The following is a 54,501-nucleotide window of genomic DNA, read 5'->3' on the forward strand; positions in this document are numbered from 1 at the left end:
CAGCGGCGGCAAGCCACGACGGGGCGCGACCAGCGTGCCGACCAGGTCGCCGCAGGTCACGAACGAGCACGTCTAGGTTCCGCTTCAACGTCTGACATCCGAGCTGGGTGACCAACTGGGTGACGACCGAGACGGCCAGCGCGGGACGCCCTGGACGTTGGTGGCTGTTCCGGCAGCTCGGGCCAGCTAGCCGCCCAGCTCATCGACGGCCGATCATTCCTTCACACCGAAGCGGTCACCGTGCCCGACGCGTGACCGTCGGCTATCCGACACGGCAGGAGCTATGGGTGGAGGGCGGGGGCATCGACTGACAGTGTGTGCCGATGGGTTTCATGGACAAGCTGTTTCGGAAGACCGCGGGGCCGAACGAGGGGAGCCAGAGACTTCCGCACCCCCCTGCGCCGGTCTATGCCGTACCGAGCCAGGCGGGAGAGCGCGACGGCCCGCCGGATAGTTGGTATGCACCTCAGGACGGCAACTCTGATCGGTTCATCGGCGCGAACGGTCTACCGACGCTGCGCCTGATTCCGTACCGGGACACGGGCGGCGAGCACGTCTTGAGGCTCTGCGAGGACAGTACCGGCCTTCTCGTCGGACCGACGGATCGCAGACTGTCCCGTGCAGGCATCTACGTTTCCCAGCTTCGCGGCGAAGCTCACCACCAGGCCGATTGCCGGGCTGGCAACTTCCATCCCGGCGAAATGGTGCGGCTCGTTCGGGAGCCGGAAAACCCCTACGATCGAAACGCGGTGGCGGTGTACGACGCCACGGGAAAGCACATGGCCGCGTACGTCAACAAGCAAAAGGCGCGAACTCTTGCGAAGCTGATCGACTCGGGCGCCGCAATCGAGGCCATCTCAATCCGGGGCACCCGTTCTGGCTTGGCGTGCGAACAGGTCGCCATCCTGGCAGCGAGTCCCGAGGTTCTGCAGCATGTACTGAGCCCTCGTCCGGCAGACGCGCCCCAGCCTGCGCACGAGCGGTAACCAGGCCGAGTGACTAGATAGGTGACGATCACGGCGTGTACACCTGGACGATGAAGGACGCGGATGCCAGCCCAGGGCTTAGGTTAGGGCATGTGGCGAGTCTTGATCGTTGCTTGGGGTCAAGAAGTTGTCGGGCGTGGCAAGCGTACGGAGATGCGCCGAAGGCTTTGCAGTCATCGACCCTCGCCGGGGTTGCGAAGAGCGTTGTTCGCTTCGTTATCAGCACCCTCTGTGCCAGCTCGGACTACCTGTTCCGAAAGTGCGGCTCTATACGCGTCGTCTACTATTCGAGCAAACAAGCGCTCTCGGGACTGAAAGGACGGCTCTAGGTACGCCTGGCGTGAGTTCTTCCAAAAGTCGCGGATTTTGCCGCTCTCGAACTTGCGCCTCATTTCCGATCGAAGCTCTGGCTCGGTGATGGTGCCAAGGTCGAAGGCTGTGAGTAGGTACGCGAATACCAGGTTCGTATATGCACGTAGGCGAGCCTCGGCCGCAGGGGTTTCTTCCCGATAGCCCCACGCGGCCAAGAGTTCTGGGTCGTCCAGCGCCGGCTTAACAAGTTCAAGGCGCATTGTGCGTGAGGCCTGCACCTGGCTAATCCGCGTTTGCTTTCGCTGCATCAGGAGAGAAAGAGCTACGCCAGCGAGTGCGATCATTGAGATCGCTGTGGAGCTGACGACCGCGATGCGCTCAATCATGACGGCATGGTATGGCGCACACGCAAACGGCCCTCGATGAACACCGGGCTAAGGCGCAAGCCGTTGCTGCGCGGGGGAGGGGCCCGGCTATGAACGCCGGTGGGCAGCTGACAGCAGCGCCGACAGCTATGGGGCGACACGTCACCGGATGCGCAGAGTCGGCGACGGATCAACCGCCGAGGTGGCAGACGGACGCGTACTCGACGGCACAGAGCGCCCACAACTCACAACCGAGGGGTCGGCTTGGCTGGGCCTGGGCCGCCTGGTCCGCCACCGGGCCGTCAAGCGCCGACTGAGCAAGAGGCATTCCTCTTCCGGGCTATGTCTACTAGTCCCTCCTATCAGGATTGATCACTGCGGCTCGCAGTGACTGTTGAAGGCCCCGGAGAGCCTCTGCTGTCCGAAGCGCCACCGGGTCTGCTGGGTCGACGTAAATCGTTCCTTCTGGGTCAACGTCAGGGTTTTCGTACCACTCCCAGCGAAGCCGGTCTTCTGCCTCTAGGAAGTCACGCCATGCATCCCGTACATCTCTGGGTGCTAGCAAGCTGATCCGCGCGGTGAGGCGAAGTGGATGTACCAGGTCGGTGAGCCCACTCCGGTCATGCTCCTCGTTCGAGGCGGTAAGCGCCTTGAGCCTCCTCCACGCCTCCTCTGCATACTCGCCAATGTCGAGGAAGAGAGCCATGCGGAGAGCCCGTAAGTCCGTCGCCTGCGCTTGACGATGAGCGAGCCTGCCCGACAAGATCGGCGCAAGCATGGTTGTCACGAGGCCAAGTGCAGCAACTGCAATCGAGCCGAGCTGGACGACGGTTTCAACCTTCACGCCATCGATCATGATGCCTGAACGCAACCCTAGGCGTGTTTGGCCGGGAGGCGCCAGATCGGCCGGAACTCCTGCGTCCAAGTCGACAGGCGGACACGTCGTCTGGATCGGTCAGTACGCTCTAGACGTCAAGATCGGGAACATGCACAGAATGATCAACTACCAGGCCGGACAGGAATCGAGTGGCTGCCCTGCCGGAAGGCCCGAACGTCCGGCAACTGCAATCGCCTTCCTAAACCGTGTGTCTCAACGGCAGTGCGGGCTTGCGCACGTTGATGCCCGGACCGCGTGGGCCAGGTGGCGGAAGTTCACCCCGTCGCTTGGCGACCTCGTAGATGCTCTGGACGGTCCCTCCGGCCAGGCCCATGCGAATCGTGACGTGCTGATCAAGCTCGTAGACGCAGTTGGCGCAGACCCACCCGTAGACGGGCTTGTCCGTGCGGCAACCTTCGCCGCACCTTTCGCACGGCCGCCTGGTTCGTTCTGGCGGTGCGTTGACCGCAGCCGGCCCGATGGCTTGCCCGGGAAGTCCGAGGGCTCTCCGCTCCCGCTGACGTTGCCGCTTGGTCGATGCCATGGCGCCCCTTCTGGTCGTTGGTTTCATCCATTCTTGCGGATGGGTGTGACATCGTGGATGAAGAAGACCAGCGGTCAGCGTCAGGCCGTCGCCAGGCCGTGGAACGTCGACCAGCGGTGCCTAACGATGCTGGTCAATGCTTGATGTTCGCGCAGCTCACACGGGTGATGGGTGCCCTTTGCCCGGTTGGCCCGGCACCCGGCGACAGTTCAACGCCAAGTGACGCCGGATGCTGTCGACCTGTCCGAAGCGAACAGGCCGCCGCATCGGTCGGCCCGTGCCGTGGATCAGGGCTGGGACGCCACGGTGAGCTTTGCGACGTCCGGGGCATAGACGGTCATCCAGTGCGGATGCAGCCGGTAGTAGACCACCTCGTTGTCCCAGTCGAAGAGGTCGTCGCCGTAGAAGTCCTTCAAGTACGCGAGCACGTCCGGCCAGTCCGTGGCCTGGTCGCCGTTGCGGGGGTTGAGGATCTCCACCGTGCCGTGCGTGAAGACGCCGAGGTCCTCACCGCGCATGTGCGCGGCGCTGACGGCGGGCCGCGTCGCGAGGTGGCGCGCCTTGGCGGCGTCGGGCGCCGTGCCGAAGTACCACTTGCCTCGCAGGAAGTGCCCGTCGACACCGCTGATCCGCGGCTCACCCTTCGCCGTCACGCTGGACAGAGCGAGTGTGCACATGCCGGTGAGGACCTGGGTGAGCTGCTCCGCGTCCAGCGTGCTCGCGGTGTTGATGATCGAGCGGAGGTGGGAGGTGGAGCCGGCGAGGGAGGCGTCAAGGAGGGCTTGAAGCTCTTCGAGATCTTGTGGGGTTTCGCGCATGGTGGTCCTTGTCTCTCCGCATCTGTCTGCGCTGTGGTCGGCGCCTCTCACCGGCGCCGACCGATGCACCCATGCTCCACCCAAAACCTGACACCTTGCGTCATGTTTCTTCACCTGGCTGCGGACGCCAGCGGGCCGCACTGCTGTCCCGCTCCTGGGGCCGCGCGTTACGGGTCGAGTGGTTCGATGACCTGTTTTCGGGCGTGTTGGTAGATGACGGAGCTGCGGAACCCGACGATCTCGCGGCGTCCGCTGAACTTGTCCATAAGGAAGGAGTGCAGGCTGTCGACGCTGGGGACGGCGACGTGGACGAGGAAGTCGTCGCCGCCGGCCACGACGTACACCGACAACACCTCGGGCAGCTCCATCGCATATTTCTTGAAGCCGTCGATGACGGTTCGGCTCAGGGGCCGGACCTGCACGTGCAGCAATGCTTGTACGCCGCGGTTGAGGGCGGCCAGGCTGATCTCGGCGTGATAGCCGGTGATCACGCCGCGTTCCCGCAGTGCGCGCACGCGTTCCAGGCAGGTGGACGGCGCGATGCCGACCGCGCGGGCCAGTTCGCGGTTGGTCTGCCGCGCGTGTGTCTGCAGGTGCTCGATGATCGCCGAATCAAGTTCGTCCACGACCGGGATCCTGTCATCTTCTCCGAACGATGTTCGCTTTGAGCTGGTCGGCGCCAACCACCTGCCTACTGTCGATCCCGTTCCGGCGTGCGCACGACAGGAGCCATCATGGTCGCGACCCACCTCGACACCGAGCCCATGCACGAACACGTCGTCATCAGGCGGGGCGTACGGTCCGGCCTGCCGATCGTCGTCGCGGTGCACTCCACCGCGCTCGGTCAGGCCATCGGCGGCTGCCGGGTCGCGCAGTACCCGCACTGGCGTGACGGGCTCACCGACGCGCTGCGGCTGTCGGCCGCGATGTCGGACAAATGCGCGCTGGCCGGGCTGCCCAACGGCGGCGGCAAGACCGTCGTCGCCCTGCCCCCGGGCAGGACACTCGACGCGGCCGCCCGTCGGGCGGTGCTGCATGACGCGGGCGACGTGATCGCCGGCCTGGACGGCGCCTATGCCACCGGGCCGGACGTGGGAACCGGACCGGACGACATGGTCACGATCGCCGAGCGGACCCCGTATGCGTTCTGCCGACCGGTGCACGCCGGCGGCAGCGGCGACTCCTCCGGACACACCGCCGTCGGCGTCCTCGCCGCGCTGCATGCCCTGTGCGCCGAGCGATTCGGGTCAGCCGATCTGTCCGCGCGCAGCTTCGCCGTTCTCGGCCTCGGCCGTGTCGGCGGCCACGTACTGCGCATGCTCGCCGAAGCCGGCGCGACCCTGGTGGCCGCCGACATCGACGAGGGTAGACGAACGCTCGCCGACGCCGCGGGTGCCGCCTGGACCAGCCCGCAGGACTGCCTGACCGCCGACGTGGACGTGCTCGTCCCCGCCGCGCTCGGCGGTCTGCTCACCTCGCACACGGTGCCGACACTGCGGTGCGCCGCGATCGCCGGCCCGGCCAACAACCAACTCGACACCCCGGCCACCGCCGACCTGCTGCACCAGCACGGCATCCTCTGGGCACCGGACATCATCGTCAGCGCAGGCGGCATCATCCACGCCACTGCCGTCGAACTGCACCAGGAAACCTCCGCCCAGGCCACCGCCCGGGTTCAGGGCATCGCCGACACCCTCGCCGGCATCCTGCGCACCGCCCGCGCCACCGGCTCGACCCCGGCCGCCGCCGCCCGCTCCCGCGCCCGCCACCGCATCGAACACCGCCGCTGACCCTGCCACCACCCGACCGCAAGACAGCCGCCCAGCCGCCACCGTTCTCGACGCGGACGCACCACCGCTACCCGGTGACAGCTCAGGGCCGAGTGACGCCGTCATCCGGCCCGAGCTGAACTGACAGGTTTACGACACCCGGCCGGCCCGCCACCGGGCCGCTGGGTCGGTCGAGCCGTGCCCGGAACGGGCGCCTCCGCGAGCCTCTGGTAATCGTTGTATTTACATGGTTTGATCTGTCCTCAGGATCTGACCCGGATTCAGAGGAGCCTCATGCGAGTCACCATCCGCGCGCTCGTGGCAGGGCTGGCACTGGCCGTCGCGGCCACGACCGGCGCTGCCGCCGCGCCCTCCGCCGGCGCCGCCGCCGTCGACCCGGCCGACGAGTCGCAGGACTTCCCGTTCCCCGGCGCTGACACCATCGCCCTGCATGACGGCTCCAACAAGTACATCACGTACGGGGCCAGCAGCGGCGGGCGCAAGGTGCCGTACTCCGTCTCCGGCTCCGGGAACGTCGTCGGCACCTCGCCGACCGTGGCCGGCGACGCCATGCCGAGCGGCGGCGGGGCGTGGGTCGAGGCCGGCGCCGGGATCTGGACGCCGGGGGCGTTCTACCACGTCAAGGACGGGGTCGGCCGCTACTACCTCTTCTACACGGCCACCCGCAAGAACGACGACGGCCGCAAGTGCATCGGGGTGGCTCGCTCCCAGAACCCGTACGGCGGGTTCATCGCCGAGGACCTGCCGATCGCCTGCCCGGACAAGGGCAGCCGGTGGGCGCTGGACGCGGACGTCACCGCCGGTCCCGCTGGTGCGATCTGGATGACCTGGCGGGACGGGCAGCGTGCCGAAGGGCAGGAGTCGGCGCTCTCCGTCATGAGGTTGAAGTTCAACACGAACGGCACCGTCGACCGCGACAGCGAGCCGGTCGTCATCTTCCGCAGCGACAATCTGAGCTGGGTCACGTACCGCGACACGAGCGGCGTCGCCGTGATCGAGAACCCGAGTGCGTTCAACCACAACGGTTCCTGGTATCTGTTCTACTCCGGCAACGCCTGGCGGGAGAACTACTACTCGACCGGCATCGCCTTCTGCGGCGACCGGATCGACGACGGCCTGTGCGCGCCGATGCCCGGACCGAATCGGGCCTGGTTCTCCTACTCGGGTCCGGCCGCGCACCTGCCCGACACCATGCGCAAGTACTCGTTGCCGGGGAACAAGCGCGGGCCGGGCGCGATGGACGTCTACCGGGCCCGCGACGGCAAGCCGTGGGTGACGTGGAACTACCTCGCCGACGACGGCTCGGGGCGTAAGAGCCGGACCGGGCGTCTCGTCATCACCGGCTCCGGCTCCAATGCCGACTTCAAGGTGGAGCTCTAACGATTGTCACCGGACTGCGACCGCCACCACAGTGGCGGCGCCGGTCCAGTGTGCCCTCCAACAGGAAGGACCATTGATGAGAAGAACCTACCGAAACGTCCGCCGCGCCGTCGCCCTGATCAGCACGCTCACGGTGGCGACGCTCCTCCTGCCGGTCTCACCCGCCGCGGCGGCGTCGACCTTCCAGGCCGGCCACCTGAACATCTTGAACGAGCTCGACCACCCGGCGTTCCTCCACGACCTGAACCTGATCACCTCGAAGGCCGACATGGTCGCGCTCAACGAGGTGGGTCCCCGCAGGGCCTTCCTGGTGGACTGGGCCGCAAACAACGGCTGGACGTTCTACGCCCCGACTACTTCGGTGCACGCGGCCGGTGAAGCCCTGCTGGCGAAGAAGAGCATGTTCGAAGTGGTCGACAAGGGGTCGAAGTTCGTGTGCGACACCAACCCCGACGAGCCACCGCCGCCGCGCTACAACAACTGGGTCAAGTACCGGCACAAGGCGACCGGGCGGTTCGTGTTCCACATCAACTTCCACGCCGTCGCCGGTATCGACAACAACGGCTGGCCGGAAGACCTTCCGCGTACCCGGTGCGCGGAGCAGCAGTTCGCGGAGGTCAAGGAGCTGGCCCGCGAGAAGAAGGCCGAGGGGCAGGTCATCGTCAGCGGCGACCTCAACGTCGACTTCAGCGCCGACAAGGCCCGCGGGTACGAGAAGTTCCCGTGGAAGGTCTTCGAGGCCAACGAGCTGCCGAACCTCCGCTCCGTCTACAACCTCTACGGCGAGAAGGGGACCGGCACGCACAAGAACCGGCACATCGACTACATCTACTTCTGGAAGCGGATCGAGAGCTCCCAGGTCATGTGGATGACCGACTACCGCATCGTCGGGGACACCAACTCCGACCACAAGGGTGTCGTGGCGGACTTCTCCCTCGCACCCTGACCGGTACGAACGGGTCGGGCTCCGTCGACGAGCGGTCGGCGGAGCTCCGACCTGTGCGGACCACAACGCCGGCCGTCACGTGTCGTAGAGCCCGTCCCACGGCTCGTGGAATCCGAGGCGATCCGGATACAGCTCGACCCAGTCGACGTGGCGGCCGTCGCCCGCCCGGTCGCCGGACTCGTCGACCAGGCCGAAGACGACGCCGTCCCGACGGGTCTGGAACGGTCGTACGGCGATGTCGCCGTACGACGTGCCGGGCAGGCTCGCGAGCAGTTCGCCGAGCGCCGCGGCCAGCGCGCCTCGATCCTGGACCCGGGTGATCCTCGACCGCCGGTACGTCCCGTCGTGGTCGAACAGGTGCACGTACGCGTGGTGGTCCCACGCCGAGGCGAGGAACAGCCCGTCGTCGTAGCGGCCGATGGTGTCCGCGCGGTGGCCGGGCTCGTGCGCGATGGGAATCAGCCGGGGTACGGGCACTCGGTCAACGTAGCGTACGAGCGCGGGGCGCCCGCCGGGATGGCGGACGCCCCGAAGGATCGACGCGTCGATCAGCCGATCAGCGTGACCGAGTAGTCGTACGTCGTCCCGGTCACCGAGTACGTCGCGGTCTGCCCGTTCTCGCAGTACGACACGAAGCTGCTCGGGGTGCGTTGCGCTCCGGCCACCGCGTCGACCACCGGCCGGACGTCGGCGCCGACCGGCAGCGCGGTGGTGGTGAGATCGATCGTCCGCGACTGGTTGATCGGGTAGTTGTCGGTGTTCGCCGTCTCCAGACCGTTGCTCGCCGCGACACTGAAGGACATCACGAAGGCGGCGTTGTTCACCACGGCGATGCGCTGCACGCAGGGTTCGGCCTGCGCGCTTGCCGTGGAGGCCGCGGCCAGCGCCGACGCGCCGGCGGCGAGCGTCCCGACGAGTGCGGCTCCGACGAGCCGGGCGGGGAACGTCATGGGTGTCACCTCTCGGTCGTACGTGGCGCCGGGCGCCGACTGGCGGCGACCGGCGTGTGGTCCGTATCGAAGTTCCCGAACGTTTTCGATCGAACCCCGCAGATCGCAATAATCTGTGTCCGGCTGTGGTGCCCGTTCAGTCGCCGGCTCGGCCGGGGCAGTCAGACTGACGGAACGAGGGCGTGTGAGCGTCCCGGCGCGAGGAGTCCAAAGTGGCGAACTCCGGCCTTTCCTGTGTCGTCCGCGCGATCGGAGGCGGCCTGCCGCCGTTGGCGGACTCGGATCTCGGCCCCCGGGCGACGTACTTCACGATCCTCGTCATATCCGGTATGTACCTAGCCCCGATCGTCATGTTCGTCCTCGGAGCGTTCTGCGCCAGAGGCAGCCGACGCAGCCGCCGGATCAGCGCGGCTGCCGCGATCGTGATCGTCCTGTTCTACGCGTTGTCGCTGCTCGGCAGTGCCTTCACGTGGCCCGGACCGGAGCACCAGGGAGAACCGGGTGAGACTCTGTGGCTGATCGTGATCGGTTGCGGCGGCTTCCTGGTGATGCCCTGGCTCGTCGCGTTCGGCGGCGCCAAGGTGGCCGGCCGGCGTTCCGCAGCCACTGCCGAATAGCGGTCGGCCGGCGGGCGCTCCGGCGGAGGTGACAGGCGGTACTACGATTCGCCCATGCGGTTCTCGATCGAGATACGCCTGAAGGCGTCGGTACGTCAGCCCGTGCGTGGGGCGTACATGATGACGGCGACGCCGACCAGGCAGATGGCCGCGCCGACGAGGTCGTAGCGGTCGGGCCGGAACTTGTCGACCAGCATGCCCCAGGCGAGCGACCCGGCGACGAACACGCCGCCGTAGGCGGCGAGGATGCGACCGAAGTTCGGGTCCGGCTGGAACGTGGCCACGAACCCGTAGGCGCCGAGCGCGACCACCCCGGCGGCGATCCAGAGCAGCCCGCGGTTCTCCCGCCAGCCCTGCCACACCAGCCAGGCGCCGCCGATTTCGGCGAGCGCGGCCAGCAGGAACAGCAGGATGGAACGAGCGACCGTCATGCGTCAGACCGTAGCGGGGCCGTGGTCGCGACCGGTGAAGGGCAGGGGGCAGTGCGGGCTTCCGGCGCAGGTGACCAGGTCGTCGCAGCCGGCCGAGACGGCGGCCCGGAGCGTGTCGCGGACGACGGCGAGGTCCGCCAGCCGCCGCTCCACCTCGTCGAGCTTGTCCCGGGCCCGGGCCCGCAGGCCGGTGTCGCGCCGTCCGGCCGCGAGTAGGTCGGTGACCTCGGCGAGCGTGAAGCCGAGACGTTGCGCGGCCTTCACCACCCGCAGCAGGGTGACCGTCTCGGCCGGGTAGAGGCGATGCCCGCCCGGCGACCGCCGGGGCGCGGGGAGCAGCCCGCGCCGTTCGTAGTAGCGCAGCGTCTGCACGTTCACCCCGGCCGCGTCGGCGAGCCGGCCGCTGCGCAGCTCCGGCTCGCCCATCACCGGCCCCGCGCGGCCGTGGCCCGCCGGGCCAGGGCATCGAGTACGGCGACACGGCCCGCCGGGACCCGGATGTCGAGCGTCAGCGCGTCTGTGTCCGGGCGGGCGAGGTCGAACGTGAAGAAGGAGCAGCAGTCCGACTCGCGGGCGATCAGATCGCGGGCGACCGGTTCGGCGCGGCCGTCGAGGCGCAGTCGCAGATGCCCGGCGGAGAGCCGGTCGACGCCGCGCAGCGCGTCGTGGAACAGCCCGTCGAACTCGGCCAGCCGCAGCGGCCGGTCGTCGGTGGGCAGGGTGCAGGCGTCGGGCACCCAGGAGTCATCGGTCATGCCTCGACGGTAAGCCCGTACCGGGGTACCGGATGCAAGTGCCGGTCCACCCCTTTCCCGGCCTCGGCCTGCGGCGACGTCTGGAATACGGCTGTGCTCGCCGGCCCGGAGGGCTACCGTCACGAAAGTACGGGCCGACGCCGGGCCAGGCGCCGCGTCCACGCCCGAGCCGTCCCGTTGACGTGGCGGAAACGCCCGAGGGCGAGCATGGGTACGACGAAAGGGGCGGACATGACCGACGAGGTGACGTCGCAGGTCCCGCCGGAACCGGCGCCCGTGCTGAGCACGCCCGCCGGTGCCGCGCCGGCCGGGCCGCCGAGCAGCCTGGACCTGTGGGCCCGTGCCCAGGTGCTGCACCGCTGCTTCGGCGACGACGACGGCGAGCCGCACATCATGCGCGGCCTGGACTGACCGCCGTCCGGTCAGCGCACCGCCACACCGGCCCGCGCCAGCACCTCCCACCAGGACGCGAGGTCGGGGACCGGCTCGGCGCGGACCGCGTACTCGTCCAGCTGCCGCAGCTGTCCGGCGCTCGGTGCGGGTGAGACGGTGGCGCCCGCGGCGACCAGGGCGTACCGGCTGCCACCGACGGTGAGCAGCATCGTGCCGAAGATCGTTCCCCGGGCCTCGGCCCGCTCGGCGGGGGCGGCGAACACCTCCGCGTCGCGCCGGTCGCGGGCGCGCAGCCGACCCTCGTCGAGCGTCAGCAGCACCGGTACGCAACGCGTGCCGTTCCAGAGGCTGCGTCGCCAGTAGACGATTCCCGCGTACGGCCGGCCCACGGCGCCAACCGTACCGTCACCGGCCCGGTGAACGTTTCCCGGCGGTGGTGCGTGAGAGCCGGTGAGCATCACCGGCGGCTGCCGGGGGTACTGCTGGGGAACACGGGTGCGACAGCCGGGAGGTCATGGTGGGGGACAGGGCGCGACGTCAGAGGCGCGGGCCGATCGCCGGACTGGTGGTGGCCGCGCTGGTGGCGGCCGGCTGCATGGCCGGCGGCTTCGACGAGGGGGAGCCGCGGCAGCCCGCGCCCCCGCGCGGCGCGCAGCCCGAGTCGCAGACCACCCGGGCGGACGGCACCACGAGCGTGGCCGAGTTCAAGCAGGACATCCAGGACGCCGTCCGGCTGGCCGAGCGCTACTGGGCGGAACAGTTCCGCGCCTCCGGCGAGCGGTTCACCCCGATCCGGCGGGTGGTGCCCTACACCCGGGAGGGCGAGGTGGCCTGTGCCGGGCAGGGGCTGCCGCGCAACAACGCGGTCTACTGCTCGGCGGGCGACTTCATCGCCTACGACGTGAACTGGTCGGTGGCGGCGTTCCGGCAGATCGGCGACGCGTTCCTGTTCTACCTGCTCGGCCACGAGTACGCCCACGGCATGCAGGTGCGGCTGGGCATCCGCTACAACTTCACCATCCAGCAGGAGCTGCAGGCCGACTGCATGGCCGGGGCGTACCTCGGGGACAGCGTGCGCTCCGGGGCGCTGGAGCTGGAGGACGGTGACCTGGAGGAATTCAAGGAAGGGCTGCTGGCGGTCGGCGACGACCCCGACCAGCCCTGGTTCGCCGAGGGCTCGCACGGCACCGCCGAGCAGCGCAGCGAGTCGTTCTTCCGGGGGTACGAGAAGTCGCTGGGCGCCTGCGGCCTCGGGTGACGCCCGGATCACCGGAGATCGGGGACGGTGACGGGCACGCCGGACGCGGCTGGCAGGATCGGCGGGGTACGCGTACCGAAGGAGGCCCCCGCTGAGCAGCAAGCACCCCGCCGCCGTGCTCTTCGACATGGACGGCACCCTGGTCGACAGCGAGAAACTGTGGGACGTCGCCTTGCAGGAGTTGGCCGCCGTGTACGGCGGTGTCCTGTCCGACGACGCCCGCCGCGCGATCGTCGGCACCGGGATGGCCGACGCGATGCGGATCGTGCACGACGACCTTGGCCAGCCGGAGCGGGACGTGCGGGAAAGCGCCGACTGGATCAGCGCCCGGATCCTGGAGCTGTTCCGCACCGGGCTGCGCTGGCGTCCGGGCGCGCTGGCCCTGCTGCGGGCGGTACGCGACGCCGGCATCCCCACCGCGCTGGTCACCTCCAGCGGCCGGTCCCTGGTCGAGGTGGCCCTGGACACGCTGGGCCGGGACAGCTTCGACGCGGTGGTCTGCGGCGACGAGGTCGGCGCGGCCAAGCCGCACCCGGAGCCGTACCTGACCGCCGCGCGTCTGCTGGGCGTGCCGGTCGAGCGGTGCGTGGCGATCGAGGACTCACCGACCGGTGTGGCGAGCGCGCTCGCCGCCGGCGCGGCGGTGCTGGCCGTACCGGCCGAGGTGCCGCTGGCGCCCGCCGACGGCGTACACCAGGTGGAGAGCCTGCTCGGGGCGGACCTGGAGCTGCTCGCGGCCCTGCTGAGCCGTTAGGAAGGGCCCCTTCTTATGCACGAGGCGTTAAGAAGGGGCCCTTCCTTTCACGTCAGTCGTGGGCGATGGCGCCCAGGACGTTGATCCGCGCGGCGCGGATCGCCGGCAGCACCGCCGCGACCACGCCGATGATCGCGGCCAGGATCAGGAACGTCACCATCTGACCCCAGGGCAGGACCAGGTCGGTGATGCCCTCGTCCTTGAGCGCCTCGACCACCGCCGCGCCGAGACCGGTGCCGACCACCACGCCGAGCAGCGCGCCGAAGATGGAGATCACCACCGCCTCGACCGTGATCATGCGCATGGTCTGGGCGCGGCGCAGGCCGATGGCCCGCAGGAGGCCCAGCTCCCGGGTCCGTTCCAGCACCGACAGCGCGAGCGTGTTGATGATGCCCAGCACCGCGATCACGATGGCCAGCGCCAGCAGGATCTGGATCATCTGGAGCAGGGAGTCCAGCTGACCGGTCTGCTGCTCGATGAACCCGGCCCGGTCGGCCACCGACACCTCGGGGCTGTCCGCCAGCAGCCGCTCGATCTGCGGCTGCACCGCGTCCACCGACGTGCCGGGGGCGAGTTGCAGGAAGCCCTGGATCGGCTGCGGGATGGAGAAGTCCGCGGCGGCCTGCGGCGGCAGCGTCACCGGGTTGGTCAGCTGCGAACTCTCGTAGATGCCGCTGACCGTGTAGGTGCGGGCGTCGCCGCGGGACAGCTGCACCGGCACCGTCGAACCGACGGTGAGGTTGCGTGCCTTCGCGGTGTCGGAGCTGACCAGCATCTGGTCCGGCGCCAGCGTGCTGATGTCACCCGCGGTGGCCTTCGCCCCGAAGATCTGCTGCAGGGCGGCCACGTTGCTCGACACGGCCACCCAGGTCCGCTCGCCGCCGACCACCGCCATGTCGCCGTACTCGCCGTCGACCATCCGCACACCCGGGATCGCGGCGGCCTTCTCCAGCACCGCCGGGTCGAAGCTCGCCGGACGCGGCCCGGACGACGCGCCGGAGATCACCAGCTCCGCCTTGATGGTGTCCTCCGCGAGGGCGCCGATGCTGCCCTTTGCCGAGTCCAGGATCACCGTCACGCCGGTGACCAGGGCGATGCCCACCATCAGCGCGGCGGCGGTGATCGCGGTACGGCGCGGGTTGCGCCCCGAGTTGAGCCGGCCCAGCTTGCCCGGCACCGACCAGGAGAACATCGCGCCGAGCAGCGCGACCACCGGCCGGCTGATGATCGGCGTCAGCAGCGCCACCCCGATGAACGCGAACAGCACGCCGCCGAGGATGGTCGCCAGGGTGCTGTCGCCGGCGTGCCCGCCGAGGCCGAGGAACAGCAGCACCGCGCCGATGCCGGTGACCACCGCGCCGCCGACGGTGACCTTGGTGAGCGGCCGGTCCGGCGTGGCGACGTCCTGCATCGCGGCGATCGGCGGGATGCGCGAGGCGCGTACCGCCGGCAGCAGCGCGGCGATCACCGTGATCAGCATGCCGACCGCGAACGCGCCGATCACCGCCGAGGGCGGCACACCCAGGCCGGCCAGGGTCAGACCTCCGGCGAGCTGACCGAACAGGTACGCCAGCAGCGCGCCCACGCCGATGCCGGCGGCGAGCCCCAGCACCGAGGCGATCAGGCCGACCGCGAGGGCCTCCAGCACCACCGAGCCGATGACCTGCTTGCCGCTGGCCCCGATGGCCCGCATCAGGGCCAGCTCACGGGTGCGCTGGGCCACGATGATCGAGAACGTGTTGAGGATCAGGAACGTGCCGACCAGCAGCGCCACCGCGGCGAACCCGAGGAGGATCTTGTTGAAGAACGACAGCCCCTCCTTGAGGCCGGCCGAGGCGTCGGCGGCAAGTTGCTCGCCGGTCTTGACCTGGTAGTCGGCGCCCAGGGTGCGGGCCAGCTCGTCGCGCAGCGCGGCCGGCGTGGTGCCGTCGGCGGCCTGGACGCTGACGTTGCTGAACACGTCCGGCTTGCCCAGCATCAACTGCTGCGCAACCGGGGTGGTGAAGTAGACCTCGTTGGCGCCACCGATCGAGTCCCGGCCGCCGCTGTAGCCGAACACGCCGACGAGCGTGAACTCCTTCTTCGGGGCCAGCGTCAGCACGCCGACCCGGTCGCCGACCTTGACCTTGCCCGCCTCGGCCAGCGCGGTGTTGATCACGATCTCGTCGTCGGCCTGCGGCGCGCGGCCCTCGCGGATCTCCACCAGGTCGCTCTCGCCGAGCCAGTTCTGGCCCAGCTGCGGCGGGCCGAACGAGGTGACCACCTTGCCGTTGCTGCCGATCATGCGGGCGCCGTCGGCGGCGACCACGCCCTCGGCGTCGGCGACGCCGGGCACCGCCTTGATCCGGTCGAGCACCGACGCCGGCATCGGGGTGCTCAGCGGCATGCCCTCCGCGGTGGAGACGTCGATCTTCGGTTTCGCCTCGACGCTGACGTCTACCTCGGCGTAGGCGTCGGCGAAGACCGCGTCGAAGGACCGCCCGAGCGTGTCGGTGAGCACGAACGCGCCGGAGACGAACATGACGCCGAGCACCACCGCCAGCCCGGACAGCAGCAGGCGCAGCTTGCGCGCCAGCAGGCTCTTGAGTGTCGCCCGCAGCATCAGTTGCCCACCTCGACCGGGGCGTCCAGCTTCTTCATCGTGTCCAGCACCGTCTCGGCGGTCGGCTCGATCAGCTCCGAGACGATCTGCCCGTCGGCGAGGAAGACCACCCGGTCGGCGTACGCGGCGGCGGTCGGGTCGTGCGTGACCATGACGATGGTCTGGCCGTGCTCGCGGACCGAGTTGCGCAGGAACTTCAGCACCTCGGCGCCGGAGCGGGAGTCCAGGTTGCCGGTCGGCTCGTCCGCGAAGATCACCTCGGGGCGGGCGACGAGCGCCCGGGCGCAGGCGACGCGCTGCTGCTGGCCGCCGGAGAGCTGCGCCGGGCGGTGCCCGAGCCGCTCCCGCAGGCCGACCGTGTCGATCACCGTGTCGTACCAGGCCGGGTCCGGCTTGCGCCCGGCGATCGACAGCGGCAGCAGGATGTTCTCCTGCGCGGTGAGCGTGGGCAGCAGGTTGAACTGCTGGAAGATGAAGCCCACCTTGTCCCGGCGCAGCTTCGTCAGGCCCGCGTCGTTGAGGCCGGTCACCGTGGTGTCGCCGATGGACACGGTGCCCTTGGTCACCGTGTCCAGACCGGCGAGGCAGTGCATCAGTGTGGACTTGCCGGAGCCGGACGGTCCCATGATCGCGGTGAACCGGCCGCGTTCGAACTCGGCGGTCACCCCCCGCAGCGCGGCGACCTGCGCCTCGCCGCTGCCGTACACCTTCCACACATCGTTCGCCCGGGCCGCGGCCTGCTCTCGGCCTACCGTCGCGGTCACGTCATCTACCTCTTCCGTATGTCGTTCTCATGCCGCACCGCCCCCGCTGGTCGGTGCGGCGGAATCCATCCTCGGGGGCGCACTGCCGAAAACCCTCCGACCTGGGGTGGAATCCGCGCCGAACTTCGGTGAGGGTCGCCCCCCATCCGGGCTCAGGGTGACCCCTGACCGGCGGGTGTCGCCGACGTTAGGACCTGACCTGGCGTGATGGTCAACACATCGGCCCCGCCGCTGGTCACGGTAGGTGACCCGCGCCACCTCACCCGCCGGGACGGACCAGGCCCGTCTCGTACGCGAGCACGACCGCCTGGACCCGGTCGCGCAACCGTAGCTTCGTCAGCACGTGCCCGACATGGGTTTTCACAGTGGTCTCACTGACCGACAGCACCCGGGCGATCTCCGCGTTCGACAGCCCGCGCGCCATGTGGGTGAGCACCTCGCGCTCCCGGTCGGTCAGCGGCGCCAGCGCCCGCGCCGGCGCGGCGGCCGGGTCCGGCAGCACCCGGGCGAAGCGGTCCAGCAGCCGGCGCAGGACGCGCGGGGAGATCACCGCGCCACCGGCGGCCACCGTGCGGATCGCGGCGACCAGGTCCCCGGCCGGCACGTCCTTGGTCAGGAAGCCGGTCGCCCCGGCCCGCAGTGCCCCGACGACGTGGTCGTCCTGCTCGAACGTGGTGAGCACGAGCACCCGCACCGGCAGGCGGGCCGACACGATCGCCCGGGTGGCGGCCACCCCGTCCAGGCGGGGCATCCGGACGTCCATCAGCACCACGTCGGGCAGCAGCCGCCGGGACAGCTCCACCGCCTCCGCGCCGTCGCCGGCCTCACCCACCACGTCGAGGTCGTCCTCCGCGCCGAGCACCATCCGGAAGCCGGTACGCAGCAGCGGCTGGTCGTCGGCGAGCAGCACCCGCACCGGCCGGGACAGGGCGCCCTCGGTCATGCGTCCCCCTCCTCGTCCGGCGCGGCGGCGCTCACTCGTCGGCGCCGGGCGCCACCGGGCGGGAGCGGGCGTCCACGAGCGGGTCGGGCACGGCGGTGGCCACCGGGAACGGCGGCGGCGTGCCGCCGTAGCTCGGGCACAGCGCCTGGTGGTTGCACCAGTCGCACAGGCGGCTCGGCCGGGGACGGAAGTCCTGCCGGGCGGTGGCCTGCTCGATCGCCCGCCACAGCGCCACCACAGTGCGCTCGAAGCGCACCAGCTCGTCGGCGTCCGGCGCGTAGTCGCAGACCTCGGCGTCCTTGAGGTAGAGCAGGCGCAGCACCCGCGGCACCACGCCCCGGGTGCGCCACAGCACCAGGGCGTAGAACTTGAGCTGGAACAGCGCCCGCGCCTCGAACGCCTCGCGTGGCGCCCCGCCGGTCTTGTAGTCGACCACCCGCAGCGCGCCGTCCGGCGCGACGTCGAGCCGGTCGAGGTAGCCCCGGATGAGCAGCTCGTCGTCGACCACCGCGGAGATCAGCGCCTCGCGCTCGGCCGGCTCCAGCCGACGTGGGTCCTCCACCGCGAAGTAGCCGTCCAGCAGGGCCGTCGCCGACCGGAGGAACTCCTGCGGCCCGACGGGGTCGCCGTCGGCGAACAGCGTCGCCAGCTCCGGCTCCTCGGTGACCAGACGGTCCCACTGCGGGGCGACCAGGTCACCGGCCGACTCCGGGGTGCGCGCGGCGGCCGGCAGGTCGAACAGGCGCTCCAGCACGGCGTGCACGAGTGTGCCCCGGGCCTGCTCGACGGTCGGCCGCTCGGGCAGCCTGTCGATGCTGCGGAACCGGTAGAGCAGCGGGCAGGTCTTGAAGTCGGCCGCCCGCGACGGCGACAACGAGGCCCGCACGGTGACCGGCGCCGGTGCCGCCGTCTGGTCGCCGTGACTGTCGATCATCGGTTCCGCCGTCATGCCCGGAAGGTTAGGCCACGCGTGTGACAGGGGAGTGGCCGCCGCACCGGAACATGATCGGGTTCCGGTGCGGCGGTGCGCACCGCGACGGCCCGCTCCGCGCGCTCACGTAGCATCGGGCCGGTGCAGCAGCGGAGCCGAGGACCCCGCCGGCCGGGGCTCAGCCTCGGCCGGGTGCTCGGGGTGCCGTTGCGCGTCGACGCCTCGATGCTGCTTCTCACCGTCGTGGTCACGGTGCTGTACGCCGCGCTGGCCCGCCGACAGCTCGACCTCGGCCCGCTCGGCGGCTACCTGGTCGGTCTCGGCTTCGTGATCTCGCTGCTCGGCTCCGTGCTGCTGCACGAGCTGGGGCACGCGCTGACCGCACGCCGGTACGGCATCGGTGTGCGGGGGATCACGCTGGAACTGCTCGGCGGCTACACCGAGATGGACCGCGACGCCCCCAGCCCCCGGGTCGAGCTGCTGATCTCCCTGGCCGGGCCGGCCGTCTCCGCGGTGCTCGGCGCGGGCGCGGTCGCCGCCACCCTCGCCCTGCCCGCCGGCACGCTCGGCCACCAGCTCGCCTTCCAGCTCGCGGTCAGCAACGTGGTGGTGGCGATCTTCAACAGCCTGCCCGGGCTGCCGCTGGACGGCGGCCGGGCGCTGCGCGCCGCGGTGTGGGCGCTCACCCGCGACCGGCACCGCGGCACCGAGGTGGCCGGCTGGGTGGGCCGGGCCGTCGCGCTGGGCACACTCGCGCTGGTCGTGGTGCTCACCATGCGCCGGGCGCTCGCCCCGCTGGCGCTGCCGCTGCTGCTGCTCGTCGCGCTGACGCTGTGGCGCGGCGCCGGCCAGTCGATCCGGCTGGCCCGCATCGGCCGCCGGCTCCACCTGGTCGACCTGGCCCGGCTCGCCCGCCCGGTGCTGCCGGTGCCCGCCGGCACGCCGCTGGCCGAGGCCCAGCGCCGCCGCGACGAGGTGGCCACCCCGCACGCGGCGCTGGGCGTCGTCGACGCCGCCGGCCGTACCGTCGCCGTGGTCGACCCGGCGCGCGCCGCCCGCGTACCCCCGGAACGGAGGCCGTGGGTCGCGGTGGACGAGGTGGCCCGCGACCTGTCCGCCGTGCCGGTCCTGCCGCTCGGGACCGACGGCGAGCGGGTGCTGGAGACCGTGCGCACCCACCCGGGCGCGCAGTACGTCGTGACGGCAGGCGAAGATGTGGTCGGCGTGCTGCACATCGCGGATCTCGCCCAGCTCCTGGAACCCGAACGGAAGACGAACACGTGACCGCAGAGATCTCCACCGTCCCGGCGCTGCCCCCGGTCCACCGAGGGCCGTTCCGGCCGGGCGACCGGGTCCAGCTGACCGACCCGAAGGGCCGGATGCACACCGTGACGCTGGAGCCCGGCAAGGAGTTCCACACCCACCGCGGGATCCTCAAGCACGACACCCTGATCGGCCTGCCCGACGGCAGCGTGGTCACCACCGCCGGCGGCGGCACCGCGTTCCTGGCCCTGCGGCCGCTGCTGTCGGACTACGTGCTGTCCATGCCGCGCGGCGCCCAGGTGATCTACCCGAAGGACTCGGCGCAGATCGTCGCCATGGGCGACATCTTCCCCGGCGCCAAGGTGCTGGAGGCCGGGGCCGGGTCCGGCGCGCTGTCCTGCTCGCTGCTGCGGGCCGTCGGCACCGAGGGCGAGCTGCACTCGTTCGAGGTGCGCGACGACTTCGCCCAGATCGCCCGGCGCAACGTCGAGGCGTTCTTCAACGGCCCGCACCCGGCCTGGACCCTGCACGTCGGCGACGTCGCCGACTGCGCCGAGACCGGCTTCGACCGGATCATCCTGGACATGCTCACCCCGTGGGAGATGCTCGACATGGTCGAGCGGGCGCTCGTGCCCGGCGGCGTGCTGATCGGCTACGTGGCCACCACGCCGCAGCTGTCCGAGCTGGTCGAGGCGCTGCGCGAGCGCGGCGGCTGGACCGAGCCGCGCGCCTGGGAGTCACTCGTGCGGGACTGGCACGCCGAGGGCCTGGCGGTCCGCCCGGACCACCGGATGATCGCCCACACCGCGTTCCTGGTCTCCGCGCGCAAGCTCGCCCCCGGCGTCACCGCGCCGCCGCGCCGGCGCAAGCCCAGCAAGGGCGCCGAGGCGTACGCGCAGCGCCGCGACGCCCTGCGCGCCGCGGCGGCGGCCCGCGCGGCGCAGGAGCCGGAGCAGTCCTGACCCCCGCCGCGCGGGCGCGCGCGCACGGGCGGATCATGTGTGCCGGTGGGGACGACACCGAAGCGGGTGGAGACGGTGGCATGAGCGAGCGGATCGGGGCGCGCGTCGGGCGGCGCGCCCGTGCCGGTGACCGGGACCGGTGGCAGTACGACGGCGCGGCCGGGCGGGAGGCGGCGTGAGCGATCCCGGCTACGGCAATGGTGACCTGCCCGCCGTCTTCCCGGACTGGTCCCCCTACAAGGACCTGGAATCGGCCGCGCGGGCGTACCTGCGCGACCCGGACATCGCGCTGGAGGCGCTCGACGGCGTGCTGCGCGGCGCGTCGGTGCTCGGCTTCACGCTGGAGCGCTTCGTCAACGAGGTCAACGGGGTGTGGCAGGAGGTCGTCGTCTGCGACGGCAGCCGGCTGGTGCTCTGGCACGGCGAGGACGTCCCGCCGGGGGAGGGGCCGCCCGGCGCGATGACCTCGTCGCTGCGGGTGGTACCGCTGTCCACCGTCACCGAGGTCGGCTGCCGGCGGCGGCTCATGCGCGCCGACAACGGCACCGTACGGGTCGACAGCATCGACGTGTACCTGCTGCTCAGCTCGCTGGACGAGGCGCCGCCCAGCGACGAGGTGGTGGGCGCGCCCCGGCACGACGCGCTGCGTTTCGGCAAGACCCTCGACGACGGCGGCGCGGGGCAGATCGCCCGGCTGGAGGAGTTCGCCCGGCTGGTCGCCTCGGTCGTCGGCCGGCCGTTGCTCTGAAGGCGGACACACGACAGGCGGACACACGACGGGCCGGGGACCACGTCCCCGGCCCGTCGCATCCGTCTCAGTCCTCGGCCTCCGGGCCGGCCACCTCGACGCCGTCGCTGCCACGCACGACGTGGATGCACTCGCCCGGGCACTCCTTCGCCGAGTCGATCACCTCGAGGCGCAGGTGCTCCGGCACGTCCACCCGGGCGCCCGGGGCCTGCCGCAGCTCGCCGTCGGGCCCCTTGACGTACGCCAGGCCGTCGACGTCGAACTCGAAGACCTCCGGCGCGTACTGCACGCAGAGCCCGTCGCCGGTGCAGAGGTCCTGATCAACCCAGACCTGCAACTGGTCGGTCGCGACGTCGGTCACGAAGCACCCCCCATGTTCTCCCGTCCCACACTCCGACGGTACCCGAACGCCCGTACCCGCCCCGCGACCAGCCCTTCGCGATCAAGCTTCGGTGACGAGCGCGTTGCTGTGGACCGAATCGGGCTCATAGCGGCTAGTGTTAGCTCAGAACGTTCAAGCCCCCCGGGGAGGTGGGACGTGGCACGCAGCGACGACGCGGACTCGCGCGCCGCACGGTGGGAAAAGGAAGCCCACGATCTCTCCACGCAGGTCGCGTTCCTGCAAGAGGAACTCGCTCTGGTGCGGCGCAAGTTGACCGAAGGCCCCCGACACGTCCGGCAGCTCGAAGAGCGGCTGGCGGCCACCCAGGCACAGTTGGCGCGGCTGACCGAGAACAACGAACGGCTCGTGAGCACCCTCAAGGAGGCTCGCGCGCAGATCGTGACGCTCAAGGAGGAGATCGACCGTCTGGCCCAGCCGCCGAGTGGCTACGGCGTCTTCCTGGCCAAGCACGACGACGGCACGGTGGACGTGTTCACCGGCGGGCGCAAGCTCCGGGTGGCCGTCTCGCCCTCGCTGGAGGTCGACGAGCTGAGCCGCGGCCAGGAGGTCCTGCTCAACGACGCGCTCAACATCGTCGACGCGTTCGGCTACGAGCGGGTCGGCGAGGTGGTGATGCTCAAGGAGATCCTGGCGGGTCCCGAGGGCGCGCCGGGTGACCGGGCGCTCGTGGTCTCGCACTCCGACGAGGAGCGGATCGTGCACCTCGCCGAGACGCTGATCGGCAGCGCGATCCGGGCCGGCGACTCGCTCATGATCGAGCCCCGCTCGGCGTACGCGTACGAGCGGATCCCGAAGAGCGAGGTCGAGGAACTGGTCCTGGAGGAGGTGCCCGACGTCAACTACGAGGACATCGGTGGCCTCCAGGCGCAGATCGAGCAGATCCGCGACGCGGTGGAGCTGCCCTTCCTGCACTCGGACCTGTTCCGCGAGCACCAGCTCCGGCCGCCGAAGGGCATCCTGCTCTACGGCCCGCCAGGCTGCGGCAAGACGCTGATCGCCAAGGCGGTGGCCAACTCGCTGGCCAAGAAGATCGCCGAGCGGGAGGGCAAGGACCGGCACACCAGCTTCTTCCTCAACATCAAGGGTCCCGAGCTGCTCAACAAGTACGTCGGTGAGACCGAGCGGCACATCCGGCTGATCTTCCAGCGGGCGCGGGAGAAGGCCGGCGAGGGCACTCCGGTGATCGTGTTCTTCGACGAGATGGACTCCGTGTTCCGCACCCGCGGCTCCGGCGTCTCCTCCGACGTGGAGAACACCATCGTCCCGCAGCTGCTCAGCGAGATCGACGGCGTCGAGGGCCTGGAGAACGTCATCGTCATCGGCGCCTCCAACCGGGAAGACATGATCGACCCGGCGATCCTGCGCCCCGGCCGGCTCGACGTGAAGATCAAGATCGAGCGGCCGGACGCCGAGGCGGCGAAGGACATCTTCTCCAAGTACATCCTCGCCGGCCTGCCGCTGCACGCCGACGACCTGGCCGAACACGGCGGCGACGCCCAGGCCACCGTCGCGGCGATGATCGACGCGGTGGTCCTGCGGATGTACTCCGAGACCGAGGAGAACCGCTTCCTCGAGGTCACCTACGCCAACGGGGACAAGGAAGTCCTCTACTTCAAGGACTTCAACTCCGGCGCGATGATCCAGAACATCGTCGACCGGGGCAAGAAGATGGCCATCAAGGAGTTCCTCACCTCCGGACGCAAGGGACTGCGCCTGCAGCACCTGCTCGACGCCTGCGTCGACGAGTTCCGCGAGAACGAGGACCTGCCCAACACCACGAACCCCGACGACTGGGCCCGCATCTCCGGCAAGAAGGGCGAGCGGATCGTCTACATCCGCACGCTCGTCTCCGGTGGCAAGGGCACCGAGGCCGGACGGTCCATCGAGACCGCCAGCAACACCGGCCAATACCTGTAGTCCGGCCCTTCGACGGAGGCCCGCGGCGTACGCGCCGCGGGCCTCCGCGCGTGTCCGGGTGAGCCGCCACAACGGACCGGCGCTGCCGCGACGCCCCCTCGGCGCGTCACGCCGACTACGCTCGACATGACGGGGACCCCGACGGCGAGCGGAGCGGGTAGGTCGATGAGCGTCAGAAGGATCATGGGCACCGAGGTCGAGTACGGCATCTCCGTGCCCGGTCAGGCCGGAGCCAACCCGATGGTCACCTCCTCGCAGGTGGTGAACGCCTACGGGGCACGGCCGGAACTCAATCGGGGCGGCCGGGCCCGTTGGGACTACGAGGAGGAGTCGCCACTGCGCGACGCCCGCGGATTCACCTACTCCGGCGCCGCGTACGACCCGGCCGAGGCGCTCGCCGACGAGGACCTCGGGCTCGCCAACGTCATACTCACGAACGGCGCCCGGCTCTACGTCGACCACGCCCACCCGGAGTACTCCACACCCGAGGTGACGAACCCGCTGGACGTGGTGCGGTGGGACAAGGCGGGGGAGCGGGTAATGGCCGAGGCGGCCCGGCGGGCCGCGACCATACCGGGCACCCAGCCGATCCACCTCTACAAGAACAACACCGACAACAAGGGCGCCAGCTACGGCGCCCACGAGAACTACCTGATGCGCCGGCAGACGCCGTTCGCCGACATCGTGGCGTACCTGACGCCGTTCTTCGTCACCCGGCAGATCGTCTGCGGCGCCGGGCGGGTCGGCATCGGCCAGGACGGCGGCCAGAGCGGTTTCCAGATCTCCCAGCGGGCCGACTTCTTCGAGGTCGAGGTGGGCCTGGAGACGACGCTCAAGCGGCCCATCATCAACACCCGGGACGAGCCGCACGCCGACGCCGACAAGTACCGCCGGCTGCACGTCATCATCGGCGACGCCAACCTCTCCGAGATCTCCACGTTCCTCAAGGTCGGCACCACCTCGCTGATCCTCGCCATGATCGAGGAGAAGGCGCTCGGCGCGGACCTGGGCATCGCCGACCCGGTGGCCGAGCTGCGGGCGGTCAGCCACGACCCGTCGCTCAAGCACCTGATGCGGATGCGCGACGGCCGCAAGCTCACCGCGCTTGACGTGCAGTGGGCGTACCTGGACCGGGTGACCTCCTTCGTGGACGACCGCTACGGCAAGGACGTCGACGCGCAGACCGCCGACGTGCTGCGCCGCTGGGAGAGCGTGCTGGACCGGCTCGGCCGGGACGCCTTCGAGTGCGCCGACGAACTGGACTGGGTGGCCAAGCTGCGGCTGCTGGAGGGCTACCGGGAGCGGGAGAAGCTCGCCTGGGGCTCGCACAAGCTGCAACTGGTCGACCTCCAGTACTCCGACGTGCGGCCGGAGAAGGGCCTCTACCACCGCCTGGTGCAGCGCGGCTCGATGAAGACGCTGCTCACCGACGAGCAGACGCGCACCGCGATGACCGAGCCGCCGGAGGACACCCGGGCCTACTTCCGGGGCCGCTGCCTGGACCGGTACGCCTCCGAGGTGGTCGCCGCGAGCTGGGACTCGGTCATCTTCGACGTGGGCCGGGAGTCGCTGGTCCGGGTGCCGATGATGGAGCCGGAGCGGGGCACGCGCGCGCACGTCGGGGAGCTGTTCGACCGCTGCGAGAGCGCCAAGGATCTGCTGGAGACGCTCACCGGCGGGTGACCATGATGCCGGAAGGCCCGCCGGGTGCCGGAAACGGGCACGCGGCGGGTCTTTCGTCGCTCCCGCGAGGTAAGTTGATCGCAGGCGATCGTGGAGGAGGCACCACCATGGCGACGCAAGAGGGTGGGCAGACCCAGTCCGGCAAGTCCCGCGAGGAGGTCGAGGAGGTCACCGCGGAGGTCAACCCCGAGGTGGCCGAGCGGCACGCCGAGATCACCGAGGACGTCGACGACCTGCTCGACGAGATCGACTCCGTCCTGGAGGAGAACGCAGAGGAGTTCGTGAGGGGATATGTGCAGAAGGGGGGTCAATAAGGCTTATGTCCGATTTGCCGGAGGCGTCGGACAAGCTTTGCCCCCAGTGCCGCCGAACGCGGCCGACGTCGGCGTTTCACCGTAATCGCCGTCGCCCGGACGGGCTGGCGTTCTACTGCACGACGTGTGCCGCTGCCCGCTCGGAGGCGAGTCGCCGCAGGCGGGGGATCGCCCCGCAGCGAAGGGCTGCCGTGCCGGTGGCGGACGGCCTCAAGTGGTGCCCCGACTGCGAACAGATCAAGCCCGTCGACGACTTCCCGCGGACGACCAACGCCAGCGGCCGGCACAGCTACTGCAAGCCGTGCCACATGGCCCGCGGCAACGGGAGCAAGCAGCGGCTCTACGGCGGCAATCGCGGGTACCACCTGCGTCGCCGTTACGGGGCCGGGGAGAAGGAGTACCAGGAGCTCCTGGCCGAGCAGGGCGGTGTCTGCGCGGTCTGCCGGCGCCCCGATCCGGAACATCTGGACCACGATCATCGCACCGGATGGGTGCGCGGGATACTCTGCTTCAACTGCAACGGTGGTCTTGGTCAGTTCAAGGACAACCCCGACGTCCTGGCCAGGGCGATCACGTACCTGAGAGGAACCACGTGGCAGCGGGTTTTGATCCATCCGGGCGTCTTCCAGATGTGTTCACCAACGCGGGGACGTCCTCCTTCACAGCGTTCCTGAGCAAGGTGGCCCCCGAGATGCTGCCCGGCCGTCGGCCGCTGCCGCCCGGCATGGCCGCCGACATGGCGCCGCACGCGACCACCATCGTGGCCATCGCGGCCGCCGGTGGTGTGGTCATGGCCGGCGACCGGCGGGCCACGATGGGCAACCTGATCGCCCAGCGCGACATCGAGAAGGTGCACCCGGCCGACGCGTACTCGCTTGTGGGCATCGCGGGCACCGCCGGCATCGGCATCGAGCTGATGCGACTGTTCCAGGTGGAGCTGGAGCACTACGAGAAGATCGAGGGCGCGATGCTCTCGCTCGACGGCAAGGCCAACCGGCTCGCCTCGATGATCCGCGGCAACCTGGGCGCGGCCATGCAGGGCCTCGCCGTGATCCCGCTGTTCGCCGGGTTCGACCTGGCCGCGAGCGACCCGGCCCGGGCCGGGCGGATCTTCAGCTTCGACGTGACCGGCGGCCCGTACGAGGAGACCGGCTACGACGCCATCGGCTCCGGCTCGCTGTTCGCCAAGTCCGCGCTGAAGAAGCGGTTCCGGACCGGTCTGTCGGTCGAGGACGCGACGCGGCTGGCGGTCGAGGCGCTGTACGACGCGGCGGACGACGACACCGCCACCGGCGGTCCCGACCTGACCCGGCGGATCTACCCGGTGGTGATGACCGCTACCGCCGAGGGCACCCACCGGCTCACCGACGCCGAGACGGCGGCGATCGCGGAGGCCGTGGTGTCCGGCCGGATGGAGAACCCCGGCGGCTGAGTCCGCTCCGCACCGTCCACCGAGTCAGCAGTCCCGCAGAAGGAGAACCGCCGCCGTGGCCATGCAGTTCTACGCCTCGCCCGAGCAGATCATGCGCGACCGCTCCGAGCTGGCCCGTAAGGGCATCGCCCGGGGCCGCAGCGCGGTGGTCCTGAGCTACGCGGGCGGGGTGCTCTTCGTCGCCGAGAACTTGTCCAGCACGCTGCACAAGGTCAGCGAGATCTACGACCGGATCGGCTTCGCCGCGGTCGGCCGGTACAACGAGTTCGAGAACCTGCGCCGCGCGGGCGTGCGGATGGCCGACCTCAACGGGCTCAGCTACGACCGCCGGGACGTGACCGGCCTGGCGCTGGCGAACGCGTACGCGCAGACGCTGGGCGCGATCTTCACCGAGCAGTCCAAGCCGTTCGAGGTGGAGATCTGCGTGGCCGAGGTGGGCGCCACGCCCGAGGACGACTCCCTCTACCGGGTGACCTACGACGGTTCGGTGAACGACGAGCCGGGCCGGATGGCGATGGGCGGCCAGGCCGAGGCGATCAGCGGGGTGCTGAAGAACGAGCACCGGCCGGAGATGTCGCTGTCGGAGGCGGTCCGCGCCGCGATGAAGGCGCTGAGCAGCGTCGGCGGCGAGGGCGGGGCGGCCCGCACGATCGCCGCGAACCAGCTGGAGGTGGCGGTCCTGGACCGGCGCCGGGTGGGCCGTACGTTCCGGCGGATCACCGGTGCGGCACTCACCGCGCTGCTGGAGGGCGACGCCGAGGCCGACACCGCGCCGGCGCCGGGCCGGGCGAAGACGCCGGCCGCGCCGACGGAGGAGGCGAAGAAGCCGACCACGTCGGCGGGTTCGGCCGATCTGGAGGGCAACGCGGAGGACAAGCCCGCCGAGTGACGTCCGCTTGCGGACCCCGCCACCTCGCCGAGGTGGCGGGGTCTTTCGCGTACGAGGGGCGCCACCGCGCCGATCCGTGCGGGGCAGATCGCAAGCGGCGAACGTCGGCGGTGCCCATCGAGGGCTCCGGGCGGCTAATGTCTCATCATGGAGCGGCGAATCTTCGGCCTCGAAACCGAGTACGGCGTCACCTGCACCTATCGCGGGCAACGCCGACTGTCCCCCGACGAGGTCGCGCGGTACCTGTTCCGGCGGGTGGTGTCGTGGGGCCGGTCGAGCAACGTGTTCCTCCGCAACGGCGCCCGCCTCTATCTCGACGTCGGCTCGCACCCGGAGTACGCGACCCCGGAGTGCGACTCGGTGACCGACCTGGTGGCGCACGACCGGGCCGGTGAACGGATCCTGGAAGGGCTGCTCGTCGACGCGGAGAAGCGGCTGCACGACGAGGGCATCGCGGGCGAGATCTACCTGTTCAAGAACAACACCGACTCGGCCGGCAACTCGTACGGCTGCCACGAGAACTACCTGGTGTCCCGGCACGGCGAGTTCGGCCGGCTGGCCGACGTGCTCATCCCGTTCCTGGTCACCCGGCAGTTGATCTGCGGCGCGGGCAAGGTGCTGCAGACGCCGCGCGGCGCGGTCTACTGCCTGTCGCAGCGGGCCGAGCACATCTGGGAGGGTGTCTCCTCGGCGACCACCCGCAGCCGGCCGATCATCAACACCCGGGACGAGCCGCACGCGGACGCCGAGCGCTACCGGCGGCTGCACGTCATCGTCGGCGACTCGAACATGAACGAGGTCACCACACTGCTGAAGGTCGGCACGGCCGACATCGTGCTGCGGATGATCGAGGCCGGCGTGGTGATGCGCGACCTCACGCTGGAGAACCCGATCCGGGCGATCCGCGAGGTGTCGCACGACATCACCGGCCGGCGCAAGGTCCGGCTGGCCTCCGGCAAGGAGGTCTCGGCGCTGGAGATCCAGCAGGAATACCTGGCCAAGGCGACGGAGTTCGTGGAGCGCCGGGGCGGCGACCAGACCGCGAAGCGGGTGGTCGACCTGTGGGGCCGGGTGCTGCGCGCGGTCGAGACCGGCGACCTGGACCCGGTGGCGCGGGAGATCGACTGGGTCACCAAGCTGAAGCTGATCGAGCGTTACCAGCGCAAGCACGACCTGCCGCTGTCGCACCCGCGGGTGGCACAGATGGATCTGGCCTACCACGACCTGCGACGCGGCCGCGGCCTGTACGGGCTGCTGGAGCGCCGTCGCGAGGTGGACCGGGTGGCGACCGATCCGGAGATCTTCGAGGCGAAGGAGACGCCGCCGCAGACCACCCGGGCGCGGCTGCGCGGCGAGTTCATCCGGCACGCCCAGGAGAAGCGGCGGGACTTCACCGTGGACTGGGTGCACCTGAAGCTGAACGACCAGGCGCAGCGCACGGTGCTGTGCAAGGACCCGTTCCGGGCGTACGACGAGCGGGTGGAGCGCCTGATCGCGAGCATGTGATCGTCACGGGCGGCCGGTGCCCGGCACCGGCCGCCCGTCCACAGGTACGCTGGCGTCGCGATGAACACTTCCGAATCCGCCGGCGGGTCCGGCCGCGAGACGTCCTCGGACCGTGACGGCGCCGAGAAGCTCAACTGGATCGACCGCCGCCGGGAGAAGATCCGCGCCGAGATCGAACGCAACCGTCGTGGCGACTACACGGTCCCGACGTGGGTGCTGGCGGCGGCGCTGGTGCTGATCGTCGGTGGCTGGCTGGCGTTGATCCTGCTGCTCGGCTGAGTTCGGGGGCGGCTCAGTTGTACGGCATCCGGGGGAACCAGCCGAAGCCGAACATCGCCGGGACCCGGATGTCCCAGTAGATGACGGTGAAGACGCCGAGCGCGACGAGCAGCGCTCCGGTGACGGCGGCGGCGCGGCGGGGGTTGGCCATCCAGGAGAGGAAGCGTCCCCGGCTGATCGCCACGACGATGACGAAGATGGCCGTGACGAGCAGGATGTTCCCGAGGGACTGCAACGTGAACGCCAGCGCCCCGTAGAGCGGGTTGCCGGAGTCGACGGCCCAGTGGAACAGCTTGTTGAACAGCGGGTAGGGCCGGCCGACGAGGAACCCGCCGACGAGCGCGCCGATGGTGATCACCCGGGCGATGGGCCGGTGCGCGAAGACGTCCGGCACGAGCTTGAGCGCGGCGACCCCGAGGTAGGTGAGGGCGAGTCCGATGACGCCGAAGACGACCGACGACTGGATGAGGCGTACCGGAATGCCGTCGACCGTCTCGGTGGACAGCTGGGGCAGCCGGTCGCCGAGCAGCACGCCGATGATTCCGTAGCCGGCCGAGACGACGACCATGCCGAGGGCGAGCCAGCCGACCGGGCGCAGCAGGGCGCGCAGCGCGGTCCGGGTGCCGCCGGCGGGGTCGGCGTCCGAGACCTGGCTCATCGGCCCGATCGAGGCCGCCACCGCGATGTTGCAGGCGGTGAAGGTGCCGGCGAAGCCGGAGACGAACGCGAAGAGCAGCCCGGCGGCGGTGCCGGTGAGGGCGGTCTCCTTGGCGTCGTGGCCGAGCACGGTGTTCGCGACGTTGTCGCCGATGACCTTGTCGACCAGCTCGAAGGACCACAGGACGGCCAGCAGCAGGCCGGCTGCCGCGCTGATCAGGGCGAGTCGGAGGGGATGCGGCGGGCGGTGGGTGGAGATCCCGGCGTCGGGGGTCGCGTCCGGGAGCTGTCGCAGGGCCATGGGGTCGCCTCCTAACGGCGGCCAGCCGCGTTTCCCGCCCGGCTGCCTGGCACGGGCGGCGTTGACGGGTGGCCGGAGTCGAGTTCCCGGACAGTATGTGGAGGCCGTTCGGGCCCTGCTCCTTCCAACGTGCTGACTGTTTTCGGCGGCCTGCCCGGCGCCGGGGTTGACAGCACGGGGCGAAGCCGCCGCACGCGCGGGCCGCCGGCCATCTCGTCGCGAACGGCTACCGGGCGAGCTGAGGGCGGTGGGGCTCAGCCGAGCAGACGGGCCGCGTGGCGGCCGGCGGCGGCCGCGGCCAGGAAGTAGGCGTGGTCGGCGTCCAGGCCCCGGCCCATCGTGGACAGGCCGACCGGGCTGGCCCGCAGCGCCGCGTCGAGGCCGTCGGCGGGCACGGTGACGATCGTGTGCCGGCCGGCCAGCGGCGCCAGCGCCGCGGCGACCTCCGCCGCCAGGGCGGGGTCGAGGCCGTCCGGCACCACCAGCTCGGCGCGGGCCAGCGCGACCCGGCCGTACGCGGTCAGGCTGTGGTGGGAGACGCCACGGTGCCGGGACCGGGCGTCGGCGTCGGAGATGCGCAGCGAGCCGACCGGGCGCCCGCCCAGCGTGGCGACGGCGTTGACCGCCTCGCCGACGGCGACGCCGGAGAAGCCCCAGCGGGTGCCGGTGCCGAGGTTCCCGGGCCCCTGGGCGACGATCGTCAGGTCCGCGCCGAGCACGTGCCGGGCGGCGAGCAGGCCGCTGTGCAGGGTGGTGGCCTCCAGGTCGCCGCCGAACGCCTGGCCCACGCTGACCGTGCCGGCGAGGTGCCCGGACAGGCCGGCCAGGGTCCGCGAGAACCAGGCGGGCAGCGCGCCGCCGTCGGTCAGCACGTACGCCACCCGCGCGCCGGGCGCGTCGGCGCGTACCCCGGCGAGGATCGCCGGCAGCGCGGAGTGCAGGTCGGCGGTGACCACCGGCATGCCGTCGACGGTGTCGGCGGCGGCCAGCGTGTCGTGGTGCGGTGAGGCCTCCTCGTCCACGCCGAGCAGGATCGGTTGCAGCGGCGTGTAGCGGGCCTTGACCAGGTGCCCGTCGTCGCGGCTGTCGCCGGCCTGCGGCGGGTCCGGGGGCAGCCGGTCGGGCAGCGCGACGACCAGGGCGTAGCCGCCGGTGCCGAGGCCCATCAGCAGTGCGCCGGCGTTCAGCAGCACCCGGTCGCCGGGTTCGGGCTCGCCGACCAGGGCCGGGTAGGCCAGGGCGCGCATCCGGGCGCCGTCGGGCAGCTCGACGTCGAGTTCGACGGCACCGGTCCACCGCCGCCGTACCGCAGTGACCGTGCCGGACCGCCATCGCACCATGCGGTGCACGGTATCGGCCGGGGTGCGGGCGGGCCGGGGGCGGGTCAGGTGTCGCCGTCGAGCGGGCGGCCTGCCTCGTCCTGGGTGGTGCGGGCGGGCCGGCCGGCCGAGCGGGACCGGGTGGGGTCGAGGAAGACGTACGCGATCTCCGGGAAGTGCCCGGTGAGCCGGCGTTCGGCCTCGTCCGCGGCGGCCTCGATGTCGGCGCCGGTGGCGTCGTCGCGGAAGTCGACCTTGGCGGCGACGAGGATGTCGTCCGGGCCGAGGAACATGGTCATCAGCGTGTCGACCCGGTCCACCGTCGGGACGTCCGCCAGTTCCCGTTCGATGCGCTGGTGCAGCCGGTCGGACACCGAGCGGCCGACCAGCAGCGAGATGTTGCTGCGGGCCAGGATCGCGGCGACCACCAGCAGCAGCACGCCGATGAGGATGGAGGCGACGCCGTCGTACAGCTCGTCGCCGGTCAGGTGCGACAGGGTGAGCCCGCCGGCGGCGATCAGCAGGCCGATCAGCGCGGCGCGTCCTCCAGGAAGACCGCAGCGCCAGGTAGAGCAGCACCTCGGTGGTGGTGTCGGCGAGCGAGTGGGCGGCCTCGGAGAGCATCGCCGCGGAGCCGGAGATCAGGCCCGCTACCAGCTTCGCGACCGCGATGGCGAGGTTCGCCGCGCCGGCCACCACGACCGTGCCGACGCTCTCGGTCTTGACCTCCGGCTCCGCCATGCGCTCACCCTATGACCGGTCGATGTCCGACGCCGGGTGGGAAGACCCCCGCGCCGCGCCGCGCGGGTGCCCGCGCCGGACGCGCGGGCTGCTAGCGTTTGCACGTGTCCCGGACCCGTACCGAACGCCTGGTCAACCTGGTGATCTGCCTGCTGTCGACGCGACGCTTCCTGACCGCCGCGCAGATCGCCGCGACCGTGCCCGGCTACGAGCACGACCCGGACGACGCCAAGGACCACGAGGCGTTCCAGCGCAAGTTCGAGCGCGACAAGGCCGAGCTGCGTGAGCTGGGGGTGCCGCTGGAGACCGGCACGGCGAGCGTCTTCGACGCCGAGCCGGGCTACCGGATCGCGCCGCGCGCGTACGCGTTGCCCGACATTCCGCTCGAACCGGACGAGGCCGCGGCGGTGGGCATCGCGGCCCGGCTGTGGCAGCACGCCGGGCTGGCCGCCGCCGCGTCGTCCGGGCTGGCGAAGCTGCGCGCCGCCGGAATCGACGTGGATCCGCAGGCCACGCTGGGCCTGGAGCCGACGGTCACGGTCGACCCGGCGTTCGCGCCGCTCACCGCCGCCGCGCGGGACCGGCGCGAGGTCAGCTTCGACTACCGCGTGCCGGACCGGGACGCGTCCAGCCGCCGCCGGGTCCAGCCGTGGGGCGTGGTCTGCTGGCGGGGCCGGTGGTATGTCGTGGGCCACGACCTGGACCGCGCGGCGACCCGCTGCTTCCGGCTGTCCCGGGTGGTCGGCACGGTCCGGGCGACCGGCGAGCCGGGCGCCTACGAGCCGCCCGCCGGGGTCGACCTGATCAGCCACGTGGCCCGCTGGTCCGGGCCGGTGGAGCGCACCGGCCGGGCCACCGTGCTGGCCACGCCGGGCCGCGCGGCCGGGCTGCGCCGCTGGGCGGTGGAGTGCCAGGCCGGTCCGGACGGCGACCGGCTGGTGCTGCCGTACGCCGACGCCGACTACCTGGCCGGCCAGATCGTCGGGTACGGCCCGGACGTGCGCGTGCTGGAGCCACCGGAGGTGCGGGAGTCGGTCATCCAGCGGCTCAAGGAGGTGGCCGCCCGCCACGACGAGCTGGCGGTCGCCGGAGGTGCCCGGTGACCCGCCCGGCGGCCCGCGCGGGCCGTGCCTCGGCCGACCGGCTGGCCCGGCTGCTCAACCTGGTGCCCTACCTGCTGGCCCGTCCCGGCATCGAGATCGCCGAGGCGGCGCACGACCTCGGGGTGACCGAGAAGCAGCTCCGGGAGGACCTGGAACTGCTCTGGGTGTGCGGGCTGCCCGGCTACGGCCCCGGTGACCTGATCGACATGGCGTTCGACGGCGACCGGGTGACGATCACCTACGACGCCGGCATCGACCGCCCGCTGCGGCTCACCCCGGACGAGGCCCTGGCCCTGGTGGTGGCGCTGCGGATGATCGCCGAGACGCCCGGCGTGGCCAACCGCGAGGCGGTCGAGCGGGCACTCGCCAAGATCGAGAGCGCCGCCGGTGACCTGGCCGGAGCGCCGGTCGAGGTCCGCCTGCCCGGCGACACCGCCCGGGTACGCGAGCTGCGCGCCGCCGTCGAGCGCGGCCGGGCGCTGCGGATCACCTACTACACGGCGGCCCGGGACGAGACCACCGAGCGCACCATCGACCCGCTGCGGATGCTGATGGTCGGCGGCCGGGCGTACGTGGAGGCGTGGTGCCGCCGGGCCGAGGCGGTGCGGCTGTTCCGGGCCGACCGGATCGACGCGGTGACCGAGCTGCCGGAGCAGGCGGTCGTGCCGCCGCAGGCCCGCCCGCACGACCTCAGCGACGGGGTGTTCCGCCCGTCGGCCGACCTGCCGCTGATCACGCTGCGGATCGGGCGGGGCGAGCGGTGGATCACCGAATACTATCCGTGCGAGCGGGTCGAGGCCGACGGCGAGCAGTGGCTGGTGTCGTTGCGCGTCACCGACCTCGGGTGGGCCCGGCGGTTCGTGCTCGGGCTGGGCCCGGAGGTCACCGTGGTGGCCCCGGCGGAGCTGGCCGACCAGGTACGCGCCCAGGCCGTGGCCGCGCTCGACGCGTACGCCACCCCGGCCGGCAGCGCCGACCCGGCGGCGGTCGGCGGCACCCGATAGGCTGACCGCCGTGGTGATGTGGATCGTGCTCGGGGTCGTGGTGTTCGCGCTGGTCGTACTGGCCCTGGCGATCCGTCCGGTGGTGAGCCGGCTGCCGGGGCTGCGCCGTTCCGCGCTGGCCCTGCAGCGCCGGGCAGCCGAGGCGGAGTCGCTGCGCGACGCCGCCGAGCAGTTGCAGGCGCGGGCCGAGTCGCTCCAGGCGCGGGCGGTGCTCGCCCAGGAGCGGATCGAGCTGATCAAGGCCAAACGCGGCGACTGATCGACGATCGTCGGCCAGTTGAGCGCCGTTTGCGCGCTCCTGGGCGGTTCCGCGCAGAAATGCACGGTGCCGGATGGTTGACGGGACACTCCGGGTTGGCCGAAACTTCACCGATCGGGCCCGCACGAGCAGGCCCGCGGGGGTGGCAAGGCGCTGCTACGCACGTACGATGGGCGACGACCCACCCCTCACTACTACACAGAGCGACTGGAGCTTCCCATGGGTGCCCTCAAGCCGTGGCACATCGCCGTACTCGTGGTCGTGCTGATCCTGCTGTTCGGCGCGAAGCGGCTCCCCGACGCGGCCCGCTCGCTGGGCCGTTCGCTGCGGATCATCAAGGCTGAGACCAAGAGCCTGCACGACGACGGCGATCTCGCCGAGAAGGCCGACGCGCAGGCCGGCTACCAGCCGCTCGCCCCGCAGCAGCCCGTGCAGGGCCAGCCGTACGCCCCGGGCCAGCAGCAGTACGTGCAGGGCCAGCAGCAGTACGTCCAGCAGCCGCAGCAGCCCGTCGCCCCGCCGGCCGACCCGGTGCAGCGCGTCCGCGAGAACTGATCCGAGAGGGCCTCGACCACAGTGGCCTTCGGGTTGAAGAAGCGCGGCCCGAGCGACTTCGCACGGGCCGCCGACGGCTCGATGACGCTCATCGAGCACATCCGCGAGCTGCGTAACCGGCTGTTCCGGGCGTCGCTGGCGATCCTTGTCGGCTTCGGCTTCGGCATCTGGCTGGCCACGCCGGTCCGGGTGTTGCTGTCGAAGCCCTACTGCGACCTGCCGCAGTCGATCGATCCGGAAACCGGCAAGTGCCTGTTCGTGCAGCTCGGCGTCGCCGACGTCTTCCTGCTGAATCTGAAGATCGGTCTCTGGGTGGGCCTGATCATCGCGGCGCCGGTCTGGCTCTACCAGCTCTGGGCGTTCATCGCGCCCGGTCTGCACCGGCACGAGCGGCGGTACGCGTACGTCTTCACCGCCCTGGCGGCCCCGCTGTTCGCGGCCGGCGCGGTGCTGGCGTTCTTCGTCACCACCAAGGGCCTGGAGTTCCTGCTCAACGTCTCCGGCGACGACATCGCGACCAACCTCGAGGTGACCCGCTACATCTCGTTCGTCACGAACCTGATCCTGCTGTTCGGGGTGGCGTTCGAGTTCCCGCTGATCGTGCTGATGCTCAACTTCGTCGGCCTGGCCAGCGCCAAGCGGCTGCTCAGCTGGTGGCGGGTGGCGGTGTTCGTGTTCTTCGCGTTCGCCGCTGTGGTCACGCCGACGCCCGACCCGTTCGGCATGACCGCGCTGGCGATCTGTCTCTGCGCGCTCTACTTCGCCGCGGTGGGGGTGGCGTTCATCAACGACAGGCGGCGCGGTCGCGGGCGTGAGGCCTACGCCGGCATCGCCGACGACGAGGTGTCACCGCTGGACCTGTCGACCGAGCCGGTGCCCGCCGGCGGCCGGATCGAGGCGTCCGACCCGATCGGAGCGCCGGAGCCGGTTGCCGCCCCGAAGCCGATCGAGCGCCGCTACGACGACATGACCTGACCCGACCGTCCCCACGCACCCGGACGCCGTCCCCGCCCCACGGGGACGGCGTCCGCGTCTCGCCCCTCACCGCCCCGCCGAACCCCGGGTCCTGCGTCGATCTTGCACTTGGTGCCCCTCGGGCGACCGATATTCGCGCTTTGCCGGGGCCGAAACTGCAAGATCGCCGGGGCGGGCGGGGCGGGGGGTCAGGTCAGGGGGCGGGCTGCTTTGGGGCTCGCTGGGGGGACCGCTTCGGGGTGCAGGATCGCGGCTATCGTCTCGGCGCCGTCGACCAGGCGGGGGCCGGCGCGCACGATCAGCCCGTCCGCGTCCAGCGCCCACACCTGCGCGTCCGGGAAGTGGCCCGTCACCGCGGCCGCCTGCTCGGCCGCCCCGTCGAGGCGGAACCCGCAGGGCGCGACCAGCACCACCTCTGGGCGGGCGGCCCGCAGCGCCGCCCAGGTGGTCGGCGCGGACCGGGCGCCGCGATGGACCGCCACCGGCTCCCCGCCGGCGACGTCGACCAGGTCGGGGATCCAGTGCCCGGCGCCGAACGGCGGGTCCACCCACTCGACCACGGCGACCCGCGGCCGGGGCCGGCCCGCCACCGCCGCGCCGACCTTCGCGAGCCGGGCCCGCAGACCGTCGACAAGGGCCTCCGCGCGCTCCGGCACCCGGGCCGCCGCGCCCACCGCCCGGATCGACTCCAGCACGTCGTCCAGGGTGTACGGGTTCAGTGACAGCACGTCGGCCCGGCACCCCAGGTGGTCCACCGCGTCGGCGACCCGGCCCGAGGGCAGCGCGCAGACGCGGCACAGGTCCTGGGTGAGGATCAGATCCGGGTCCAGCCCGGCCAGCGCGCCGGCGTGCAGCGTGTAGAGGTCGGCGCCGGCCGCCACCTGCGCCCGGACGTACGCGTCGATGTCGCCGGGGCTCATGCCGCGCGTGTCCCGGCCACCGACGACCACAGTGGTGCCCGACCGGTACGACGCGGGCACCTCGCACTCGAACGTGACACCGACGAGGTCGTCGCCGAGGCCGAGCGCGTACACGATCTCGGTGGCGGAGGGGAGCAGGGAGACCAGCCGCATGCCGTCATCATGCCCGCACGCTCCACGGCGGGTCCGGGCGGACATCGGACCGCCCTCGGGCCTTGCCGGGACGCCGTACCCGCTTAGACTCTGCTGACTCCGCCGAGCCCCCCGGGCGGTGTGCCGGGGTGCGTCGGCGCCCCGTTCCGGTCAGCCCGCCTGACCTGTGCTCCGGAGAACCCGATGAAGAGCCGTACCGCCGCCGTCCTGACCGTCCTCTGCGCGGCCACCGCGCTCACCGCCTGTGGTGACGACGAGCCCGCGCCGAAAGGCCAGCAGGTGCCGGTGACCGCCACCGACACCAGCTGCGAGGTCACCACCACGCTGTTCACCCCGGGCACCGTCACCTTCACCGTGACCAACCGGGGTCAGCAGGCCACCGGCGTCTACGTGTACGGCCGGGAGGGCGACGCCTTCACGAAGGTGATCGCCGAGGTCGCGGACGTGCCGGCCGGCCGCACCGGCGACCTGCGCGCCTCGCTGCAGACCGGCACGTACGAGGTGGCCTGCAAGCCCGGCCGGCAGGGCGACGGCGTCCGGACCAAGATCACTGTCTCCGACGACGGCAACCTGGCCAGCGCCGCCGCCGAGGTGGCCTACGACAGGTCGGTGGCGATCGAGCTGACCGACGACGCGATCAGCGGTGTGGACGCCCTGATCGCCGAGCCCGGTGAGAAGCTCGCGTTCAAGGTGACGAACAAGACCGCCGGGGCCCGGACGCTGTACGTGCTCAACCCCGACGGCAAGCGGGTCGCCGAGATGAAGGCGGAGGCCAACGGCACTGCCGAGACGGTGGTGACGCTCGGCGCGGCGGGGGACTGGTCGCTGAAGGTCAAGGGCGACGGCGTGCCTTCGGTGAGCAAGCGGCTGGTGGTGCGCTGACGCGAGAGGCGTCGATCCGAAGCCGGTCGATCCGGGTGCATCCACCGGGGACGGTCCGGGCGAAGCAATGGTCGTGACGACAGTCACGGACCTGGTCGCTTCGACGAAAGGCTCCCCGATGAACATCGCTCGTCTCGCCGCCCGGCTGGCCGTGGGCGCCACCGCGGCGGCGGTGGCCACCACCGCCGTCGCCGTGCCCGCCCAGGCCGGCGCCAAGCAGCCGGGCACCCGGTCGCTGGCCGCGGTGCTCACCGCCGACAAGAGCGGCTTCGACCGCAACTCGCGGGACTTCGACGTCCTCACCAAGGCGGTCCTGACGGTGCTGCAGGCCAAGCCGGACTCGCCGGTGAAGGTGCTCACCGACGGCACTGTCGCGCTGACCGCGTTCGTGCCGAACGACTACGCGTTCCGGGAGCTGGTCCGGGACATCACCGCCGCGAGGAAGCTGCCCGGCGAGAAGGCCGCCTTCGACGCGGTGGCCGGCCTGGGCGTGGACACCGTGGAGGACGTCCTGCTCTACCACGTCGTGCCCGGCGCGACGATCGACCGGAAGGCGGCGCTGAAGGCCGACGGCGCGGACCTGACCACCGCGCTCGGCGCGACCGTCGAGGTGGACGTGAAGCGCTGCTGGTACGGCCGCGAGGTGCGGCTGGTCGACGCCGACACCAGCGACCGCAACGCCAAGGTGGTGCGGTACGACATCAACAAGGGCAACAAGCAGATCGCGCACGCGGTGGACCGGGTGCTGCGCCCGATCGACCTGCCCTGAACCACCCCCGCCACGGCGCCCGGCACCCCCTGCCGGGCGCCGTCGGCGTGTGCCGCCCGTTCGCGGCGTGACCTGGCTCTGGTGGGCGGCGCGAGCCGTGCCGTACGGTGCTCGCCGTGACCGCGCACGACCATGTCCCGCCCGGCCCCGTCGCCGTGCTCGCCAACCCGACCGCCGGCCGGGGGCGGCACCGCGGTCTGCTGCCCGGGATCCTGGAGCGCCTCGCCCGAGCGGGCCGCCCGGTCGAGCTGCTGCGCGCGCGTACCGCCGAGGAGGCGGAGGCGGCGTGCCACGCCGCTGTCGCCGGCGGCGCCGGGGCGCTCGTCGCGGTGGGCGGCGACGGCACCGTGCACCGGGCGATGCAGGCGGTCGCCGGCACGGCGGTGCCGTTCGGGCCGGTCCCGGCGGGCACCGGCAACGACTTCGCGGTGGAGACCGGTTTCCCGGCCGACCCGGCCGCCGCGGTCGAGGTGATCACCGAGGCGCTCGCCGCCGGCCGGTCCCGCCCGGTCGACCTGGCGCGGCTGTCCCGGCCCGGCGCCGCCGACCGCTGGTTCGGCGCGGTGCTCGCGGCCGGCTTCGACGCGATCGTCAACGAACGCGCCAACCGGATGCGCTGGCCGCGCGGACCCCGCCGGTACGACCTGGCGATAGTGGTGGAGCTGGCCCGGCTGCGGCCACGCCGCTACCGGCTGGTCCTCGACGGGGTGGCGCAGGAGGTGGACGCCGTGCTGATCGCTGTGGGCAACACGGCCAGCTACGGCGGCGGAATGCGGATCTGCCCGGACGCCGACCCGCACGACGGCCTGCTGGACGTGGTGGTCGGCGGCCGCTTCGACAGGCGCACGCTGATGCGGGTCAAGCCGCAGATCTACCGGGGCACCCATGTCACGCATCCGCTGGCGCGCGTCTACCGGGCGCGGACGGTGGAGCTGGCCGCCGACGGCATCACCACGTACGCCGACGGGGAGCGCGCCTTCGACCTGCCGGTGACCGTCAGCGCCGTGCCGGCCGCGCTGCGGCTGCTGCGCTGACCGCCGGGTCCGGCGAGGTGACCGGGTCCGGCGGCGCGGCTGGTGGTGGGGCGGCGGCGCGGACCGCGCCGGCGCTCGCGGCGACCACGAGCGCGATGGCGAGCACCTCGACCGGGTGCAGCGCCTGGCCGAGCACCAGCCAGCCGGCCACCGCGGCGATCGCCGGTCCGAGGCTCATCATGACCGCGAACGTCGCCGTGGGCAGCCGCCGCAGCGCCGCCAGTTCCAGGCTGTACGGCAGCACCGAGGCGAGCAGCGCCAGCGCGGTCCCGAGCCCCAGCACCGCCGGGTCGGCGAGCCGCCCGCCCGCGTCGGCCAGCCCGAACGGCAGCGTGAGCAGGGCGGCGAAGGTCAGCGCGAGGGCCAGCCCGTCGGCGCCGGGGAACCGCGCGCCGATCCGCGCCGAGCAGACGATGTACGCGGCCCACATGGCACCCGCCGTCAGCGCCAGCACCGCGCCGGCCGGGTCGAGCCGGTCGAACCCGCCCTGCCCGAGCAGCGCCACCCCGCCCAGCGCCAGCGCGGCCCAGAACCAGGCCGCCGCCCGGCGCGCCCCGAACACGGACAGCGCCAGCGGGCCGAGCACTTCGAGGGTGACGGCCGGACCGAGCGGGATCCGTTCGATCGCCTGGTAGAAGATCGAGTTCATGCCGGCCAGGGCCAGCCCGAACGCGACCACGGCGGCCCAGTCGCGGCGTCCGTACCCGCGTAGTCGTGGGCGGCACACCACGAGCATCACCAGCGCGCCGATGGCCAGCCGCAGCGTCACCGCCCCGGCCACTCCGGTACGCGGGAACAGCAGCGCGGCCAGCGCGGAGCCGAACTGCACCGACAGCGCCCCGCCGAGCACCAGCGCGACCCCGCCGAGCCGCCCCGGCGCGCGCGACGGCAAGGGGAGGGCACCGGACATGTCCCTGACGGTAGCCGGTCCGCCGCGATGCCCTTCCGCCGCCGGTGGGTCGGCGCTCAGCCGGCTCCGGCCAGGTCGAGCACCGAGCCGAGCCCGTTCGGGCGGCCCGCGTCGGCGCAGGGCAGCACCAGCACCCCGCACCCGGCCGCCACCGCGCCCGCGTCGGCCGGTGTGTCGCCCACCATGAGCGTGCGCTCCGGGTCGACGCCGAGCATCCCGCAGGCGCGCAGGAAGATGCCCGGGTCCGGCTTGCAGCGCCCCACCTCGTACGACAGCGCGTACGCGTCGACGAGCGCGTCGAGATCCCAGGCGGCGAAGAGCGGCCGCAGGTCGAAACCGATGTTGCTGACCACCGCCACCTTCACCCCGGCGGACCGAAGGGCGCCGAGCACCGGTGCGGTGTCCGGGTACGGCACCCAGCCCTCGGGCACCAGCACCCGCTCGTAGAGCGCGTCGGCGAACCCGTCGATGCCGGTGTCCACGGTCTCGGCCAGCCCGGTGTACGCGCCCCGGTGGGCGTGCGGGTAGAGATCGCGGTCGGCCCACAGCTCGGCCAGCCGGGGCGGCACCCGGGCCGGCAGCGGGCCGCCCGCGCGCCCGGCGGTGAGCAGCCGGTCGGCGAGCGAGGTGGCCCGGATCCGGTCCAGCTCGACCCCGCAGGCGGACGCTGCGGCGAGCACCCAGGCCAGCGGCTCCTCGACCTGGGCGAGGGTGCCGTGGAAGTCGAAGAGCACCGCCTCCACGGGCCGGCGGGACGGGCTCGCGCGGACGGCGTCGTCGGCGCCGCTCGAGACGTGGGGCAGTTCGGTACGGTCCGGCACGTCGTGCACCCTACCTACCCGCTCTGACCGTCCTGCCGGACGGCCTTGACCGGTACTCGTCGGCCGTACCGATTAATCTTGGTGCCATGTCGAGCCCCGCCGAGCGGTACGCCGCGGCGCGCCGCCGGGCCGCGCAGGCCTCCGCCTTCCCGGCCCTGGACGAATTCTCCCTGGATCTCGGGTTCGATCTCGACGACTTCCAGCGCGAGGCGTGCGAGGCGCTGGAGCGGGGCAGCGGCGTGCTGGTCTGCGCGCCCACCGGAGCCGGCAAGACGGTGGTGGGCGAGTTCGCGGTGCACCTGGCGCTGCGCGGCCGGCCCGGCGGCGACGCGCCCGCGACGCGGCGCAAGTGCTTCTACACCACGCCGATCAAGGCGCTGTCCAACCAGAAGTACCACGACCTGGTGGACCGCTACGGCGCCGAGCACGTCGGCCTGCTCACCGGCGACAACGCGATAAACGGCGACGCGCCGGTGGTGGTGATGACCACCGAGGTGCTGCGCAACATGCTCTACGCCGGCTCGGCGACGCTCGAAGGCCTGGCGTACGTGGTGATGGACGAGGTCCACTACCTGGCCGACCGGTTCCGCGGCGGGGTCTGGGAAGAGGTGATCATCCACCTGCCCGAGTCGGTCACGCTGGTGTCGCTGTCGGCCACCGTCTCCAACGCCGAGGAGTTCGCCGACTGGCTGGTCACCGTGCGCGGCGAGACCGCGGTGGTGGTCTCCGAGCACCGCCCGGTGCCGCTGTGGCAGCACATGCTCGTCGGCAAGCGGATGTTCGACCTGTTCCACGACGCCGACGCGGCCCGCAAGCACGACGTGCACCCCGAGCTGCTGCGCTACACCCGCGACACGATGCGCCGCCTGGAGCTGGGCGAGGGCCGCAGCGCCGGCCCCGGCGGCGGGCGGCGCGGCCCGCGCTGGCGCGGCCCGATGCGCCCGGACATCGTCGACCGGCTCGACCGGGAGGGGCTGCTGCCGGCCATCCTGTTCATCTTCAGCCGGGCCGGCTGCGACGCCGCCGTGCAGCAGTGCCTCGCGGCCGGGCTGCGCCTGACCTCCCCGGAGGAGCGGGCCGAGATCCGCCGCGTGGTGGAGTCCCGGGTCACCGCCATCCCGGGCGAGGACCTGTCCGTGCTCGGCTACTGGGAGTGGCTGGACGGGCTGGAGCGCGGCCTGGCCGCGCACCACGCCGGCATGCTCCCGGCGTTCAAGGAGGTGGTCGAGGAGCTGTTCGTCCGTGGGCTGGTCAAGGCCGTCTTCGCCACCGAGACGCTCGCGCTGGGCATCAACATGCCGGCCCGCTGCGTGGTGCTGGAACGCCTGGTCAAGTTCAACGGCGAGGCACACGTCGACCTCACCCCCGGGGAGTACACGCAGCTCACCGGCCGGGCCGGGCGCCGGGGCATCGACGTGGAGGGCCACGCCGTGGTGGTCTGGTCACCGGAGACCGACCCCCGGCACGTCGCCGGGCTCGCGTCCACCCGCACCTACCCGCTGCGCTCCAGCTTCCGGCCCTCGTACAACATGGCAGTCAACCTGGTCGGCAGCGTCGGCGCGGCGCCGGCCCGGGAGCTGCTGGAGTCCTCGTTCGCGCAGTTCCAGGCCGACCGGTCGGTGGTCGGCCTGGCCCGGCAGGTGCAGCGCAACACCGAGACGATCGAGGCGTACGGCGCGGAGGCCGCCTGCCACCACGGCGACTTCGACGAGTACTTCGCGCTGCGGGTGGCGATCGCCGACCGGGAACGGGCCATCGCCCGGCAGGGGCAGAGCCAGCGCAAGGCGGCGGCCGTCGCCTCGCTGGAGCGGCTGCGGGTCGGTGACGTGATCCGGGTGCCGTCCGGGCGGCGGGCCGGCCTGGCGGTGGTGCTGGACCCGGCCACCGGCGGGTTCGGCGAGCCCCGGCCGCTGGTCCTCACCCAGGACCGCTGGGCCGGGCGGGTCACCCCCGGCGACTTCACCACCCCGGCCGAGGTCCTCACCCGCATCCGGGTGCCGAAGCACTTCAACCACCGCTCGCCCGCGGCCCGGCGGGACCTGGCCGCGGCGGTCAGCGGCACCGGCCTGGACCGGCACGGCGGGCGGCGGGGCGGCCGGTCCCGTCAGGCGGTGGGGGAGGACCACCGGCTCAGCCAGCTCCGCGTCGAGCTGCGCGCGCACCCGTGCCACGCCTGCCCGGACCGGGAGGAGCACGCCCGCTGGGCGGAGCGGCGGCGCCGGCTGGAACGCGACACCGAGGAGCTGCGCCAGCGGGTGTCCGGGCGGACCGGCTCGCTGGCCCGTACCTTCGACCGGATCGTCGCGTTGCTCACCGCGCGCGGCTACCTGGCCGCCGACGGCGAGGTCACCGACGCCGGGCGGATGCTGGCCCGGATCTGGACGGAGGCCGACCTGCTGGTGGCCGAGTGCCTGCGCCGCCGGGTGTGGGACGGCCTGTCCCCGGCCGAGCTGGCCGCCGCCGTGTCCGTGGTGGTGTTCGAGGCCCGGCGCGACGTCGACGAGCGGGCGTCGCTGCCGCGCGGCGCGGTGGCCGACGCGGTCGACGAGACGCTGAAGCTGTGGGGTGACATCGAGGCGGACGAGGCGGCGCGCGGCCTGGCCGTGACCCGGGAGCCGGATCTCGGCTTCGCCTGGCCGATCTACCGGTGGGCGCGGGGCGAGGCGCTGGCGAAGGTGCTGGCCAGCGGCCACCAGATCGACGGGGAGATGCCGGCGGGGGACTTCGTCCGCTGGGCGCGCCAGGTGGTCGACCTGCTCGGCCAGCTCGCCGACTCGGGTGGCGCCTCGGCCGAGCTGCGCGGCACCGCCCGGCAGGCCATCGCGGCGGTCAACCGGGGCGTGCTGGCCTACCACGCCTCGGCCTAACGATCACTTTCGGTCACCGGTTGCCGGAAACCGACGCACCGCTGCGTCACCGCGTCGCCACCACGCGAATTGTCGGGGGGTCGACGTGCGCCCTGACCAGGTACTGCCCGATCATTGCCCGGGAGCGCCGTGGCTTCGCGCTCGTGGGCGGATGTGAGGGAAGGGCTCGTGGGCGAGATCAATCACTTCGAGTACGGGTGGATCACACCCGCGCTCAGCTACGCGTTGTCGGTGCTCGGTTCGGCGCTCGGGCTGGTCTGCGCCGGGCGGATCCGGACCGCCACCAGCGGCGGCCAGCGCGTCTGGTGGGGCCTGCTCGCCGCGTGGGCGCTGGGTGGCACCGCCATCTGGGCCATGCACTTCATGGCGATGCTCGGGTTCGCCGTCGGCGGCACCCGGATCCGCTACGACGTGCCGCTGACGGCCGCCAGCACGGCGATCGCGGTGGGCGCGGTCGGCATCGGGCTGTGGATCGTGGGCACTGGCCGGCTCGCCGCGCCCCGGCTGCTGGCCGGCGGCTTCTTCACCGGCACCGGGGTGGCCGCCATGCACTACACCGGCATGGCCGCGATGCGCCTGGACGGCTCGTTCGGCTACGACCCGCTGCGGGTGACGTTGTCCGTGGTCATCGCGATCGTGGCCGCCACCGTGGCGCTCTGGCTGGCGATGACCGTGCGGCGGGCGCTCGCCATCGGCGCCTCGGCGCTGGTCATGGGCATCGCTGTCAACGGCATGCACTTCACCGGCATGAGCGCCCTGTCGGTGCACCTGCACGAGAGCCGCGGCCCGGCCTCCGGCACCGAGGTGAGCGGCCTGCTGGTGCCGATCGTGCTGGCGGTGGTCTTCGGTGTGGTCGGGCTGGTCTACGCGCTGCTCGCCGCGCCGTCGGACGACGACCGCGCCGGTCTGGCGTACGTCAGCTCGCGGCTCGGCGAGGAGCCGCGGACCGCCCCGGCCGAACCGGCGCCGGACCCGGTCGGCCTGCGCGCCCGCTCGACGCTGGCGCAGCCCGGCGCCCAGTTCCCGACCCGCCGGAACACCGACCGCCCTTCGTGATCAACTGATCACTGTCGGTCGCCCGCTAGTGCGTCCACCAGGCGGCGGCACGAGCCGGACAGGTTCCAGCGCTGGGCCAGCTCCAGCAGCCGGTCCGGGTCGGCGGGGGCCGTCGGCAGCGTCGGGTCCAGCTCGGGCAGCGGCACGTCGGTGGCGACCCGGACCACCTTCGGCGCCACGGCCAGGTAGTCACGGGCGGCGTCGAGCTTGGCCCGCAGGCCGGGGGCGAAACCGGAGCGCGGGTCGTCGAGCGCGGCCAGGATGCCGTCCAGCCCGCCGTAGCGGTCGATCAGCCGGGCCGCGGTCTTCTCGCCGACCCCGGCCACACCCGGCAGCCCGTCGCTGGGGTCGCCGCGCAGCGCCGCGAAGTCGGCGTACCGGTCGGCCGGCACGCCGTAGCGGGTGCGGACCGCCGCGTCGTCGCAGTCGTCCAGCTTGGCCACGCCCCGGCCCACGTAGAGCAGGCGCACCGGATGCGCGTCGTCGACGAGCTGGAACAGGTCGCGGTCGCCGGAGACCACCTCGACCGGGCCCGGCTGGGTCACCGCGAGCGTGCCGAGCACGTCGTCGGCCTCGTAGCCGGTCGCGCCCACGACCGGGATGCCGAGCGCGTCCAGCACCTCCAGGATCATCGGCACCTGCGGGGACAGCGTGTCCGGCACGACCTCGCCACCCTCGGGCGCGACCCGGTGCGCCTTGTACGACGGCAGCAGCTCCACCCGCCACGCCGGGCGCCAGTCGTGGTCCATCGCGCAGATCATCCGGTCGGGCCGGCGGGTGCGCACGAGCTGGGCGAGCATGTCGAGGAAGCCGCGTACGGCGTTCACCGGCTGGCCGTCGCCGGTCCTGGCGGCCGACTCGGGGATGCCGAAGTAGGCGCGGAAGTAGAGGCTGGGGGAGTCGATCAGGAGGATCGGCTGTCGGTGTGCCACGCCGGCAAGCCTTCCACAGCCCTGTGACGAGATGGGGGAGGCGACCGCCGGGCGGGGAAACCCGGGGGCGCGCGGGGCCCGCGCTGCGCAGACTGGCGGGGTGAGCTTCGTACCCGGCCTGACCCTGGCCCGCCGGTTCCACGACGAGGTGGTGGGTCCGCTGCTGGCGCGGCGGCTGCCCGGCCTGCCGTACTCCGCCGGCCTGCTCGACGGCGGTTCCGAGCTGCTCGGCCTCGACACGCCGCGCTCGACCGACCACGACTGGGGCCCGCGTACCCAGGTCTTCGTGGCGGATGCGCACGACGTGGCACAGGTACGGGCGGTGCTCGACGCGGAGTTGCCGGCGCGGTTCCTCGGCTGGCCGACCCGGTACGCCGGCGGGCCGGAAACGCGGCTCGGCACGGTCCACGCCGACGGCGCCCGGCACGGCGTGAGCGTGGACGAGCTGGGCGGATGGCTGCGGGAGCGGCTGGGCACCGACCCGCTCGCCGGACTGACGACCGCCGACTGGCTGGCGACACCGACGCAGCGGCTGGCGGAGCTGACCGGGGGAGCGGTGTTCCACGACGGGCTCGACGGCGCGCTCACCGCCGTCCGGGCCCGGCTCACCTGGTATCCGGACGACGTGTGGCGGCACGTGCTGGCGTCCGGCTGGCAGCGGGTCGCGCAGGCCGAGCACCTGGCCGGCCGGTGTGCCGAGGTCGGCGACGACCTGGGCAGCCGGGTCGTGGTCGCCGGACTGGCCCGGGATCTGATGCGCCTCGGCCTGCTGTTGCACCGGCGCTGGCCGCCGTACGCGAAATGGCTCGGCACGGTGTTCGCGGCGCTGCCGGCCGCGACGCCGGTCGTGGACGGGCTCGGCGCCGCGCTCGGCCCGGGTGACTGGGCGGCCCGGGAGCCCGGCCTGGTGGGGGCGCTGGAGACGGTGGCCGGCTGGACCAACGACGCCGCGCTGGCGCCGCCGGTGGACCCGGCCGCCCGGCCGTTCCACGACCGGCCGTTCCTGGTGCTGCACGCCGGCCGGTTCGTCGAGGCGCTGCGCGCCGCGATCACCGACCCGCAGCTGCGCGACCGGCCGCCGGTGGGGGCGGTGGACCAGTACGTGGACAATGTGGACGTGCTCACCCGCCCGGACCGGGCGCGCCGGGTGGCCGCTGCGGTTGTCCGCCCGCCGGTCGGGGCCTAGAATCCGATTCGGGTCGCATCGATCCGCGACTGTCTATCTCGTCTCCGAGGGTCCGGGCCGCCCGTCGCAGGCGCCTCGCCGGCGAGAACGCTGCCACCTGCGGCGTTCCCACCACCGAGGAGAACACATGCTGTCCAGAATGAGCAGACTCCGGCTGCTCGGCGCGGTGCTGGCCGCCGCCGGGCTCGCCGCCGGGGCGGCGCTCGCCCTACCGGGGCCGGCCTCGGCCGCCGCGCTGACCGAGGTGACGAACTTCGGCACCAACCCGAGCAACCTGCGCATGTACCTGTACGTACCGGACACCGTCGCGGCCCGCCCCGGGCTGCTCGTGGTGAACCACTACTGCACCGGCAGCGGCCCGGCCATGTACTCCGGCACCCAGTTCGCGGCGCTCGCCGACCGGTACGGCTACATCGTGGTCTACCCGTCGGTGACCCGCAGCAGCAAGTGCTTCGACGTCTCCTCGCCGCAGGCGCTGCGCCGCGACGGCGGCAGCGACCCGGTGGGCATCAAGTCGATGGTGGACTACGTGCGGCAGCGCTACCCGGTCGACTCGCAGCGGATCTTCACCACCGGCACGTCGTCCGGCGCGATGATGACGAACGTGCTGCTCGGCGACTACCCGGACGTGTTCCGCGCCGGTGCCGCGTTTGCCGGTGTGCCGTTCGGCTGCTTCGCCACCACGAACGGCTCCGAGTGGAACAGCGAGTGCGCCAACGGCCAGGTGCTGAAGACCCCGCAGCAGTGGGGTGACCTGGTGCGCAACGCCTACCCCGGCTACACCGGCCCGCGCCCGCGGATGCAGCTCTGGCACGGCACGAACGACGAGACGCTGCGCTACCCGAACTTCGGCGAGGAGATCGACCAGTGGACCAACGTGAACGGGCTGAGCCAGACGCCCGCGTACACGGACAGTCCGCAGCCCGGCTACACCCGCACCCGCTACGGCGGCACCGGCGGGACCGCGACTGTCGAGGCGATCAGCATGCAGGGCGTCACGCACAACCTGCCGGTCGACGCGGCCCAGGCCATCCGCTTCTTCGGCCTGGACTCCACCGCGCCCCCGACGACCGCGCCCCCGACGACCGCGCCCCCGACCACGGCGCCGCCGACCACCGCGCCGCCCACCACCGCGCCACCGACCACGCCGCCGCCGTCGGGCGCCTGCCGGATCGGGTACGTGGTTAACGCCTGGAACAACGGGCTGACCGCCGCGGTGACGATCACCAACACGTCCACCACCGCGCTCAACGGCTGGACCCTCGCGTTCACGCTGCCGGGCGGCCAGACGATCACCGGCGGCTGGAACGCCACGTACAGCCCGTCCAGCGGCGCGGTGACCGCCCGCAACGTGTCCTACAACGCGTCGATCCCGCCGGGCGGCTCGGTGGACATCGGCTTCCAGGCCACCCACACCGGCAACACCGGTAGACCCGGATCGTTCGTCCTCAACGGCAATCCCTGCACGAGCGCCTGACCATCAGCGCCGGCACGCCGGGACGGTGGGCATCCCGAGTGATGCCCGCCGTCCCGGCGAACCCGGGCGCCGGCCCGCTCAGCGGGTCCGGGCCGCGGACGTGCGCGACGACGTCGTGACGGCGGCCGGGACACCGTCCACAGCGGAGCGCCCGGTCAGCCGGGCGAGGGCGGAGGCGACCAGCGGCCGGTAGATCCGTACCGAGTCGGCGAGCGCGGAGAAGTGCGAACCCGAGTTGTCGCCGTGGTAATGGGTGGCGATCTCCACCTGCTCGACCGGCAGTCCGGCGCGCGCCAGCCGCAGCAGCACCGTCATCTCGTACTCGAACCGGTCGCCGGGGAGCGTGCCGAGCCAGCCGAGCAGGGCCGCCGGGTAGGCACGCAGGCCGGTCTGGGTGTCGCGCACGTCCCGGCCGGTCGCCAGCCGGAACGCCACCCGCGTCGCCGCGTTGCCGAACCGGCTGCGCGCCGGGACCTCACCCTCGAATTCGCGTACGCCAAGCGTCGGCGCTCCGGTGACGCGCATCCGCTCCGCCACCCGGCACACGTCGGGCACGCTGTGCTGGCCGTCGGCGTCCACACACACCACGTCCCGTCCCGGGTGACGCGTCGCGGCGTACCGGAAGCCGGTGCGCAGCACCACGCCCTTGCCCCGGTTGACCCGGCGGCGCAGCACCGTCGCGCCCCGGGCGCGGGCCGCGCGCAACACGGCGTCGGCGGCCGGGCCGCTGCCGTCGTCGACGACGAGCACGTCCGCGCCGGGCAGCGCGTCCTTCAGGTCGCCGACCAGCGGTGGCAGCCGGTCGCCCGGTCGGTACACCGGCACGAGCACGATCACGGGGCCTCCCGGGGGTGGTCTCGCCCGCCGGCACGGCCCGCCGGGTCGATCGAGGACGGTCGTACCCCCGGCGTGCTCGCGTGAATCACCGTCGGGGTGTGAGGCGTCCGATCCGGCCGGCGGCGCGGGTCAGCGCCCGCTCGCGGCGCAGCGACGCCTCCGGGGTACGCACACCCAGGAAGCCGATCCGGCTGAACGCCCGGGCGGCCCGCTCCCGCCGCACGGGCACCGGATCGGGCGCGGTCACCGGCACGTCGGTCAGCGCCGGGCCGGACAGGCCGAGCACGCGCGCGGCGAGCAGCCGGACGCGCGGCAGGTGCCACGGGTGGGAGACCAGCCCGAGCGGGCGCCGCCCGGTGAACTCCGCCCCGCCCAGCAAGCCGTCCTGGACGGTGTGCGCCAGGTTCTGCACAGTGGTGCGGGAGCGGGTCTCGGCGGCCGACCGGGCGTACGCGTCGAGCCCGGCCTCGCGCGCCAGCGCCCGCATCAGCTCGGCCTCGCGGAAGCCGGGCGGCGGGGCCGGCGTGCCGGCCGGGCCGTGCGGCCAGCCGCCGGTGAACACCACCCGCGCGTCCGGCGCGCGCCGGAACGCCTCGGCGTGTGCCCGGACGTAGGCCACCGCGGCCTCGGTGCGCGCGACGCTCTCCGCGGTGAGCCGGTAGCCGCCGTCGCCGGCCACCACTCCACGGCCGAAGACCAGCAGCACTGTGGCGGGAGGCGTCATCCCTTCACGGTACGGCGCGGATCACTCGTCGTCCGGCGGCCAGGGCGGCGTGCCGACGCCGGTGATGCGGACGCCGCCCCACGGGTCCACCTCGGTCAGCCGGGCCCGGGTGGCCCGTTCGCCGATCCGGACCTCCACGTCGCGGCGGCCGGAGCGCAGCAGCCGGACCAGGCGCGGCTCCGGCTCCACCCGCCCGGCCCAGTGGTAGCGACCGTCGACCGGCTCGAACCGTCCACCGGCGTGCAGCCGTACCGTGGTGCCGGCGATCTCGGCCGTGCCCTCCCACGTCATCTGTCGATCCGTTCGTGCGCGCGGGTCAGCTCCGGCGGCAGGTCCGCGCCGCGCCGGACCCCCTCGATGCCGCTCCACAGCAGCGTGGTCAGGTATTCGGTGAGCGCGGCCCGGTGGATCGGCTGCCCGTGCGTGGTCCACCAGTCGCCGACCGCCTGGACGAACCCGACCAGCCCGTACGCCCACGGCTCGGCCGGGCCGGCGTCGAGGCCGAGCGCGCGCAGCCGGTCGCCGATGACCCGGGCCAGCCCGGTCGCGACCTGCCGGCTGGTGCCGGTGACCACCTGCTGGATGCCGGGGTGCCCGGACTCGTGCACGAGGAACCGGTAGAGCGAGGGCTCGAACTCCACCACGCTCAGGTACGCGTCGATTGTCGCCTCGACCAGCGCCCGCTCCTCGCGTACCTGCTCCACGGCGGGCGCGATGGCGGCCACCACGCGTTCCGCGACCACCTCGCTGACCGCGAGCCAGAGCTGGGCCTTGTCGGCGAAGTAGCGGTAGAGCACCGGTTTGCTGACCCCGGCGGTGGCGGCGACCTGGTCCATGTCGACGGTCGGGCCGTGCCGCAGCAGCGCCTGCACGGCGGCCGCGATCAGTTCCTGCCGCCGCTGTTCGCGGTGGTCGGCCCAGCGGTCGCGCCGCCCGCCGGGGCGGGGCGCGGCCGGCTCCCCGGCGGCGTCGGGGCCATTGACATCGGTGGTGGTGCGTCGCATGCTACCACTCGTAACAGTTACTCGAAGTTACGTCAATATGGAGGGGTCATGGAGCGGACGACGGCCGGATTCCCCCGCGAGGCGGTCGCCGATCGACTGCTCTCCGCCTCGGTGCGCACCAGCTACGACCCCGTGGTGGACATCGACTGGTCGGCGCCGCCGGTGCCCGGCGCGTACTGGCTGCCGCCGTCGCGCAGCAGCCTCTACGGCACCGCGCTGTGGGACGGCCTCACCGAGGGCCAGCGGGTCGAGCTGACCAAGCACGAGGTCGCCAGCGCGGCCAGCGCCGGGATCTGGTTCGAGACGATCCTCATGCAGATGCTGATCCGGCAGTACTACGACGCCGACCCGACCAGCCGGCACGCCCAGTACGCGCTCACCGAGGTCGCCGACGAGTGCCGGCACTCCATCATGTTCGGCCGGCTCATCGAGGCGACCGGCGCCCCGGTCTACCGCGCCGAGCCGTTCGACCACCTGCTCGGACGCTGGCTCAAGTCCACAGCCGCGGGCCCGCAGATGTACGCGGCCATCCTGATCGCCGAGGAGATCCTCGACTCGTTCCAGCGCGAGATCATGGCCGACGAGTCGTTGCAGCCGCTGATCCGCATGGTGTCACGCATCCACGTGGTGGAGGAGGCGCGGCACGTGCGATTCGCCCGTGACGAGCTGACCCGGCAGGTCGAGGCCGCCGGGCCGGTGGCGCTCGCATACGCGCGTCTGGTGATCGGCCGGGCCGCGTACTCGATCACGCGGCGGCTGGTGCACCCGCGGGCGTACGCGGCGGTCGGGATCGACCCGGCGGCCGGCCGGGCCGCGGCGCGGGCCAACCCGCACTGGCGGGCCACGCTGCGCTGGTCCGCGCAGCGAATCGCCGACCACCTGACCGAGCTGGGACTCGTCGCCGGGCCGGGCCGGGTGCTGTGGCGCCGGGCCGGGCTGGTGGAGGGCTGACCGGCGGCGACCCGAAGGGGAAGGACCGCCGCCGGCCGCCCGGTCAGGAGGTGGGGAAGTTGTCCGGGGTACGGATCCGGTCGCGCATGTACGCGCCGGACTCGGTGAGCACCGACGTCCCGCCGAACGAGCCGGACGCGCAGGTGCCCGGCCGCAGCGCCGCCGAGCCCTCGGGGGCGTCCGAGAACGTCCAGTTGGCGTAGCTGATCTTCAACCGGTCGAGCAGGTCGAGCCAGGCGTTGCTGCTGGCGGTGTCGACGGCGCCGTCACCGGTGTAAGTGACGGTGCCGAACTCGGTGACGAACAGCGGGAGCCGGCTCGCCGCCCGCTGCACCTCGTTGCGGTAGTTGTCCTTGTGCGACGCGGCGTAGAAGTGGAACGTGTACATGATGTTCTGCGCCCGCACCGGGTTGTCGACGATCTCGTCGGAGTTGGCGCCGTCGGAGACGCCGAGCGAGGACCAGCCGCGCGTGCCGACGATGACCACCGCGTCCGGGTCGTTCGCCCGGATCACCGGGATGACCTGCTCGGCGTAGTTGCGGATGGTCGACCAGCTGACCCCGTTCGGTTCGTTGGTGATCTCGTAGATCACGTTCTTCTTCGCGGCGTTGCGCGCCGACACGTTGGCGAAGAACGTCTTGGCCCGGTCCAGGTTGTACGTCGGGTCGCCGGGCGTCAGCGTGTGGAAGTCGATAAGCGCGTACATGCCCCGGGCCTCGGCCTTGTCCACGAGCGAGTTCACCTGGTTGGTGAAGCCGGCCGGGTTGGTCTCGTAGCCCTGCTCCTGCACGTACATCGAGATGCGCAGCAGGTCGGCACGCCAGTCGTTCGCCAGCACGTCGAGCGAGGCGTCGGTGTAGCAGTTGGCGAACCACTGGAGGCCGTGGGTGCTCATGCCGCGCAGCTGGATCGGCCGTCCGTACTGGTTGCAGAGGTTGACGCCGCAGACCCGCAACTGGCCGTTGATCGCGACCGGCGTGGTGCCGGTCGGCGGGGGTGGCGTCGTGGGCGGCGGGGTCGTGGGCGGGGGAGTGGTCGCCGGTGGCGGCGTGCTCGTGCCGCCGGTGCAGGCCGTGCCGTTGAGCGTGAACGACGTGGGGCTCGGGTTCGACCCGGTCCACGAGCCGTTGAAGCCGACTGTGGTGCTCGCGCCGGTGCCGAGCGCGCCGTTGTAGTCCAGGCTGCGCGCGGTGACCGCCGGGCCGCTCTGCTGCCAGGTGGCCGACCAGCCCTGCACGACCCGCTGGCCGCC

General features: G+C 72.1%; 59 protein-coding genes and 1 pseudogene (1 of these 60 only partly in view). 32 read left to right on the forward strand and 28 right to left on the reverse strand.

Annotated features, from left to right (window positions below):
• Positions 1 to 323 precede the first annotated feature (323 nt).
• The gene (locus AB0D28_RS10395; protein ID WP_357384296.1) at positions 324 to 986 is read left to right on the forward strand and encodes an HIRAN domain-containing protein; all 663 of its coding nucleotides are present in this window, start codon (positions 324 to 326) and stop codon (positions 984 to 986) included.
• 173 nt (positions 987 to 1,159) lie between these two features.
• Here AB0D28_RS10395 and AB0D28_RS10400 read toward each other — a convergent pair whose 3' ends face one another.
• The 4 genes from AB0D28_RS10400 to AB0D28_RS10415 all read right to left on the reverse strand — a co-directional run bounded on the left by AB0D28_RS10400 (position 1,160) and on the right by AB0D28_RS10415 (position 4,528).
• Positions 1,160 to 1,684: a DUF6082 family protein gene (locus tag AB0D28_RS10400; RefSeq protein ID WP_357384298.1), complete on the reverse strand. Its 525-nt coding sequence runs from the start codon at positions 1,682 to 1,684 to the stop codon at positions 1,160 to 1,162.
• A gap of 328 nt (positions 1,685 to 2,012) precedes the next feature.
• Positions 2,013 to 2,507 carry a hypothetical protein gene (locus AB0D28_RS10405; protein WP_357384300.1) on the reverse strand — a complete coding sequence of 165 codons (495 nt, stop codon included), beginning with the start codon at positions 2,505 to 2,507 and terminating at the stop codon, positions 2,013 to 2,015.
• Between the two features lie 864 nt (positions 2,508 to 3,371).
• A complete protein-coding gene (locus AB0D28_RS10410; RefSeq protein WP_357384302.1) occupies positions 3,372 to 3,902 on the reverse strand; it encodes a pyridoxamine 5'-phosphate oxidase family protein in 531 nt (176 codons plus the stop codon).
• A 167-nt stretch (positions 3,903 to 4,069) separates the two neighbouring features.
• Entirely contained in the window at positions 4,070 to 4,528 is a 459-nt protein-coding gene (locus AB0D28_RS10415) for an Lrp/AsnC family transcriptional regulator (protein WP_357384304.1), read from the reverse strand.
• Between the two features lie 108 nt (positions 4,529 to 4,636).
• Here AB0D28_RS10415 and AB0D28_RS10420 point away from each other — a divergent pair, with 108 nt between their 5' ends.
• The 3 genes from AB0D28_RS10420 (at position 4,637) to AB0D28_RS10430 (ending at position 8,018) form a co-directional block, all read left to right on the forward strand.
• Positions 4,637 to 5,692 (forward strand): Glu/Leu/Phe/Val dehydrogenase dimerization domain-containing protein, encoded by a 1,056-nt coding sequence (locus AB0D28_RS10420; protein ID WP_357384307.1) that lies wholly within the window; start codon positions 4,637 to 4,639, stop codon positions 5,690 to 5,692.
• A gap of 273 nt (positions 5,693 to 5,965) precedes the next feature.
• Positions 5,966 to 7,072 carry a family 43 glycosylhydrolase gene (locus AB0D28_RS10425; protein WP_357384309.1) on the forward strand — a complete coding sequence of 369 codons (1,107 nt, stop codon included), beginning with the start codon at positions 5,966 to 5,968 and terminating at the stop codon, positions 7,070 to 7,072.
• A gap of 76 nt (positions 7,073 to 7,148) precedes the next feature.
• The gene (locus tag AB0D28_RS10430; RefSeq protein ID WP_357384311.1) at positions 7,149 to 8,018 is read left to right on the forward strand and encodes an endonuclease/exonuclease/phosphatase family protein; all 870 of its coding nucleotides are present in this window, start codon (positions 7,149 to 7,151) and stop codon (positions 8,016 to 8,018) included.
• 75 nt (positions 8,019 to 8,093) lie between these two features.
• Here AB0D28_RS10430 and AB0D28_RS10435 read toward each other — a convergent pair whose 3' ends face one another.
• Positions 8,094 to 8,495, reverse strand: a complete 402-nt coding sequence (locus tag AB0D28_RS10435) for a hypothetical protein (protein ID WP_357384313.1) — start codon at positions 8,493 to 8,495, stop codon at positions 8,094 to 8,096.
• 71 nt (positions 8,496 to 8,566) lie between these two features.
• Positions 8,567 to 8,968 carry a hypothetical protein gene (locus tag AB0D28_RS10440; RefSeq protein ID WP_357384315.1) on the reverse strand — a complete coding sequence of 134 codons (402 nt, stop codon included), beginning with the start codon at positions 8,966 to 8,968 and terminating at the stop codon, positions 8,567 to 8,569.
• A gap of 212 nt (positions 8,969 to 9,180) precedes the next feature.
• Here AB0D28_RS10440 and AB0D28_RS10445 point away from each other — a divergent pair, with 212 nt between their 5' ends.
• A complete protein-coding gene (locus AB0D28_RS10445) occupies positions 9,181 to 9,585 on the forward strand; it encodes a hypothetical protein (RefSeq protein WP_357384317.1) in 405 nt (134 codons plus the stop codon).
• A 95-nt stretch (positions 9,586 to 9,680) separates the two neighbouring features.
• On the opposite strand, the gene AB0D28_RS10450 is transcribed toward AB0D28_RS10445, so the two are convergent.
• The 3 genes from AB0D28_RS10450 to AB0D28_RS10460 are packed head-to-tail and all read right to left on the reverse strand — an operon-like array spanning position 9,681 to position 10,771.
• Positions 9,681 to 10,016, reverse strand: a complete 336-nt coding sequence (locus tag AB0D28_RS10450; protein WP_357384319.1) for a YnfA family protein — start codon at positions 10,014 to 10,016, stop codon at positions 9,681 to 9,683.
• A 3-nt stretch (positions 10,017 to 10,019) separates the two neighbouring features.
• Positions 10,020 to 10,442, reverse strand: coding sequence for a MerR family transcriptional regulator (locus AB0D28_RS10455; protein WP_357384321.1), 423 nt, complete (start codon positions 10,440 to 10,442; stop codon positions 10,020 to 10,022).
• The gene (locus tag AB0D28_RS10460; RefSeq protein ID WP_357384323.1) at positions 10,442 to 10,771 is read right to left on the reverse strand and encodes a hypothetical protein; all 330 of its coding nucleotides are present in this window, start codon (positions 10,769 to 10,771) and stop codon (positions 10,442 to 10,444) included. Before AB0D28_RS10460 ends, AB0D28_RS10455 begins: the two co-directional genes overlap by 1 nt.
• Positions 10,772 to 11,002: 231 nt before the next feature.
• On the opposite strand from AB0D28_RS10460, the gene AB0D28_RS10465 reads away from it, so the two are divergent.
• Positions 11,003 to 11,182, forward strand: coding sequence for a hypothetical protein (locus AB0D28_RS10465; RefSeq protein WP_357384325.1), 180 nt, complete (start codon positions 11,003 to 11,005; stop codon positions 11,180 to 11,182).
• An 11-nt stretch (positions 11,183 to 11,193) separates the two neighbouring features.
• On the opposite strand, the gene AB0D28_RS10470 is transcribed toward AB0D28_RS10465, so the two are convergent.
• Positions 11,194 to 11,553, reverse strand: coding sequence for a hypothetical protein (locus tag AB0D28_RS10470; RefSeq protein ID WP_357384327.1), 360 nt, complete (start codon positions 11,551 to 11,553; stop codon positions 11,194 to 11,196).
• A 128-nt stretch (positions 11,554 to 11,681) separates the two neighbouring features.
• Here AB0D28_RS10470 and AB0D28_RS10475 point away from each other — a divergent pair, with 128 nt between their 5' ends.
• Together AB0D28_RS10475 and AB0D28_RS10480 are read left to right on the forward strand one after the other, a co-directional pair.
• The gene (locus tag AB0D28_RS10475; RefSeq protein WP_357384642.1) at positions 11,682 to 12,422 is read left to right on the forward strand and encodes a neutral zinc metallopeptidase; all 741 of its coding nucleotides are present in this window, start codon (positions 11,682 to 11,684) and stop codon (positions 12,420 to 12,422) included.
• A gap of 115 nt (positions 12,423 to 12,537) precedes the next feature.
• Positions 12,538 to 13,176 carry an HAD family phosphatase gene (locus AB0D28_RS10480; RefSeq protein WP_357384329.1) on the forward strand — a complete coding sequence of 213 codons (639 nt, stop codon included), beginning with the start codon at positions 12,538 to 12,540 and terminating at the stop codon, positions 13,174 to 13,176.
• Between the two features lie 52 nt (positions 13,177 to 13,228).
• Here AB0D28_RS10480 and AB0D28_RS10485 read toward each other — a convergent pair whose 3' ends face one another.
• The 4 genes from AB0D28_RS10485 to AB0D28_RS10500 form a co-directional block, all read right to left on the reverse strand.
• A complete protein-coding gene (locus AB0D28_RS10485) occupies positions 13,229 to 15,778 on the reverse strand; it encodes an FtsX-like permease family protein (RefSeq protein ID WP_357384331.1) in 2,550 nt (849 codons plus the stop codon).
• Complete coding sequence (locus tag AB0D28_RS10490; RefSeq protein ID WP_357384333.1) at positions 15,778 to 16,542, reverse strand: ABC transporter ATP-binding protein; 765 nt, start codon at positions 16,540 to 16,542, stop codon at positions 15,778 to 15,780. The genes AB0D28_RS10485 and AB0D28_RS10490 overlap by 1 nt, the downstream gene beginning before the upstream one ends.
• 259 nt (positions 16,543 to 16,801) lie before the next feature.
• A complete protein-coding gene (locus tag AB0D28_RS10495) occupies positions 16,802 to 17,485 on the reverse strand; it encodes a response regulator transcription factor (RefSeq protein WP_357384335.1) in 684 nt (227 codons plus the stop codon).
• Between the two features lie 31 nt (positions 17,486 to 17,516).
• Positions 17,517 to 18,419, reverse strand: coding sequence for a PD-(D/E)XK nuclease family protein (locus tag AB0D28_RS10500; protein ID WP_357384644.1), 903 nt, complete (start codon positions 18,417 to 18,419; stop codon positions 17,517 to 17,519).
• A gap of 222 nt (positions 18,420 to 18,641) precedes the next feature.
• Here AB0D28_RS10500 and AB0D28_RS10505 point away from each other — a divergent pair, with 222 nt between their 5' ends.
• From AB0D28_RS10505 to AB0D28_RS10515, 3 genes are all read left to right on the forward strand, one after another.
• Positions 18,642 to 19,700, forward strand: coding sequence for a M50 family metallopeptidase (locus tag AB0D28_RS10505; RefSeq protein ID WP_357384646.1), 1,059 nt, complete (start codon positions 18,642 to 18,644; stop codon positions 19,698 to 19,700).
• The gene (locus AB0D28_RS10510; protein WP_357384337.1) at positions 19,697 to 20,641 is read left to right on the forward strand and encodes a tRNA (adenine-N1)-methyltransferase; all 945 of its coding nucleotides are present in this window, start codon (positions 19,697 to 19,699) and stop codon (positions 20,639 to 20,641) included. Before AB0D28_RS10505 ends, AB0D28_RS10510 begins: the two co-directional genes overlap by 4 nt.
• 175 nt (positions 20,642 to 20,816) lie before the next feature.
• On the forward strand, positions 20,817 to 21,389 hold the full coding sequence (locus AB0D28_RS10515) for a hypothetical protein (protein WP_357384339.1): 573 nt from the start codon (positions 20,817 to 20,819) through the stop codon (positions 21,387 to 21,389).
• 67 nt (positions 21,390 to 21,456) lie between these two features.
• Here AB0D28_RS10515 and AB0D28_RS10520 read toward each other — a convergent pair whose 3' ends face one another.
• Complete coding sequence (locus AB0D28_RS10520) at positions 21,457 to 21,750, reverse strand: ferredoxin (protein ID WP_013286103.1); 294 nt, start codon at positions 21,748 to 21,750, stop codon at positions 21,457 to 21,459.
• 177 nt (positions 21,751 to 21,927) lie between these two features.
• On the opposite strand from AB0D28_RS10520, the gene arc reads away from it, so the two are divergent.
• The 8 genes from arc (at position 21,928) to AB0D28_RS10560 (ending at position 29,812) form a co-directional block, all read left to right on the forward strand.
• The gene (gene arc, locus AB0D28_RS10525) at positions 21,928 to 23,709 is read left to right on the forward strand and encodes a proteasome ATPase (protein WP_357384341.1); all 1,782 of its coding nucleotides are present in this window, start codon (positions 21,928 to 21,930) and stop codon (positions 23,707 to 23,709) included.
• A 165-nt stretch (positions 23,710 to 23,874) separates the two neighbouring features.
• Positions 23,875 to 25,392, forward strand: coding sequence for a depupylase/deamidase Dop (dop, locus tag AB0D28_RS10530; protein ID WP_357384343.1), 1,518 nt, complete (start codon positions 23,875 to 23,877; stop codon positions 25,390 to 25,392).
• A 107-nt stretch (positions 25,393 to 25,499) separates the two neighbouring features.
• Positions 25,500 to 25,706 (forward strand): ubiquitin-like protein Pup, encoded by a 207-nt coding sequence (locus AB0D28_RS10535; RefSeq protein ID WP_357384345.1) that lies wholly within the window; start codon positions 25,500 to 25,502, stop codon positions 25,704 to 25,706.
• Between the two features lie 191 nt (positions 25,707 to 25,897).
• Complete coding sequence (locus AB0D28_RS10540; protein WP_357384347.1) at positions 25,898 to 26,380, forward strand: endonuclease VII domain-containing protein; 483 nt, start codon at positions 25,898 to 25,900, stop codon at positions 26,378 to 26,380.
• The gene (gene prcB / locus AB0D28_RS10545) at positions 26,299 to 27,138 is read left to right on the forward strand and encodes a proteasome subunit beta (RefSeq protein ID WP_357384349.1); all 840 of its coding nucleotides are present in this window, start codon (positions 26,299 to 26,301) and stop codon (positions 27,136 to 27,138) included. The genes AB0D28_RS10540 and prcB overlap by 82 nt, the downstream gene beginning before the upstream one ends.
• A 55-nt stretch (positions 27,139 to 27,193) precedes the next feature.
• On the forward strand, positions 27,194 to 28,027 hold the full coding sequence (gene prcA / locus AB0D28_RS10550; RefSeq protein WP_357384351.1) for a proteasome subunit alpha: 834 nt from the start codon (positions 27,194 to 27,196) through the stop codon (positions 28,025 to 28,027).
• Positions 28,028 to 28,174: 147 nt separating this feature from the next.
• Entirely contained in the window at positions 28,175 to 29,533 is a 1,359-nt protein-coding gene (pafA, locus tag AB0D28_RS10555) for a Pup--protein ligase (protein ID WP_013286109.1), read from the forward strand.
• A 60-nt stretch (positions 29,534 to 29,593) separates the two neighbouring features.
• Complete coding sequence (locus AB0D28_RS10560) at positions 29,594 to 29,812, forward strand: hypothetical protein (protein ID WP_357384353.1); 219 nt, start codon at positions 29,594 to 29,596, stop codon at positions 29,810 to 29,812.
• A 13-nt stretch (positions 29,813 to 29,825) separates the two neighbouring features.
• On the opposite strand, the gene AB0D28_RS10565 is transcribed toward AB0D28_RS10560, so the two are convergent.
• From AB0D28_RS10565 to AB0D28_RS10580, 4 genes and pseudogenes are all read right to left on the reverse strand, one after another.
• On the reverse strand, positions 29,826 to 30,770 hold the full coding sequence (locus tag AB0D28_RS10565) for a hypothetical protein (RefSeq protein WP_357384355.1): 945 nt from the start codon (positions 30,768 to 30,770) through the stop codon (positions 29,826 to 29,828).
• A gap of 254 nt (positions 30,771 to 31,024) precedes the next feature.
• A complete protein-coding gene (locus AB0D28_RS10570) occupies positions 31,025 to 32,110 on the reverse strand; it encodes a DUF3866 family protein (RefSeq protein WP_357384648.1) in 1,086 nt (361 codons plus the stop codon).
• Between the two features lie 44 nt (positions 32,111 to 32,154).
• Positions 32,155 to 32,529: a hypothetical protein gene (locus tag AB0D28_RS10575; RefSeq protein ID WP_357384660.1), complete on the reverse strand. Its 375-nt coding sequence runs from the start codon at positions 32,527 to 32,529 to the stop codon at positions 32,155 to 32,157.
• Between the two features lie 163 nt (positions 32,530 to 32,692).
• Positions 32,693 to 32,830 (reverse strand): annotated as a pseudogene (locus AB0D28_RS10580) (cation transporter); the annotation flags it as partial.
• Positions 32,831 to 32,934: 104 nt separating this feature from the next.
• Between AB0D28_RS10580 and AB0D28_RS10585 the strand changes: the two are divergent.
• The 5 genes from AB0D28_RS10585 (at position 32,935) to tatC (ending at position 36,726) form a co-directional block, all read left to right on the forward strand.
• Positions 32,935 to 33,933 (forward strand): WYL domain-containing protein, encoded by a 999-nt coding sequence (locus tag AB0D28_RS10585; RefSeq protein ID WP_357384357.1) that lies wholly within the window; start codon positions 32,935 to 32,937, stop codon positions 33,931 to 33,933.
• The gene (locus AB0D28_RS10590) at positions 33,930 to 34,937 is read left to right on the forward strand and encodes a YafY family protein (protein WP_357384359.1); all 1,008 of its coding nucleotides are present in this window, start codon (positions 33,930 to 33,932) and stop codon (positions 34,935 to 34,937) included. The genes AB0D28_RS10585 and AB0D28_RS10590 overlap by 4 nt, the downstream gene beginning before the upstream one ends.
• A 10-nt stretch (positions 34,938 to 34,947) precedes the next feature.
• The gene (locus AB0D28_RS10595) at positions 34,948 to 35,196 is read left to right on the forward strand and encodes a hypothetical protein (protein WP_357384361.1); all 249 of its coding nucleotides are present in this window, start codon (positions 34,948 to 34,950) and stop codon (positions 35,194 to 35,196) included.
• 219 nt (positions 35,197 to 35,415) lie between these two features.
• Positions 35,416 to 35,751 carry a Sec-independent protein translocase subunit TatA gene (tatA, locus tag AB0D28_RS10600; RefSeq protein ID WP_357384363.1) on the forward strand — a complete coding sequence of 112 codons (336 nt, stop codon included), beginning with the start codon at positions 35,416 to 35,418 and terminating at the stop codon, positions 35,749 to 35,751.
• A 21-nt stretch (positions 35,752 to 35,772) separates the two neighbouring features.
• Positions 35,773 to 36,726 carry a twin-arginine translocase subunit TatC gene (gene tatC, locus AB0D28_RS10605; RefSeq protein ID WP_357384365.1) on the forward strand — a complete coding sequence of 318 codons (954 nt, stop codon included), beginning with the start codon at positions 35,773 to 35,775 and terminating at the stop codon, positions 36,724 to 36,726.
• A gap of 188 nt (positions 36,727 to 36,914) precedes the next feature.
• Here tatC and AB0D28_RS10610 read toward each other — a convergent pair whose 3' ends face one another.
• Positions 36,915 to 37,799 carry an ABC transporter substrate-binding protein gene (locus AB0D28_RS10610; RefSeq protein WP_357384367.1) on the reverse strand — a complete coding sequence of 295 codons (885 nt, stop codon included), beginning with the start codon at positions 37,797 to 37,799 and terminating at the stop codon, positions 36,915 to 36,917.
• Positions 37,800 to 37,982: 183 nt separating this feature from the next.
• On the opposite strand from AB0D28_RS10610, the gene AB0D28_RS10615 reads away from it, so the two are divergent.
• From AB0D28_RS10615 to AB0D28_RS10625, 3 genes are all read left to right on the forward strand, one after another.
• Positions 37,983 to 38,681, forward strand: a complete 699-nt coding sequence (locus AB0D28_RS10615; RefSeq protein ID WP_357384369.1) for a hypothetical protein — start codon at positions 37,983 to 37,985, stop codon at positions 38,679 to 38,681.
• Between the two features lie 118 nt (positions 38,682 to 38,799).
• Positions 38,800 to 39,450 (forward strand): fasciclin domain-containing protein, encoded by a 651-nt coding sequence (locus AB0D28_RS10620; RefSeq protein ID WP_350816953.1) that lies wholly within the window; start codon positions 38,800 to 38,802, stop codon positions 39,448 to 39,450.
• A 107-nt stretch (positions 39,451 to 39,557) separates the two neighbouring features.
• The gene (locus tag AB0D28_RS10625; RefSeq protein WP_357384371.1) at positions 39,558 to 40,484 is read left to right on the forward strand and encodes a diacylglycerol kinase; all 927 of its coding nucleotides are present in this window, start codon (positions 39,558 to 39,560) and stop codon (positions 40,482 to 40,484) included.
• Here the strand turns inward: AB0D28_RS10625 and AB0D28_RS10630 are convergent.
• Together AB0D28_RS10630 and AB0D28_RS10635 are read right to left on the reverse strand one after the other, a co-directional pair.
• On the reverse strand, positions 40,447 to 41,394 hold the full coding sequence (locus AB0D28_RS10630) for an EamA family transporter (RefSeq protein WP_357384373.1): 948 nt from the start codon (positions 41,392 to 41,394) through the stop codon (positions 40,447 to 40,449). The two genes, AB0D28_RS10625 and AB0D28_RS10630, sit on opposite strands and share 38 nt — an antisense overlap.
• A 56-nt stretch (positions 41,395 to 41,450) precedes the next feature.
• Positions 41,451 to 42,197: an HAD-IA family hydrolase gene (locus AB0D28_RS10635; protein ID WP_357384650.1), complete on the reverse strand. Its 747-nt coding sequence runs from the start codon at positions 42,195 to 42,197 to the stop codon at positions 41,451 to 41,453.
• Between the two features lie 104 nt (positions 42,198 to 42,301).
• Here AB0D28_RS10635 and AB0D28_RS10640 point away from each other — a divergent pair, with 104 nt between their 5' ends.
• Together AB0D28_RS10640 and AB0D28_RS10645 are read left to right on the forward strand one after the other, a co-directional pair.
• On the forward strand, positions 42,302 to 45,082 hold the full coding sequence (locus AB0D28_RS10640) for a DEAD/DEAH box helicase (RefSeq protein WP_357384375.1): 2,781 nt from the start codon (positions 42,302 to 42,304) through the stop codon (positions 45,080 to 45,082).
• Between the two features lie 168 nt (positions 45,083 to 45,250).
• Positions 45,251 to 46,138 carry an MHYT domain-containing protein gene (locus tag AB0D28_RS10645; protein ID WP_357384377.1) on the forward strand — a complete coding sequence of 296 codons (888 nt, stop codon included), beginning with the start codon at positions 45,251 to 45,253 and terminating at the stop codon, positions 46,136 to 46,138.
• Positions 46,139 to 46,146: 8 nt separating this feature from the next.
• Here AB0D28_RS10645 and AB0D28_RS10650 read toward each other — a convergent pair whose 3' ends face one another.
• Positions 46,147 to 47,070, reverse strand: coding sequence for a 5'-3' exonuclease (locus tag AB0D28_RS10650; RefSeq protein ID WP_357384379.1), 924 nt, complete (start codon positions 47,068 to 47,070; stop codon positions 46,147 to 46,149).
• A 100-nt stretch (positions 47,071 to 47,170) separates the two neighbouring features.
• On the opposite strand from AB0D28_RS10650, the gene AB0D28_RS10655 reads away from it, so the two are divergent.
• A complete protein-coding gene (locus AB0D28_RS10655; protein ID WP_357384381.1) occupies positions 47,171 to 48,256 on the forward strand; it encodes a DUF4037 domain-containing protein in 1,086 nt (361 codons plus the stop codon).
• A gap of 127 nt (positions 48,257 to 48,383) precedes the next feature.
• The gene (locus tag AB0D28_RS10660) at positions 48,384 to 49,733 is read left to right on the forward strand and encodes a PHB depolymerase family esterase (RefSeq protein WP_357384383.1); all 1,350 of its coding nucleotides are present in this window, start codon (positions 48,384 to 48,386) and stop codon (positions 49,731 to 49,733) included.
• A gap of 78 nt (positions 49,734 to 49,811) precedes the next feature.
• On the opposite strand, the gene AB0D28_RS10665 is transcribed toward AB0D28_RS10660, so the two are convergent.
• From AB0D28_RS10665 to AB0D28_RS10680, 4 genes are all read right to left on the reverse strand, one after another.
• Positions 49,812 to 50,570, reverse strand: a complete 759-nt coding sequence (locus tag AB0D28_RS10665) for a glycosyltransferase family 2 protein (RefSeq protein WP_357384385.1) — start codon at positions 50,568 to 50,570, stop codon at positions 49,812 to 49,814.
• Between the two features lie 85 nt (positions 50,571 to 50,655).
• Positions 50,656 to 51,294 (reverse strand): YdcF family protein, encoded by a 639-nt coding sequence (locus AB0D28_RS10670; RefSeq protein WP_357384387.1) that lies wholly within the window; start codon positions 51,292 to 51,294, stop codon positions 50,656 to 50,658.
• A 21-nt stretch (positions 51,295 to 51,315) separates the two neighbouring features.
• Positions 51,316 to 51,585, reverse strand: coding sequence for a DUF4873 domain-containing protein (locus AB0D28_RS10675; RefSeq protein WP_357384389.1), 270 nt, complete (start codon positions 51,583 to 51,585; stop codon positions 51,316 to 51,318).
• Complete coding sequence (locus AB0D28_RS10680) at positions 51,582 to 52,298, reverse strand: TetR family transcriptional regulator (protein ID WP_357384391.1); 717 nt, start codon at positions 52,296 to 52,298, stop codon at positions 51,582 to 51,584. The genes AB0D28_RS10675 and AB0D28_RS10680 overlap by 4 nt, the downstream gene beginning before the upstream one ends.
• Before the next feature lie 48 nt (positions 52,299 to 52,346).
• On the opposite strand from AB0D28_RS10680, the gene AB0D28_RS10685 reads away from it, so the two are divergent.
• Positions 52,347 to 53,249, forward strand: coding sequence for a diiron oxygenase (locus AB0D28_RS10685; protein ID WP_357384393.1), 903 nt, complete (start codon positions 52,347 to 52,349; stop codon positions 53,247 to 53,249).
• 43 nt (positions 53,250 to 53,292) lie between these two features.
• Here the strand turns inward: AB0D28_RS10685 and AB0D28_RS10690 are convergent, their stop codons facing one another.
• Positions 53,293 to 54,501, reverse strand: partial view of a cellulase family glycosylhydrolase gene (locus AB0D28_RS10690; protein WP_357384652.1) — the 3' portion only. Its footprint extends 231 nt past the window's final position; the window shows 1,209 of its 1,440 coding nt (coding positions 232–1,440); the start codon falls outside the window, past its right edge — the gene reads right to left on this strand; the stop codon is at positions 53,293 to 53,295.

The sequence above is a fragment of the Micromonospora sp. NPDC048169 genome (genome assembly GCF_040652815.1).
GTDB lineage: Bacteria > Actinomycetota > Actinomycetes > Mycobacteriales > Micromonosporaceae > Micromonospora.

Excerpts from the sequence above, each read along its gene's own strand:
- AB0D28_RS10640 (WP_357384375.1), top strand. The coding sequence starts at position 42,302 with ATGTCGAGCCCCGCCGAGCGGTACGCCGCGGCGCGCCGCCGGGCCGCG.
- AB0D28_RS10440 (WP_357384315.1), bottom strand. The coding sequence starts at position 8,968 with ATGACGTTCCCCGCCCGGCTCGTCGGAGCCGCACTCGTCGGGACGCTC.
- AB0D28_RS10455 (WP_357384321.1), bottom strand. The coding sequence starts at position 10,442 with ATGGGCGAGCCGGAGCTGCGCAGCGGCCGGCTCGCCGACGCGGCCGGG.
- dop (WP_357384343.1), top strand. The coding sequence starts at position 23,875 with ATGAGCGTCAGAAGGATCATGGGCACCGAGGTCGAGTACGGCATCTCC.
- AB0D28_RS10420 (WP_357384307.1), top strand. The coding sequence starts at position 4,637 with ATGGTCGCGACCCACCTCGACACCGAGCCCATGCACGAACACGTCGTC.
- AB0D28_RS10400 (WP_357384298.1), bottom strand. The coding sequence starts at position 1,684 with ATGATTGAGCGCATCGCGGTCGTCAGCTCCACAGCGATCTCAATGATC.
- AB0D28_RS10485 (WP_357384331.1), bottom strand. The coding sequence starts at position 15,778 with ATGCTGCGGGCGACACTCAAGAGCCTGCTGGCGCGCAAGCTGCGCCTG.
- AB0D28_RS10560 (WP_357384353.1), top strand. The coding sequence starts at position 29,594 with ATGAACACTTCCGAATCCGCCGGCGGGTCCGGCCGCGAGACGTCCTCG.
- AB0D28_RS10500 (WP_357384644.1), bottom strand. The coding sequence starts at position 18,419 with ATGATCGACAGTCACGGCGACCAGACGGCGGCACCGGCGCCGGTCACC.
- AB0D28_RS10620 (WP_350816953.1), top strand. The coding sequence starts at position 38,800 with ATGAACATCGCTCGTCTCGCCGCCCGGCTGGCCGTGGGCGCCACCGCG.
- AB0D28_RS10450 (WP_357384319.1), bottom strand. The coding sequence starts at position 10,016 with ATGACGGTCGCTCGTTCCATCCTGCTGTTCCTGCTGGCCGCGCTCGCC.
- AB0D28_RS10565 (WP_357384355.1), bottom strand. The coding sequence starts at position 30,770 with ATGGCCCTGCGACAGCTCCCGGACGCGACCCCCGACGCCGGGATCTCC.
- tatA (WP_357384363.1), top strand. The coding sequence starts at position 35,416 with ATGGGTGCCCTCAAGCCGTGGCACATCGCCGTACTCGTGGTCGTGCTG.
- AB0D28_RS10670 (WP_357384387.1), bottom strand. The coding sequence starts at position 51,294 with ATGACGCCTCCCGCCACAGTGCTGCTGGTCTTCGGCCGTGGAGTGGTG.
- AB0D28_RS10505 (WP_357384646.1), top strand. The coding sequence starts at position 18,642 with ATGCTGCTTCTCACCGTCGTGGTCACGGTGCTGTACGCCGCGCTGGCC.
- AB0D28_RS10610 (WP_357384367.1), bottom strand. The coding sequence starts at position 37,799 with ATGCGGCTGGTCTCCCTGCTCCCCTCCGCCACCGAGATCGTGTACGCG.
- AB0D28_RS10615 (WP_357384369.1), top strand. The coding sequence starts at position 37,983 with ATGAAGAGCCGTACCGCCGCCGTCCTGACCGTCCTCTGCGCGGCCACC.
- AB0D28_RS10460 (WP_357384323.1), bottom strand. The coding sequence starts at position 10,771 with ATGACCGATGACTCCTGGGTGCCCGACGCCTGCACCCTGCCCACCGAC.
- AB0D28_RS10675 (WP_357384389.1), bottom strand. The coding sequence starts at position 51,585 with ATGACGTGGGAGGGCACGGCCGAGATCGCCGGCACCACGGTACGGCTG.
- AB0D28_RS10570 (WP_357384648.1), bottom strand. The coding sequence starts at position 32,110 with ATGGTGCGATGGCGGTCCGGCACGGTCACTGCGGTACGGCGGCGGTGG.
- AB0D28_RS10425 (WP_357384309.1), top strand. The coding sequence starts at position 5,966 with ATGCGAGTCACCATCCGCGCGCTCGTGGCAGGGCTGGCACTGGCCGTC.
- AB0D28_RS10660 (WP_357384383.1), top strand. The coding sequence starts at position 48,384 with ATGCTGTCCAGAATGAGCAGACTCCGGCTGCTCGGCGCGGTGCTGGCC.
- AB0D28_RS10535 (WP_357384345.1), top strand. The coding sequence starts at position 25,500 with ATGGCGACGCAAGAGGGTGGGCAGACCCAGTCCGGCAAGTCCCGCGAG.
- AB0D28_RS10430 (WP_357384311.1), top strand. The coding sequence starts at position 7,149 with ATGAGAAGAACCTACCGAAACGTCCGCCGCGCCGTCGCCCTGATCAGC.
- AB0D28_RS10395 (WP_357384296.1), top strand. The coding sequence starts at position 324 with ATGGGTTTCATGGACAAGCTGTTTCGGAAGACCGCGGGGCCGAACGAG.
- AB0D28_RS10465 (WP_357384325.1), top strand. The coding sequence starts at position 11,003 with ATGACCGACGAGGTGACGTCGCAGGTCCCGCCGGAACCGGCGCCCGTG.
- AB0D28_RS10680 (WP_357384391.1), bottom strand. The coding sequence starts at position 52,298 with ATGCGACGCACCACCACCGATGTCAATGGCCCCGACGCCGCCGGGGAG.
- AB0D28_RS10410 (WP_357384302.1), bottom strand. The coding sequence starts at position 3,902 with ATGCGCGAAACCCCACAAGATCTCGAAGAGCTTCAAGCCCTCCTTGAC.
- AB0D28_RS10685 (WP_357384393.1), top strand. The coding sequence starts at position 52,347 with ATGGAGCGGACGACGGCCGGATTCCCCCGCGAGGCGGTCGCCGATCGA.
- AB0D28_RS10495 (WP_357384335.1), bottom strand. The coding sequence starts at position 17,485 with ATGACCGAGGGCGCCCTGTCCCGGCCGGTGCGGGTGCTGCTCGCCGAC.
- pafA (WP_013286109.1), top strand. The coding sequence starts at position 28,175 with ATGGAGCGGCGAATCTTCGGCCTCGAAACCGAGTACGGCGTCACCTGC.
- AB0D28_RS10630 (WP_357384373.1), bottom strand. The coding sequence starts at position 41,394 with ATGTCCGGTGCCCTCCCCTTGCCGTCGCGCGCGCCGGGGCGGCTCGGC.